48 protein-coding genes and 4 pseudogenes are annotated in these 54685 nt (G+C 70.8%); 16 read left to right on the top strand and 36 right to left on the bottom strand.

Translation table 11 applies throughout. The annotated features are described in order from the left end of the window. The 3 genes and pseudogenes from RB628_RS23595 to RB628_RS23585 all read right to left on the bottom strand — a co-directional run. Positions 1–509 (bottom strand): annotated as a pseudogene (locus RB628_RS23595) (SPFH domain-containing protein); the annotation flags it as partial. A gap of 204 nt (positions 510–713) precedes the next feature. Further along, positions 714–1622, bottom strand: a complete 909-nt coding sequence (locus RB628_RS23590) for a S1 family peptidase (protein ID WP_318322511.1) — start codon at positions 1620–1622, stop codon at positions 714–716. A 203-nt stretch (positions 1623–1825) separates the two neighbouring features. Continuing rightward, positions 1826–2642 (bottom strand): annotated as a pseudogene (locus RB628_RS23585) (DUF1684 domain-containing protein). A gap of 280 nt (positions 2643–2922) precedes the next feature. On the opposite strand from RB628_RS23585, the gene RB628_RS23580 reads away from it, so the two are divergent. Both RB628_RS23580 and RB628_RS23575 read left to right on the top strand, forming a co-directional pair. Further along, a complete protein-coding gene (locus RB628_RS23580; RefSeq protein WP_412180710.1) occupies positions 2923–3360 on the top strand; it encodes a transporter substrate-binding domain-containing protein in 438 nt (145 codons plus the stop codon). 503 nt (positions 3361–3863) lie between these two features. Next, positions 3864–4304, top strand: a complete 441-nt coding sequence (locus RB628_RS23575; RefSeq protein WP_105972698.1) for a cell division protein SepF — start codon at positions 3864–3866, stop codon at positions 4302–4304. Between the two features lie 38 nt (positions 4305–4342). Here the strand turns inward: RB628_RS23575 and RB628_RS23570 are convergent, their stop codons facing one another. Together RB628_RS23570 and RB628_RS23565 are read right to left on the bottom strand one after the other, a co-directional pair. Beyond that, positions 4343–5539 carry an acyl-CoA dehydrogenase family protein gene (locus RB628_RS23570; protein ID WP_318322510.1) on the bottom strand — a complete coding sequence of 399 codons (1197 nt, stop codon included), beginning with the start codon at positions 5537–5539 and terminating at the stop codon, positions 4343–4345. A gap of 674 nt (positions 5540–6213) precedes the next feature. Beyond that, on the bottom strand, positions 6214–7821 hold the full coding sequence (locus tag RB628_RS23565) for an MFS transporter (protein ID WP_318322509.1): 1608 nt from the start codon (positions 7819–7821) through the stop codon (positions 6214–6216). Positions 7822–8077: 256 nt separating this feature from the next. On the opposite strand from RB628_RS23565, the gene RB628_RS23560 reads away from it, so the two are divergent. After that, positions 8078–9232 (top strand): mannosyltransferase family protein, encoded by a 1155-nt coding sequence (locus RB628_RS23560; protein WP_318322508.1) that lies wholly within the window; start codon positions 8078–8080, stop codon positions 9230–9232. A 221-nt stretch (positions 9233–9453) separates the two neighbouring features. Beyond that, positions 9454–10488, top strand: a complete 1035-nt coding sequence (locus RB628_RS23555; protein ID WP_318322507.1) for a phosphatase PAP2 family protein — start codon at positions 9454–9456, stop codon at positions 10486–10488. 25 nt (positions 10489–10513) lie between these two features. Here RB628_RS23555 and RB628_RS23550 read toward each other — a convergent pair whose 3' ends face one another. The 4 genes and pseudogenes from RB628_RS23550 to RB628_RS23535 form a co-directional block, all read right to left on the bottom strand. Then, a complete protein-coding gene (locus tag RB628_RS23550; protein ID WP_318322506.1) occupies positions 10514–10726 on the bottom strand; it encodes an I78 family peptidase inhibitor in 213 nt (70 codons plus the stop codon). Positions 10727–11126: 400 nt separating this feature from the next. Continuing rightward, a complete protein-coding gene (locus RB628_RS23545; RefSeq protein WP_318322505.1) occupies positions 11127–12125 on the bottom strand; it encodes a YafY family protein in 999 nt (332 codons plus the stop codon). A gap of 46 nt (positions 12126–12171) precedes the next feature. Further along, positions 12172–12453, bottom strand: a pseudogene (locus tag RB628_RS23540) (amino acid ABC transporter substrate-binding protein); the annotation flags it as partial. A gap of 197 nt (positions 12454–12650) precedes the next feature. Continuing rightward, positions 12651–13343 (bottom strand): transglycosylase family protein, encoded by a 693-nt coding sequence (locus RB628_RS23535; protein WP_318322504.1) that lies wholly within the window; start codon positions 13341–13343, stop codon positions 12651–12653. A gap of 540 nt (positions 13344–13883) precedes the next feature. Here RB628_RS23535 and RB628_RS23530 point away from each other — a divergent pair. Then, on the top strand, positions 13884–14657 hold the full coding sequence (locus RB628_RS23530; RefSeq protein WP_318322503.1) for a hypothetical protein: 774 nt from the start codon (positions 13884–13886) through the stop codon (positions 14655–14657). A 181-nt stretch (positions 14658–14838) separates the two neighbouring features. Next, entirely contained in the window at positions 14839–15330 is a 492-nt protein-coding gene (locus RB628_RS23525) for a hypothetical protein (RefSeq protein WP_318322502.1), read from the top strand. A 73-nt stretch (positions 15331–15403) separates the two neighbouring features. Here RB628_RS23525 and der read toward each other — a convergent pair whose 3' ends face one another. From der to aroH, 5 genes are all read right to left on the bottom strand, one after another. Further along, positions 15404–16876, bottom strand: a complete 1473-nt coding sequence (gene der, locus RB628_RS23520) for a ribosome biogenesis GTPase Der (protein ID WP_318322501.1) — start codon at positions 16874–16876, stop codon at positions 15404–15406. Between the two features lie 82 nt (positions 16877–16958). Beyond that, a complete protein-coding gene (locus RB628_RS23515) occupies positions 16959–17576 on the bottom strand; it encodes a lysophospholipid acyltransferase family protein (protein ID WP_412180711.1) in 618 nt (205 codons plus the stop codon). 65 nt (positions 17577–17641) lie between these two features. Further along, positions 17642–18319 carry a (d)CMP kinase gene (gene cmk, locus RB628_RS23510; protein WP_318322499.1) on the bottom strand — a complete coding sequence of 226 codons (678 nt, stop codon included), beginning with the start codon at positions 18317–18319 and terminating at the stop codon, positions 17642–17644. 194 nt (positions 18320–18513) lie between these two features. Beyond that, entirely contained in the window at positions 18514–19599 is a 1086-nt protein-coding gene (locus tag RB628_RS23505; protein WP_318322498.1) for a prephenate dehydrogenase, read from the bottom strand. Further along, entirely contained in the window at positions 19596–19958 is a 363-nt protein-coding gene (gene aroH, locus RB628_RS23500) for a chorismate mutase (protein ID WP_189151717.1), read from the bottom strand. The genes RB628_RS23505 and aroH overlap by 4 nt, the downstream gene beginning before the upstream one ends. Before the next feature lie 270 nt (positions 19959–20228). On the opposite strand from aroH, the gene RB628_RS23495 reads away from it, so the two are divergent. The 4 genes from RB628_RS23495 to RB628_RS23480 are packed head-to-tail and all read left to right on the top strand — an operon-like array spanning position 20229 to position 22707. Next, entirely contained in the window at positions 20229–20912 is a 684-nt protein-coding gene (locus RB628_RS23495; RefSeq protein WP_318322497.1) for a hypothetical protein, read from the top strand. A 28-nt stretch (positions 20913–20940) separates the two neighbouring features. Beyond that, the gene (locus RB628_RS23490) at positions 20941–21525 is read left to right on the top strand and encodes a DUF6529 family protein (protein WP_318322496.1); all 585 of its coding nucleotides are present in this window, start codon (positions 20941–20943) and stop codon (positions 21523–21525) included. After that, a complete protein-coding gene (locus RB628_RS23485) occupies positions 21522–21929 on the top strand; it encodes a Rieske (2Fe-2S) protein (protein ID WP_318322495.1) in 408 nt (135 codons plus the stop codon). Before RB628_RS23490 ends, RB628_RS23485 begins: the two co-directional genes overlap by 4 nt. Positions 21930–21951: 22 nt before the next feature. Next, entirely contained in the window at positions 21952–22707 is a 756-nt protein-coding gene (locus RB628_RS23480; protein WP_318322494.1) for a DNA polymerase beta superfamily protein, read from the top strand. Here the strand turns inward: RB628_RS23480 and RB628_RS23475 are convergent. From RB628_RS23475 to RB628_RS23420, 12 genes are all read right to left on the bottom strand, one after another. Beyond that, the gene (locus RB628_RS23475) at positions 22633–23403 is read right to left on the bottom strand and encodes a DNA polymerase beta superfamily protein (RefSeq protein ID WP_318322493.1); all 771 of its coding nucleotides are present in this window, start codon (positions 23401–23403) and stop codon (positions 22633–22635) included. The genes RB628_RS23480 and RB628_RS23475 overlap by 75 nt on opposite strands. A gap of 3 nt (positions 23404–23406) precedes the next feature. Next, on the bottom strand, positions 23407–24429 hold the full coding sequence (locus RB628_RS23470) for an ADP-ribosylglycohydrolase family protein (RefSeq protein ID WP_318322492.1): 1023 nt from the start codon (positions 24427–24429) through the stop codon (positions 23407–23409). Further along, positions 24426–25265, bottom strand: a complete 840-nt coding sequence (locus tag RB628_RS23465) for an NUDIX hydrolase (RefSeq protein WP_318322491.1) — start codon at positions 25263–25265, stop codon at positions 24426–24428. The genes RB628_RS23470 and RB628_RS23465 overlap by 4 nt, the downstream gene beginning before the upstream one ends. A 290-nt stretch (positions 25266–25555) precedes the next feature. Beyond that, positions 25556–26731: a pseudouridine synthase gene (locus tag RB628_RS23460; RefSeq protein WP_318322490.1), complete on the bottom strand. Its 1176-nt coding sequence runs from the start codon at positions 26729–26731 to the stop codon at positions 25556–25558. After that, the gene (gene scpB / locus RB628_RS23455; protein WP_318322489.1) at positions 26731–27393 is read right to left on the bottom strand and encodes an SMC-Scp complex subunit ScpB; all 663 of its coding nucleotides are present in this window, start codon (positions 27391–27393) and stop codon (positions 26731–26733) included. The genes RB628_RS23460 and scpB overlap by 1 nt, the downstream gene beginning before the upstream one ends. Beyond that, positions 27390–28436 (bottom strand): segregation and condensation protein A, encoded by a 1047-nt coding sequence (locus RB628_RS23450; RefSeq protein WP_318322488.1) that lies wholly within the window; start codon positions 28434–28436, stop codon positions 27390–27392. The genes scpB and RB628_RS23450 overlap by 4 nt, the downstream gene beginning before the upstream one ends. Before the next feature lie 18 nt (positions 28437–28454). Next, complete coding sequence (locus tag RB628_RS23445; protein ID WP_318322487.1) at positions 28455–29051, bottom strand: hypothetical protein; 597 nt, start codon at positions 29049–29051, stop codon at positions 28455–28457. After that, positions 29036–30172 (bottom strand): ParA family protein, encoded by a 1137-nt coding sequence (locus RB628_RS23440; RefSeq protein ID WP_318322486.1) that lies wholly within the window; start codon positions 30170–30172, stop codon positions 29036–29038. Before RB628_RS23440 ends, RB628_RS23445 begins: the two co-directional genes overlap by 16 nt. Positions 30173–30606: 434 nt before the next feature. After that, positions 30607–31731, bottom strand: coding sequence for an alanine dehydrogenase (gene ald, locus RB628_RS23435; RefSeq protein ID WP_318322485.1), 1125 nt, complete (start codon positions 31729–31731; stop codon positions 30607–30609). Positions 31732–31865: 134 nt separating this feature from the next. Further along, positions 31866–33977 carry a tetratricopeptide repeat protein gene (locus tag RB628_RS23430; protein ID WP_318322484.1) on the bottom strand — a complete coding sequence of 704 codons (2112 nt, stop codon included), beginning with the start codon at positions 33975–33977 and terminating at the stop codon, positions 31866–31868. Positions 33978–34148: 171 nt separating this feature from the next. Next, on the bottom strand, positions 34149–34778 hold the full coding sequence (locus tag RB628_RS23425) for an NUDIX hydrolase (protein ID WP_318322483.1): 630 nt from the start codon (positions 34776–34778) through the stop codon (positions 34149–34151). Positions 34779–34871: 93 nt separating this feature from the next. Next, positions 34872–36536 carry a CTP synthase gene (locus RB628_RS23420; RefSeq protein WP_318322513.1) on the bottom strand — a complete coding sequence of 555 codons (1665 nt, stop codon included), beginning with the start codon at positions 36534–36536 and terminating at the stop codon, positions 34872–34874. Between the two features lie 532 nt (positions 36537–37068). On the opposite strand from RB628_RS23420, the gene RB628_RS23415 reads away from it, so the two are divergent. From RB628_RS23415 to RB628_RS23405, 3 genes are all read left to right on the top strand, one after another. After that, a complete protein-coding gene (locus RB628_RS23415; protein WP_318322512.1) occupies positions 37069–38874 on the top strand; it encodes a glycoside hydrolase family 15 protein in 1806 nt (601 codons plus the stop codon). A 171-nt stretch (positions 38875–39045) separates the two neighbouring features. Further along, positions 39046–40428, top strand: a complete 1383-nt coding sequence (locus RB628_RS23410) for an FAD-binding oxidoreductase (protein ID WP_318322482.1) — start codon at positions 39046–39048, stop codon at positions 40426–40428. Positions 40429–40494: 66 nt separating this feature from the next. After that, positions 40495–42138 (top strand): PucR family transcriptional regulator, encoded by a 1644-nt coding sequence (locus RB628_RS23405; RefSeq protein ID WP_318322481.1) that lies wholly within the window; start codon positions 40495–40497, stop codon positions 42136–42138. 16 nt (positions 42139–42154) lie between these two features. On the opposite strand, the gene RB628_RS23400 is transcribed toward RB628_RS23405, so the two are convergent. From RB628_RS23400 to RB628_RS23380, 5 genes are all read right to left on the bottom strand, one after another. Next, positions 42155–43285 (bottom strand): glycosyltransferase family 4 protein, encoded by a 1131-nt coding sequence (locus RB628_RS23400; protein WP_318322480.1) that lies wholly within the window; start codon positions 43283–43285, stop codon positions 42155–42157. Positions 43286–43515: 230 nt separating this feature from the next. Further along, positions 43516–45258 (bottom strand): DNA repair protein RecN, encoded by a 1743-nt coding sequence (recN, locus tag RB628_RS23395; RefSeq protein WP_318322479.1) that lies wholly within the window; start codon positions 45256–45258, stop codon positions 43516–43518. Positions 45259–45445: 187 nt separating this feature from the next. Continuing rightward, entirely contained in the window at positions 45446–46351 is a 906-nt protein-coding gene (locus RB628_RS23390; RefSeq protein WP_318322478.1) for an NAD kinase, read from the bottom strand. Then, positions 46348–47163: a TlyA family RNA methyltransferase gene (locus RB628_RS23385; protein ID WP_318322477.1), complete on the bottom strand. Its 816-nt coding sequence runs from the start codon at positions 47161–47163 to the stop codon at positions 46348–46350. The genes RB628_RS23390 and RB628_RS23385 overlap by 4 nt, the downstream gene beginning before the upstream one ends. A 7-nt stretch (positions 47164–47170) precedes the next feature. Beyond that, on the bottom strand, positions 47171–47491 hold the full coding sequence (locus RB628_RS23380) for a hypothetical protein (RefSeq protein ID WP_318322476.1): 321 nt from the start codon (positions 47489–47491) through the stop codon (positions 47171–47173). 42 nt (positions 47492–47533) lie between these two features. Here RB628_RS23380 and RB628_RS23375 point away from each other — a divergent pair, with 42 nt between their 5' ends. Then, positions 47534–47881 (top strand): sterol-binding protein, encoded by a 348-nt coding sequence (locus RB628_RS23375; protein ID WP_318322475.1) that lies wholly within the window; start codon positions 47534–47536, stop codon positions 47879–47881. Here the strand turns inward: RB628_RS23375 and RB628_RS23370 are convergent. The 4 genes from RB628_RS23370 to RB628_RS23355 all read right to left on the bottom strand — a co-directional run bounded on the left by RB628_RS23370 (position 47865) and on the right by RB628_RS23355 (position 51970). Then, entirely contained in the window at positions 47865–48758 is an 894-nt protein-coding gene (locus RB628_RS23370; protein ID WP_318322474.1) for an ABC transporter ATP-binding protein, read from the bottom strand. The genes RB628_RS23375 and RB628_RS23370 overlap by 17 nt on opposite strands. Further along, positions 48755–49828, bottom strand: coding sequence for a FecCD family ABC transporter permease (locus RB628_RS23365; protein ID WP_318322473.1), 1074 nt, complete (start codon positions 49826–49828; stop codon positions 48755–48757). The genes RB628_RS23370 and RB628_RS23365 overlap by 4 nt, the downstream gene beginning before the upstream one ends. Beyond that, positions 49825–50868 (bottom strand): FecCD family ABC transporter permease, encoded by a 1044-nt coding sequence (locus RB628_RS23360; protein ID WP_318322472.1) that lies wholly within the window; start codon positions 50866–50868, stop codon positions 49825–49827. The genes RB628_RS23365 and RB628_RS23360 overlap by 4 nt, the downstream gene beginning before the upstream one ends. A gap of 70 nt (positions 50869–50938) precedes the next feature. Continuing rightward, positions 50939–51970, bottom strand: coding sequence for an HAD hydrolase-like protein (locus RB628_RS23355; RefSeq protein WP_318322471.1), 1032 nt, complete (start codon positions 51968–51970; stop codon positions 50939–50941). A gap of 73 nt (positions 51971–52043) precedes the next feature. Between RB628_RS23355 and RB628_RS23350 the strand changes: the two genes are divergently transcribed. Then, positions 52044–53348 (top strand): DUF1015 domain-containing protein, encoded by a 1305-nt coding sequence (locus tag RB628_RS23350; protein WP_318322470.1) that lies wholly within the window; start codon positions 52044–52046, stop codon positions 53346–53348. 57 nt (positions 53349–53405) lie between these two features. Here RB628_RS23350 and RB628_RS23345 read toward each other — a convergent pair whose 3' ends face one another. Then, the gene (locus tag RB628_RS23345; RefSeq protein WP_318322469.1) at positions 53406–54185 is read right to left on the bottom strand and encodes a tetratricopeptide repeat protein; all 780 of its coding nucleotides are present in this window, start codon (positions 54183–54185) and stop codon (positions 53406–53408) included. Here RB628_RS23345 and RB628_RS23340 point away from each other — a divergent pair. Next, positions 54123–54685 (top strand): annotated as a pseudogene (locus RB628_RS23340) (hypothetical protein); the annotation flags it as partial. The gene RB628_RS23345 and the pseudogene RB628_RS23340 sit on opposite strands and share 63 nt — an antisense overlap.

The following is a 54685-nucleotide window of genomic DNA, read 5'->3' as shown; positions in this document are numbered from 1 at the left end:
TGTCCGGCAGGGAGACGTCCTTGATCTCGACCCGGTCGATCTGCACGCCCCAGCCGATCGCCGGGCTGTCGATCATCAGCTCCAGCCCCTGGTTGAGCTTCTCCCGGTTGGACAGCAGGTCGTCCAGATCACTCTTGCCGATGATCGAACGCAGCGAGGTCTGCGCCATCTGCGAGACGGCGAACCGGTAGTCCTCGACCTGAACGACCGCATCGGCCGCGTCGACGACCTTGAAGTAGACGACCGCGTCGACCCGGACCGTGACGTTGTCCCGGGTGATGCCCTCCTGGGCCGGCACGGGCATCGTCACGATCTGCATGTTGACTTTGCGGATCTTGTCCACGAAGGGCACGATCACGGTGAACCCGGGCCCGCGCACATTCGACGTGAGTCGGCCGAGCCGGAACACCACACCCCGCGTACTGTTTGACGACCCTCGCCGCGGCCGCCACGTACATGACTCCGGCGGACGCGACAGCGACTCCCGCCGTCACCAGCTCCTCGACCATGCCGGCCCCCAGGGTCCGAAGTGGGCGCGTGCAGGGGAGACTTCCCGTACTGCCGACGCTTCCCGTACTTCTTCCTGCACTCCGAAGGTAACTCCGCCGGGCGGACAAGGGCGAGCCCCCGCACGCGAGTTGCGTACGGGGGCTCTCCTGCTGCTGCCGGCTGCAGGTCAGGCCGTGCGGAAACCGATGGTGCCGTGACCGGCCCTAGAAGACGCTGACGCCATAGGCGCTCAGGGCCTCCGTGACGGGCTGGAAGAAGGTCGTGCCACCGGAGGAGCAGTTGCCACTGCCGCCGGAGGTCAGACCGTAGGCGACGCCGCCGCTGGAGTAGAGCGGGCCGCCGGAGTCGCCGGGCTCGGCACAGACCGTGGTCTGGATCATGCCGTAGACGACGTCGCCGCCGCCGTAGTTGACGGTCGCGTTCAGCGCGGTGACCCGGCCACTGTGCGTGCCGGTGGTGGAACCGCGACGGATGACCGTGGTGCCCACGGACGGAGTGGCGGCGCTGGTGATGTCGACGCTGCCGACGGTGCCCGAGATCGAGCCCGTCGGGTAGCTGGTCGCGTACCTGACGATCCCGTAGTCGTTCGTCGGGAAGCTGGAGCCCGCGGTCGCGCCGAGCAGCGTCGTACGACCGGAGTTGGACCACCAGCTGCCCGCGCCGTCGGTGCAGTGACCGGCGGTCAGGAAGTAGTAGGTGGAGCCACTGCGGACGTTGAAGCCCTGGGAGCAGCGCCAGCTACTCGCATAGATTGCGTCGCCGCCGGAGATCAGTTTGCTGAACTTGCCCGGGGTCTTCTTGATGGTGATGGCGTCGGCGGTGGTGCCCGCCTGCCGCTTGATCTTCGCGATCTCCGCCTTGGAGACCGTGCTGTCGACGGTGACGACGACGCGGTTCGTCTTGGCGTCGACGGCCCAGGCGGTGCCCGGGATGTCGGCCTTGAGCACCGAGCTGCTCGCCTTGCCGAGCTGGGCGGTGCTGAAGGTGGTGACGTCGGCGGCGGTCGCACTGGGGATCGAGACGGCGGCGGCGGCCACGAGTCCGGTACTGACGGCGATCAGCCGGGTCCGTCTCGTGATGCCACTGCGGGGGGTGGTGCGCTTGATCCTCACTTGTCGTTCCTCCACATGGGAAGTCGGGGGCCCGCGTGGGGTCGGGGCCCGTGAGGCGCAGTCGGGGACCAAGATGTCCGGATTCCGAACATGCCGTGACCCTGACAAGCGCTGGGTGGGAGTATTCGGTGGTACGACCGGCCGACGCAAGGGCGCCTTTCGGCCTCACGTTGTTCAACCCCCGTACGACCCGGAGGAGTTGATCAAGGAACAGCCTCCGGGCGGAACTCGGTGCGCCGGCGAGGACTGCGCTCCCCTGCGGCTGTCGCGACGCCCAGCGTATTGCCCGGCGGGGGAAAGGGGCAGACGAAATGGTCGGCGAACGCACACGGTGGAAGCAGGGACCGGTTGAAGTCCACCGTCGTACGCCCCTCGGCGTCCAGAGCCGCAGGGCGCAGGAATCGACAGCGGCAACTGCCGTCGCCGCTGGCCGAGTCGGCGGATACGGCCCAGAGCGCGCCCGTGCCCCTCGACCGTCACGCGCAGCACCGGCTCCTGTCCGCCGAGCGAGAACGCCACTTCACCGCCGCGCCCGAGTCCGCACTCCCGTCCGTCCGAGTTCGCGACGCGCACGGTGCGCCTCCCGTCGTACGGCGCGAACCTGCCGGGCATCGACCAGCGAGGGTCGTACGGGGTGCCCTCGACGCCGTTGAACGCCCTGCGCGTCCCGGCGACAGGACCGAAGTCCCGTACACCCGAGCTACCCTCGCACACCAGTACGACCAGGCGTCGCTCGCCCAGGTCGGCCCTGGCCACTGCCGCCGGACCGGGGTCGGCGGTCAGCCGGACCTCCCCGGCGAAGGGCTCGCCGTCGAGCGTCAGCCCGCCCGCGACTGCGGCGGCCAGGGCGACCCCGTCGCCGTCGGCCGTCCACCGGCCGGGGATGGCTGGAAGTCGACCGTCCGGAAAGTCCTCGATCCAGTGCGCACCGACGGGCGAGAGGGGGCCGTAGGGCGCCGACACCGTCTCGATGCGCCGTTCACGCCACTCCTGCCACGCTTCGGACACACCCGCCGTCATGACCCCACTCCAGCTCACTCCCTGGAAACGACTTGTGCGCCGCCGTCGGCGCACGGCCCGGACCACGCGTTCTGTGCGCGGGCGGTGCACAACCTGTATGTCATCTTTGCCGGCGGGCCGCTCAGCCAGCCCGTCCATACGGGTTCGCCCAGTCCCAGGTGCTCCCTGGGAGTGCGGCCCGGACAGAAGGTGCGGAACAGGCTCCGATGCTGGAGCAGTACCTGGGGGACGACAGGACACTGGCGGCCATGATGTCGACTTCGCGGACGCCGCGGCCAAGGTGCCCGGCATCGAGCCGAAGCGGGAGCCGGCCGGTTTCGAGGCGACCCGGGACGCGCTGGACAGCGGCAGGTACGACTTCGGGGCAAGCAACTTCGCTGTCACGGACGAGCGTCGCGAGACGATCGACTTCGCGACCCGGATCAACGACGGCCAGGGCTTCGCCACGCGCAAGGACAGCAGGCCGACGAAGATCACGGACCTCGCTCAGCCGTGCGGCCTGAATGTGGCGACCGACGCGGGGGCGACCTTCGAGGCGACGCCGGAGGAGAACGCGCACGCTTGCCCGGACGCGGACAGAAAAGCGTACAAGATGCGGACCCACAACGAACAGGGAGCCAACCGATCCTCGCTCCAGCAGGGCCGCAGCGACATCGCGATGTCGACGATCAACGGCCTGCGTTACGCGGTCACCCGGCAGCAAGGTGTGAGGTTCTGAACGAGTTCCACCGCCCGGACGTCGGCTTCGCCTTCAGGAAGGGCACGCAACTGGCCCCCGCCCCCCAGGCCGCGGTGAACAGGCTCATCGCCGACGGGACGTACGACAGGATTCTCCGGAAGCGGGACACGACGGGCTCGGCGAGCGGGAAAACGCAGATCTCGCCGCCGGAGACCAGCGGCTGACTTTCCGTCAGGTCTGATCCGGACGCGAGCGGGCATCCGGTGACCGTGACTGAGTCTCCGTCAGGAATGCGGGCAGGACGCCCATTCACCCATACGTCCCAACGCTCACCCATACGCCACGAAGAATCATATTTCACTCTCAGTCAGCAGTCGTACACGGTAAGACCCTTGCGGCGCGGGGGCTCTCGACGAAATGGTTGTGCACCAGTACCGTCACGAAACCCCCGCGCGGCGTCTATTCACTTGGCGCGCCATCCGCATCATGGATGACCATAGGGATGCGGAAAGCATGAAAGACCGCTGTGAGAGGAGGCGTCCATGGGATCGGTACGCAAGGCAAGTGCCTGGCTTGGCCTCGTCGACGACAACGATGACGAGCGTTACTACGACGACGACTACTCCGAAGGGACCGAGCAGCCCGGGGATGCCTGGGTCACGGACCCCCGGGTCAAGGTCGCGGGCGAGGTCGCCGAGGAGAAGGGCCGCCGGATCGGCACGGTCACCCCGGACAGCTTCCGGGACGCCCGCGCCATCGGCGAGCTCTTCCGGGACGGCGTCCCGGTCATCATGAACCTCACGGCCATGGAGCCCGCCGACGCCAAGCGCGTCGTCGACTTCGCGGCAGGCCTCATCTTCGGTCTGCGCGGTTCGATCGAGCGGGTGTCCAACCGCGTGTTCCTGCTGACCCCGGCCGACACGGAGATCGTCAGCGGAGAGGCCCAGCCGCACCGGGCGGACGGTTTCTTCAACCAGAGCTGAGCAAGGCCGCTCACCGGCCCCGCCGTCCGTTGTTCAGGTCAGCGGAAGGCGTCAAGTCCGGTGAGCGCCTTGCCCAGCACCAGCTGGTGCATCTCGACGGTGCCTTCGTACGTGAGCACCGACTCCAGGTTCGCCGCGTGCCGCATCACCGGGTATTCGAGCGAGATCCCGTTGGCACCGAGGATCGTCCGGGCCGTACGACAGATGTCGATGGCCTCGCGCACGTTGTTGAGCTTGCCGAAGCTGACCTGCTCGGGACGCAGGCGGCCGGCGTCCATGCGCCGCCCCAGATGATGGGCGAGCAGAATCCCCTTGTGCAGTTCGACCGCCATGTCGGCGAGTTTGGCCTGGGTGAGCTGGAACCCCCCGATGGGCCGCCCGAACTGCTCGCGCGTCTTCGCGTAGTCGACAGCGGCCTCGAAACAGGACCGGGCCGCGCCCATGGCACCCCACACGATCCCGTAGCGGGCGTGCGAGAGACAGCCGAGGGGACCGCGGAGTCCGCTGACCTCGGGCAGCACGGCGTCCGCCGGCAGCCTTACGTCGTCCAGCACGAGCTCGCTGGTGACCGAGGCGCGCAGGGACCACTTGTGCTTGATCTCGGGCGCGGAGAACCCGGGGGTGTCGGTGGGTACGACGAACCCGCGGATGCCGTCGTCGGTCTGCGCCCATACGACGGCGACGCCGGCGACGGACCCGTTGGTGATCCACATCTTCCGGCCGCTCAGCACCCAGTCGCCGCTGCCGCCGTCGCGCTTGGCGTACGTACGCATGCCTGCGGGGTCGGAGCCGTGGTCGGGCTCGGTCAGCCCGAAGCAGCCGATGACCTCGCCGGAGGCCATGTCCGGCAGCCAGTACTGCTTCTGCTCCTCGCTGCCGAAGGCGTGGATGGCGTACATGGCGAGCGAGCCCTGTACGGATACGAGGGAGCGGATGCCGGAGTCGGCGGCCTCCAGCTCCAGGCAGACGAGGCCGTACTGCACGGCGGACGCGCCGGCGCAACCGTACCCGTTGAGGGACATCCCGAGGGCGCCGATGCCGCCCAGCTCGCGGGCGAGACCCCTGATGTCCGGCAGCTCACCCTCCTCGAACCACCCGGCGACATGGGGCAGCACGCGATCGGCCGCCCAGGTCCGCACGGTGTCCCTGATCGCCAGGTCTTCCGCGTTCAGCTGGTCGTCGAGGCCGAGAGGGTCGGCGGGGTCGAAAGGGGGCAGCTTCGCGAACTCGGCCACAGGGAGCCCTCCGGTAACTCGTTTAAACTAGCGGCGCTAGTTACGACACAGGTCCCGACGGTACGACGGAGCGTGCCGCGCGTCCAGCAGGCTTTCACCCACCCGCCCGCCCGTGCGACCCCGTCGACAGGCTCACGTCGCCCGCGGGGCGAACCCGCCGTCGGCGCCTGCCCGTCACAGCCTTTCCCACCCCGCCCGCCCGTGGCTGTCACCTGCGAGGTGGGCGTCTCCAGTGGGGGTACATGCATCGTCGGCGGCAACGAGGCCGAGCGGTCCGCCCACCCAAGACAACGGCCCACCCTCGTACACCCAACTTCGCACCCGCACCGGCCACCGGCCACTCTTCACCCTCACCCCTCACCCCTCACCGGCCACCACCGGCCACCACCGGCCACCCGCCACCCCTCACCCGCCACCCGCCACCCCTCACCCGCCACCACCGGCCACCGGTCACCCGCCACCCCTCACCCCTCACCCGCCACCGGTCACCCGTCACCCGTCACCCGCCACCCGTCACCCGCCACCCGCCACCCGCCACCCGCCACCCGTCACCCGTCACCCGTCACCCGTCACCCGTCACCCGTCACCCGCCGACGCTCCCGCACCCCCACAGGCGACGTCCACCCCTCCAGATGACCGTCACGGGTGGTGCGTGGGTGGGAGATGCCCGGCGTTCACACCGAGACGCGGGACCCCTCGACCTCCCGAGGACCAGGCACCGCAGCCGCTCCGTCCCCCTCGCACTGCATCACCCGCGGCAACCGCAACGCCATCACCGCCCCCAGCAGCAACAACCCCGCGCTCACCACCAACGTCACATGCAGCCCGTGCACAAACGCGTCCTGAGCCGCCGCCCGCAGGGCAACTCCGGGCGACCCCCCGAGCCGCCCGGCAACCTCGTACGCCTCGCCCAGCGAATGCTCCGCCGCAGCCGACGCCGACGCCGGAACCCCCGGCACCGACCCCACCCCCGGCGCGTACGCCGCGTTCATCACGCTCCCCAGAAGCGCGATACCGATCCCCGCGCCCAACTGGTACGACGTCTCACCGATCGCCGCCGCCCCGCCCGCCTGCGCAGCCGGAGCCTCGCTCAGCATCGACTCGTACGCCCCGAAAAGCGTCGTCTCCAGGCCGAAGCCCAGTAGTACGAACCCCGACAGCAACAGCCCCGCGTTGTCCTCGCCGCCCATCGCCGTCAGCAGCGTGACCGCCGCCGCCGTGAGACAGAACCCGGCGCACACCATCGCCCGCGGCCCGAACCGGCGCAGCAGCCGCGCCCCCGCCAGCCCGGCCGCCATCGCCGCCACCGTCAGTGGCAGCAGCCGTAGCCCCGTCTCCAACGGCGAGAGCTTCAGCACCAGCTGGAGATACTGAGCCGCGATCAGCTCAAGGCCGACCAGCGCGAGCATCGCCAGCACGATGCACCCGACGGACGTACTGAACGCCGGCCGGGCGAACATCCGCAGGTCCACCAGGGGATGCGTACGCCGCCGCTGCCGCCGTACGAACACCACCAGCAGTACCGCGCCCGCCACCAGCGGCACGACCGTCAGGCAGTTCCCCGCCCCTTCCCCGCCGCCCAGCCGCTTCACCCCCAGCACGACACCGAACAGCCCGCCCGCCGCCGTCAGCGCGCCGACCACGTCCCACGGGCCTTCGACCCGCTCACCGCGCGACTCGGGCAGCAGCAGCCGGCCGATCGGGAGGCTGACCAGCATCAATGGGATGTTGACGAGGAAGACCGAGCCCCACCAGAAGTGTTCCAGCAGGAAGCCGCCGAGCAGCGGACCGACCGCAGCGCCCACCGCGGCCACCGCGCTCCAGACACCGATCGCCACCGCCCGTTCGCGCCGGTCGGGAAAGACCTCGCGCAGGATCGAGAGCGTCGCGGGCATGATCATCGCGCCGCCGACGCCCAGCAGCGCCCGCGCCAGGATCAGTACCGGGGCGCTGTCGGCGAGGGCGGCCATGCCGGATGCGACACCGAAGAGCGCGTACCCGAGGAGCAGAATCCGTCTGCGGCCGACACGGTCGCCCAGCGTGCCGAAAAGGATCAGCAGCGAGGCGCAGACCAGCGGATAGATGTCGACGATCCAGAGCAGCTCTATCGCACCGGGCCGGAGATCCTCGCTGACGGCGGGCACCGCCACGTGCAGTACGGTCGCGTCGACCGCGACGAGCAGCAGGCTCGTACAGAGGACGAAGAGGACGACCCAGCGGTTGGCGCTCGCCCCGGCCGCCCGACGGCGCAGCGCAGCGGCAGCCGTGGTCGTCCCGGACATGTACGTACCTCCAAGATTCCCTCGCGTTCGGCGGTCCGCGGGGTGGGGACTCCCCGGGGCTCCGGCTGAGGAGGAGCGGTTGTCCTCAGTCCGCGCGGCGAAAAGCGAGTGGTCCGACAGCGTACGCGAGTCCGCAGCGGCGAAACGTGGCGGACCTCTCCCCCGCCGTCGGAACCCCTGTGGCGAACACCACGAACCCGGCGGGCCGCCCGCCTCCGCGCCCGCTCCTCTTCCACACGCCCTCGATAATCGACCGGTGACAGATCTTGCAACCCGCCCGCCCCCCACGCTCCGCCGTGCGGCGCCCGCCCTTCTCGGGTACGCGGCCGTCCGCGTGCTGGGCCTGGTCGTGCTGGCCGTGTGGAGCGCGGCGCGGGACAAGAGCGCGTACAAGCTGCTGACGGCCCGCTGGGATTCGCTGTGGTACACGCGCGTCGCCGAACTCGGCTACGGCTACGAGGTGCGCCTCGTCAACGGCGACGTGCACTCGAACCTCGCCTTCTTCCCGCTGCTCCCCTGGCTGGAGCGACTCCTGGCAGCCGTGACCCCGATGTCGTACGCGGACGCGGGTTTCACGGTGAGCGCCCTCGCGTCACTCGCCGCCGCGTGGGGGGTGTTCGCGGTCGCGGATCACGTCTACGGACGCCGGGCGGCCGTGTACGCCGTCCTGCTGTGGGCGGTGCTGCCGGTCGGGATCGTCCAGTCGATGGCGTACAGCGAGTCACTGTTCACGGCCCTGGCCGCCTGGTCCCTGTACGCGGTCCTCACCGGCCGCTGGCTGACCGCGGGCACCCTGGCCCTGCTGGCGGGCCTGACCCGCCCGGTGGGCCTGGCGGTGGTGGCCGCGGTGTGGGCGGCGGCCATTGCCTCGTTCGTACGGGACCGGGGCGCGCCCGATCCGCGCACCGCACCCGTCCGGCGACGCGCCCTGGCCATGCTGATCGCGCCGCTGGGCGCCGCCGGATACGTCCTGTGGGTCGGCCACCGCACCGGCAAGGGCCCCCTGGGTTACCTCGACGTCCAGGCCGGCTGGCGCAACGGTTTCGACGGCGGGGCCGCCTTCGCCCGCTTCGTCGCAGACAAGTTCACGTCGTTCCCGTCGGCACTGGCCGGGGTCGCGCTGATCGCCGGTGTGGGCCTGCTGATCCGGCTGTACGTCATCTGCGTTCGGCAGCTCCAGCCGCTTCCGCTGCTGGTGTACGCCGGTGCCGTCACCGTGCTCGCCCTGTGCGCGTCGAGCTACTTCGGCTCGAAGCCTCGCCTGTTGCTGCCCGCCTTCCCTCTGCTGCTGCCCCTCGCCCTGGCCCTGGCCCGGCTGCGTACACCCCGGTCGGCGCTGGTGACCGGGGTGGTCGCGGTGGCCTCGGCGGTCTACGGGGCGTTCTGGCTGAACGGCTCCGGTCCGCCCTGAACCGGCCTTCGGATGAATTCCGGACAACCGCCGGGTGAACTAATTCGAAAGAGCCATAAAACAGCGCTGCCGCATGATCAATGGAAATGAGGGTAGGGCGGGCCGCCGAATAGGGATTCCGGGAATTAAACATCGCCCTGAGAGGAATCCCACATCACATCGTCATTACAAAGCCGTGGATTGGGCGGAGACCTGAGCTCACTCGCTGTAACGTCGATTACGTGCGTACCGAACGAAACCTCGCCCGTCTGGACCGGGTGTTCGCGAGGCTGGACCGGGAACCGGGACGGCCGACCCTCGATGTGCCGAGGATGAGCCGGCACAGGATCGTGCTCATTGTGGCGACCCTGGTCTTCTACCTCTCCACCGTGTGGGCCGTAGTCATCACCTCGTGGCTGGTCCGGCTCGACTGGCAGGTCATGTTCTTCCGGCCCTACCAGCAGTGGCCGGAGATTCACGCGTTCCTCGACTACTACGTGGTGCTCGGCCAGCGCGGCCCCACCGCCGTGATGATCTCGGCCTGGCTGGGCTGGCGCGCCTGGCGTCAGCACACCCTGCGCCCGCTGCTCGTGTTCGGCGCGGCGCTGCTGCTGCTCAACGTCACGGTCGGTGCCGCCAAGATCGGCATGGGCCGCCTCGGGCCCCATTACGCGACCACCATCGGTTCGAACGAGATGGGTATGGGCGGGGATATATTTCCCAGCGGTCACACCGCGAACGCCGTGGTGACCTGGGGCATTCTGGCCTATCTGGCGGCGACCCCGCGGGCGAGGCGCTGGCTGTCCGCCAGTTCGGCACTGATGTCGCTCGGCGTCGGCCTCACCACGGTCTACCTGGGTACGCACTGGCTGAGCGATGTCATCCTGGGCTGGGTCGCGGGTCTGCTGGTCCTCCTGGCGCTGCCGTGGTGCGAGCCTCTGATCACCCGGACCGAGACCTGGATCCTGAGCCTGCGGGACCGCCGGCGCGCCCGTGGCACCCTCCCCGCGCCCGCCCCGGCCCGGGTCCGCACGCCCACGCTCCTCGGTCCGCACGCGACCGCCGAGGAAGAGGCCGCGGCCCGCGAGAACACCGCTCCGGCGGCCCGCTCGTCCCGGGCGCCCGCCCACCCCGCCCATCTCACCCCGGGCCCGCACGCGAGCCGCTCGGAGCGCACGCCGGTCACCCCGGCCGGCAGCCGCCGCCCACCGCACGCGGACCGCGCCCCGCGCGGCACAGGCACCCAGACGGCACGCCCCCTGCCCGGCAACAGCTGAGCCGGTGGGGGCATGCCGAACGGTTTCAGCCCTTCCAGCAGCGCGTCACCGTGCCGTTGGCGACCTCGAAGTTGAGCCGCCCCGAGCGGTACTCCATGGTGATGATCGCCCCGGGCGGCAGCGACCGCACCACCGACCAGCCACGCTCCCGGGCACGCCGCTCGGCCCGCGCCGAGTCGAGGCCGACGTAGGTGTCCGGACTGTCCTGAGGTTCTTCGGGCCTGGGAATCGATGCCATGCCCGTCACCGTAGGCGCCCACCGGCAGCCGGGGAAGCCCAGACCCCCGCCACCCTGCATCGCTCGGTACGACTCCGGTCACGCTTCTGTCACAAGATCACGACACCCGCGTCGACGGACAGTCATCACGCGCACGGCATGAGGAAGGCGCAGTCACCCATACTTCCCGCAGCCATTCGAACGTAATTCGCCACCTCTCCGGGGCCCCCGATAAACCCCGATCGAGGAGGCCGGAAGGCCGACCCCGGGAGAACGAATTACGCCGGGCACCCCGACCGCTGCGCCTTACGCGTTTCTTACACGCGTCATACGTGCTGATGCCACGCGTCCCGGCCACCAGCCTGACGACAGAACATATAAAACACCCACGAGTTCCCCACACAACCCCCGCAACACCTGTTCATGACGCTGCCCCCGAACCGCTTTCCGTACGGGGCGACCGCTCCACCGCGCGAGACAGCCGGTCCCGGGCGGCCCTGATCACGTCGACGAGCTCCACGGGCTCCAGCACCTCGAACTCGAAGCCCATCAGCATGACGTGGATGACCATCACGTCGAGGCTCGCGGCCCCGGTGCGCAGCAGACAGGCCTCTTCGCCGTCCGGCTCCAGCGTCCCCGCGGAGGGCGAGATCCGCTCGGCGGCCTCCGCGAGGGGCACCAGCAGCCGGACGACGGCGTGCGAGGCGTACGCGCGCGTGGACACTCCTTTGGAGACATAGGCGGCGAGATCGTCGGCAGGGGGCGTACGAGGGGCGAAGCGCGGGCCGTGCGGCGGCTTCGGTGTGATGCGGTCCACCCGGAACGTACGCCAGTCGGCGCGGTCGGCATCCCAGGCGACCAGGTACCAGCGCCGCTCGGTGCACACCAGTCGGTGCGGTTCGACCGTACGGCGGGACACGGACCCGTCGTGTCCGCGGTACTCGAAGCGCAGCCGCTCCGTGTCCCGGCAGAGGTGGGCGAGTCCGGTGAGGACGGCCGGGTCGACGACGGAGGAGTGTGGCCCGTGCAGCATCGGCACGGTGAAGGCGTTCAGGGCCCCGACCCGTCGGCGGAGCCGGTCGGGCAGCACCTGTTCCAGTTTGGCCAGTGCCCGTACGGAGGTCTCGCCGATGCCCTCGATGCCCTGCCCGGCGGCGGTGCGCAGCCCGACCGCCACGGCGACCGCCTCGTCGTCGTCCAGCAGCAGCGGCGGCAGCTCGGCCCCGGCGCCGAGCCGGTAGCCGCCGCCGGTGCCCGGACTGGCGTGCACGGGATAGCCGAGCTCGCGCAGCCGGTCCACGTCCCGGCGGACGGTACGTGGTGTCACTTTCAGGCGGTCGGCCAGGTCGGCGCCGGACCATTCGCGATGGGCCTGGAGCAGCGAGAGCAGGCGCAGCAGACGTGCCGAGGTCTCCAACATGGAGGCGAGTCTGCCAGCGGTCGCGGACAACTACAGTCCTCAACTGTCATGGCCGGTACGCCAGCTGCGGTACGTCGAAGCAGTCGGCGTACATGTCGCCCGGGGAGATCCATCCCCTGCCGTCCTGCCACCGGGCCACCGGCGGACACGTCCGGCGCGACGTCGGGGGCCGGGCCGACCGCTCGAAGCGCACCGGAACCAGCAGACCGCCGGCCGTGTATCCCTCGCTGCGGTTCATGAAGCCGTCGACACGCGCGCGCGTGCGCCCGTTCCGGCTTCCGCACAGGCCCCGGGCGGCTTCCGTGAACCACCTGGCCGGCGATCGGCCGGCACGGTCTGGCGCCGGCGCCCGGCTGGCACGGCCGCCGCGCTCTCGTGTACGAACTCCGCCGGGGCGCGGTCACGTTCAGCGGGGAGGCGGCCGAACCGGCGGGCCCGTCGGCGTGACCTGCACGGCTGCGGACGCCGGTGCCCCACCCGGTCGCAGGCCGGGTGGGGCACCGTGCACGAGGCGGGGGGAGCGGCTCAGATGTCGAGCCTCTGACCGGGCACGATCAGGTCGGGACTGTCGCCGATGACGGCCTTGTTGGCGGCGTAGAGGTGCTGCCAGGTGGTCGTGTACCGGGCGGCGATACCGCTCAGGGTGTCGCCCGCGCGGACGGTGTAGTCACCGCGGGAGGAGCTGCGCCCGGTGTGGGCCGGTGAACGTTCCGGTGCCTTGGACGCGGCGGACTCGCCGGAACCGGTCGCGTTCCCGGCCGACTGCCCGGTGGACGGCTTGGCCGACTTCTTCGTCGACTTGGTGGAGGCCGAACCGGAGCCCGAGTCGGTGCCCGATACGGCGGGAGCGCTCCCGGAGGCTCCGGCGCGCGCCGAACAGGTCGGCCACGCGCCCCAGCCCTGGGCGCCCTGGACCTTGGTGGCGACGGCGATCTGCTGGGCCCTGCTGGCCCCGTCGGCGGTGGCCGCGTAGGCCGTGCCGCCGTAGGCGCGCCAGGTGCCGGCGGAGAACTGGAGTCCGCCGTAGTAGCCGTTGCCGGTGTTGATGTGCCAGTTTCCGCCGCTCTCGCACTGGGCGATGCGGTCCCACACCCCGCTGTCGGCTGCCGTGGCGTTGCCGGCCGTGGCCAGCAGCCCGAGCGGGGCGAGCAGTGCCGCCCCGGCGAGGACGGCCGTCTTGCGCGACTTGCGGGTGTAACTGTCGGCACATTCGGACATGTAGATCCCTCTCTACGGACCCGGGCTCCCCCTGACCGGGGCGCGTCGGCCGCGCGGAAACGCGGTCGGCACGCTCCGCCCCGTCCGTCGGCGGTATTGCTGCGCGGTGTCTGGTTCTGCGCGGCCAACGGACGTACCCGAGCGGTGCTCGCTGCACACGGCGGAGGAATCTATGGAGCCTGACGAGCCGTTATCAACCAACTCCCTGTTGCCCCAGGCCAGTTCATGGTTACCGCAGGTATCGGCGAATTCAGGCCACCCACTTCATGCGCTCATTTCATGATTTGTCGACCAGCTCCTCGGACAAACTGTGAGTCAGTTCACCGAACCAACTTCCGTAACCTGTCCGTTACTTGACATGGAGTGTCCAATTCCGCACCCAGCGTGACCGAGCGCGCAGGTTGGTTCGATTCCGTGCGCCGTGCAGCGTGACTCCCGCCACAGATCGCCCGTTGTCATCTTCATGAGCCCGGACTGTCCGGGCTCACCGGCCGGGAGCGACCCGGTCTCGCCACGCACCGCATCCCGAGGGAGCCACCCGTGCCGCGCATGCTCGATGTCAGCGACCAGGTCCGCGCCGAGATCGGCGACGAAGAAGCCGACCGCCTGCTCGCCGGCGACAACGCCCCGGGCAGTTACGACTGCACGTCCTGCCGCACGCCGGGCGACTCCGCCCAGGAGCGCACCAGCACCGTCCTCTTCATCGGGGACGAGACCGCCGTACTCGCCTTCGCCCACGCCGGCTGCCTGCCCTCGCAGGTCGTCCAGGTCACCGAGGAGCAGCTCCAGGGCGCGGTCCGCTCCATCAACGCCGATGAGGAGGCCCCCATGGCCGCACCCGAGCAGGCCGTACTGGGCGTCACCAGCGGACTCGTCCTGATCGAGGGCGAGTTGCACCCCGCCCTGGTCGTGGAACCGACCGCCCCGATCGTCCGCCCCGGCGCGACCGGCGCCGGCGACGACTTCCTGCCGCTCCTCATCGAGCAGGGCTTCATGCCGCTGCCCGAACTGAGGGAGGTGCCGCCCGTGCTCCACGGCTGGTCGGTACTGCTCGCGGCGGGCCAGCTGCACGCCGTACTCCAGCCGGGGCCGAACGGCGGCTCCGCGGTGGCCTGGTGGCAGGCTCACCAGCCGCTCCAGGTCACCGAGAGCTGGCGCGCCGCCGCCAACAAGCACCAGCAGGTGCTGATGTTCGCGGCCCCGGTCGGCTCGATCGGCCGCCAGCCCCGCGAGGACCTGCTCCGGGACGCGCTGGACAAGGCGGCGGGCAACGGAAAGCTGGTCGCCAGCGCGTTGCCTCTGGCGGGCACGTGAGCAACAGACCAGGGGCGGTTCGGCATGTCGGCGACTCAACGGTTGAGTGTGGCTGGTCGCGCATTTCCCCGCGCCCCCTCTGGGCGCTCCACGCGCCCGGCACGCTCCGGCTCGCCCTTCCGTTGCCCGCAAACCCGGACGTCGGCCGCATCCGTTGGGCGGTGGGGTCGTTTGGACGTACGTGCACACCTACGACGTCACCCGCCGCCAGTCCTATCAGTCGGTCCCGTCCGTGCGGTCGGCCCAGGACTACCCCAGCGGCCCATCGGCCACGCCGATCTACGACGCGCTCTACGCCGAGTACGGCAAGTCCTTCCGCTCGCTGCCGGGTGACCGCAGCGGCGAGGACGCGCTGAACTTCGCGGCCTTCGGGGCCGGCCCGAACGGCCTCCCCCCGTTCGGCGGCTCGCACGGGTCGAGCACGTTCGGTTCGCACAGCTCGGGCTCGTACAGCGCCTACAGCGCGGGTGCGTTCAGCGCGCGCAACGGCACTCAGGGCAGCCAGGGCGGCGCGCAGCCGTCCGTTTGGCAGCGGGTCGGCCAACTCGACGCGCAGCAAAGGCAGACGGCCACCCCGACCGCCGTATGGCAGACGGGCGCCCGGCAGCAGCACTACACCGGAATGACCCACATCCCGGCGGCGCTGCCACCGGGCCCGCGCCGGGGCCTGTGACCACCACCCGCGCATGACTGAGGGCGGCTCCCATGGGAGCCGCCCTCAGTCATGCGCGACGGACGTACCGCCGCTACTTCTTCCTGCCGCGCTTCTCACGTACCCGCACCGAGATGTGGATCGGCGTGCCGTCGAAGCCGAACTCCTCGCGCAGGCGACGCTCGATGAAGCGGCGGTAACCCGCCTCGATGAAGCCGGAGGCGAAGAGCACGAACCGCGGGGGCTTGGTGCCCGCCTGCGTGCCGAACAGGATGCGCGGCTGCTTACCGCCCCGGATCGGGTGCGGGTGGGCGGCGACCAGCTCACCGAGGAAGGCGTTCAGCCGACCCGTGGGAACCCGGGTCTCCCAGCCCGCGAGGGCGGCCTCGATCGCGGGGACCAGCTTCTCCATGTGGCGGCCGGTACGCGCCGAGACGTTGACACGCGGCGCCCACGCCACCTGGGCGAGCTCGGTCTCGATCTCCCGCTCCAGGTAGTAGCGGCGTTCCTCGTCGAGCGTGTCCCACTTGTTGTAGGCGAGGACGATCGCACGGCCCGCCTCGACGGCCATGGTGACGATCCGCTGGTCCTGGATGGAGATGTTCTCGGAGCCGTCGATCAGGATGACCGCGACCTCGGCCTTCTCGACGGCGGCGGCCGTACGCAGCGAAGCGTAGTAGTCGGCGCCCTGCTGGAGGTGGACGCGCTTGCGGATGCCCGCCGTGTCGATGAACTTCCAGGTGACGCCACCGAGTTCGATGAGCTCGTCGACCGGGTCACGGGTGGTGCCCGCGATCTCGTTGACGACGACGCGCTCCTGTCCCGCCACCTTGTTCAGCAGCGAGGACTTGCCGACGTTCGGGCGGCCGATGAGGGCGATGCGGCGCGGGCCGCCGACCCCGGCGCCGAAGGTCTGCGCGGGCGCCGCGGGCAGCGCCTCCAGGACGGCGTCCAGCATGTCGCCGGTGCCGCGGCCGTGCAGGGAGGAGACGGGGTGCGGCTCGCCGAGCCCGAGGGCCCACAGGGACGTGGCGTCGGCCTCGCCGCTCGGCCCGTCGACCTTGTTGGCGCACAGGACGACGGGCTTGCCGGCCTTGCGCAGCAGCCGGACGACCGCCTCGTCGGTGTCGGTCGCGCCGACCTTGGCGTCGACGACGAAGACGACCGCGTCGGACGCCTCGATCGCGTACTCGGCCTGCGCGGCCACTGAGGCGTCGATACCGAGGACGTCCTGCTCCCAGCCGCCGGTGTCGACGATCTTGAAGCGCCGCCCGGCCCATTCGGCCTCGTAGGTGACGCGGTCGCGGGTGACACCGGGCTTGTCCTCGACGACGGCCTCACGGCGCCCGATGATGCGGTTGACGAGCGTCGACTTGCCGACGTTCGGCCGCCCGACGACGGCGAGAACGGGCAGCGGACCGTGCCCCGCCTCGTCGATCGCGCCCTCGACATCCTCGATGTCGAAGCCCTCCACCGCGGCGAGCTCCATGAACTCCGCGTACTCGGCATCGCCAAGCTCTCCGTGCTCGTACTCTCCCGAGCCCTCGGAGGGAATGTGGTCGTTCATGAAGTCCGTACCTCGTTCATCGTGGTGATCGGTGGAACCCCCCGTTATCGGGTGATCCACTACTCAAGTACTCAAGTGTCTCTCAGCGCTCAGCGAGGCGCCCGGCGTTTTCCAGACGGCCGGTGAGCCGTCTGGCGTTCTCCAGGTGCGCGGTGAGCTGCTTCTGAATGCGTACGGTCGCCTCGTCCAGCGCCGTGCGCGTACGCCGCCCGGTGCCGTCGCCCGCCTCGAACGGGTCACCGAAGACCACGTCGACGCGGCTGCGCAGCGGAGGCAGCCCCTTTATCAACCGTCCGGGCCGGTCGGTACTTCCCAGAACGGCCACCGGAACGACGGGAGCCCCACTGCGCACCGCGAAGTAGGCGAGCCCGGCCCGCAGCGAGGCGAAGTCACCCTCGCCCCGGCTGCCCTCGGGAAAGATGCCGAGCACCCCGCCGCTCGCCAGCACACCCAGGGCGTTGGTGATCGCCGTACGGTCGGCCGTCGAGCGGTCCACCTCCACCTGGCCGAGGGCGCGCATACAGGGGGCGAGCGGCCCGATGAACGCCTCCTTCTTGACCAGGAAGTGCGACGCACGGGGCGCCACGCCGATGACCATCGGCCCGTCGATGTTGTGGGAGTGGTTGACGGCGAGGATCACCGGCCCGCTCACGGGCACCTTCCAGGCGCCCAGGACGCGCGGCTTCCACAGCCCGTACATCAGGCCGACGCCGATGCGCCGCCCGACCTCGGCGCCCCGCTTCGACGGGGCCTTCGACGGGTCGCTCACCTCGCGTCCCGCTTCTCCTCGACGAGGGTGACAACACACTCGATGACCTGCTGGAGGGTCAGCTCGGACGTGTCGACCGCCACCGCGTCGTCCGCCTTGGCGAGCGGCGAGGTCTTGCGGCTGCTGTCGGCGGCGTCCCGCTTCAGCAGCGCCTCACGGGTGGCGTTGACGTCGGCACCCTTCAGCTCACCGCTGCGCCGGGCGGCACGCGCCTCCGGGGACGCGGTGAGGAAGATCTTCAGGTCGGCGTCGGGGAGCACGGTCGTCCCGATGTCCCGCCCCTCGACGACGATCCCCTTCTCGGCGGCCGCGGCGATGGAACGCTGCAACTCGGTGATCTGGGCCCGCACCTCCGGTACGGCGCTCACCGCGCTGACCTTGGAGGTGACCTCCTGGGTGCGGATCGGACCGCCGACGTCGGTGCCGTCCACGGTGATCGTCGGGTTCTGCGGGTCCGTGCCGGAGACGATCTCGGCCTTGCCGGCCACGGCGGCGATCGCGGAGGGGTCCGTGAGGTCGATCCCGTTGTTCACCATCCACCAGGTGATCGCCCGGTACTGGGCCCCGGTGTCCAGGTAGCTCAGCCCGAGTTGCGCGGCAACGGCCTTCGACGTGCTCGACTTGCCTGTGCCGGAGGGCCCGTCAATGGCGACAATCACTGCGGCGCGATCCACTGTGGAGGCACCTTTCCTGGTCCGGGGTGGTGGGGTGGGGCCGGTTGGTGCCCCGGACAAGGTTACTGGGTGCGGGTCACTCTTCCGGCCGCACGCAGTCAGCCCGTCCGGCGTTCGAGGACGCGGCCCCTTCAGGGCCGAGGCCGGGTCCGGGGGGCGGCAGCCCACAGCGAGGCCGGCACCGGCACCGCTCACTACTGCCGGATCGCCCACCCTCGCTCCCGCAGCGAGGCCGAAAGCACGGCTGCCGCCTTCGGTTCAACCATCAACTGCACGAGCCCCGCCTGCTGCCCCGTCGCATGCTCGATGCGCACGTCCTCGATGTTGACGCCCGCCCGCCCCGCGTCTGCGAAGATCCGGGCCAGCTGCCCGGGCTGGTCGTCGATGAGAACGGCCACGACCTCGTACACCAGCGGAGCGGACCCGTGCTTGCCGGGCACCCGGACCTGCCCCGCGTTGCCGCGCCGCAGCACGTCCTCGACCCCGCTGACGCCCTCGCGGCGCTTCGCCTCGTCGGAGGACTGGAGGGAACGCAGTGCCTGAACCGTCTCCTCCAGGTCGGCGGCGACGTCCGTGAGGAGGTCGGCGACCGGCCCGGGGTTGGCGGAGAGGATGTCGATCCACATGCCGGGGTCCGACGCGGCGATCCGGGTCACGTCCCGGATGCCCTGCCCGCACAGCCGTACGGCCGCCTCCTCGGCGTTCTCCAGCCGCGCGGCGACCATGCTGGAGACCAGGTGGGGCATGTGAGAGACGAGAGCCACGGCACGGTCGTGGGCGTCCGCGTCCATGACGACGGGGACCGCACGGCAGTGCGAGACCAGTTCGAGCGCGAGGTTCAGAACCTCGGTGTCGGTGTCGCGGGTCGGCGTCAGCACCCAGGGTCGGCCCTCGAAGAGGTCGCCGGTCGCGGCCAGCGGGCCGGACTTCTCGCGGCCCGACATGGGATGCGAACCGATGTACGACGCCAGGTCGAGGCCCAGCGCCTCCAGCTCGCGGCGCGGGCCGCCCTTGACGCTGGCCACGTCGAGGTAGCCGCGGGCTACACCCCGGCGCATCGCGTCGGCGAGGACACCGGCCACGTACGCGGGGGGCGCGGCGATGATCGCGAGGTCGACCGGCCCCTCCGGCGCCTCGTCCGTACCGGCACCCAGCGCGGACGCCGTACGGGCCTGCTCGGGGTCGTGGTCGGCGAGGTGGACGACGACGCCACGCGAGGAGAGCGCCAGCGCGGCGGACGTACCGATGAGGCCCGTACCGATGACGAGTGCGGTTCTCACTGGGCGATGTCCTTGCGCAGGGCCCCCGCGGCACCGAGGTAGACGTGCGCGATGTCGGCACGGGGCAGGTCGGACTCGATGTGGGCGAGGATGCGGACGACCCGTGGCATCGCGCCCTCGATGTCCAGTTCCTGGGCACAGATCAGCGGTACGTCGACGATACCGAGCTTGCGGGCCGCGGCGGCCGGGAAGTCGCTGTGCAGGTCGGGGGTGGCCGTGAACCAGACGCTGATCAGGTCGTCCGCGGTAAGGCTGTTGCGCTCCAGGACCGCGGTGAGCAGCTCGCTGACCCGCTCGTCCATGTGCCCGGCCTCGTCCCGGTCCAGTTGGACGGCGCCCCGGACCGCTCGTACCGCCACGGTGATGCTCCTCGCTGATGTACGTGTACGGAGCTGATCCCGGCGTCGGATCGACGGATCGGCTCCTGGTCCGTCCAGCCTAGTCAGCCCGCACGGAGCGGACATGCGGCGCCCGCCCGCTGAGACGCGCCACGCGACTCGCGCGGAGCTTTGCCAATGTCACCCGATTCGCCCCGATCCGCGACTTGGAGCGCGAACACGCCCGTGCGCTCTGGACGCCGGGGCGCGGGTCCGCTCTCATAGCAGGAAGCTCGCCGCGGGGGAGGCTCGATGAAGCGCACCGGACCGCTTTTCACACTGCTCGCGGGACTGTTGTTGGCCCTGTTCATGCTGTCGCTCAATGCGACGACAGGAACGAAGCCGGCCTCCACGTCCCAGGCGGACACACCCGCCGACAAGGTGTCGCCGTCCCCGGCAGCCACGAACACGACGGCGTCCCCATCGCCTTCCCCGCCCGTCACCCCGTCCCGTTCACCCACGAAGGTCTCCGTGCCGAACGCCGACTACGCCGGGCGCACGGACGACGACTCCGCCGCGGTGTCCGTCTCGCTGCGCGACGGCAGGGCGATCGCGTACTTCTGCGACGGCCGCGACAAGGAGTCGTGGCTGAGGGGTGATGTCGAGGACGACGGTTCCATGAAGCTCACCGGCGAGGGCGGCTCCGTACTGAACGGCACCCTCAAGGGCGGGAGCATCCGCGGCACGGTCGACATCGAGGGCGGGCCCTACGCCTTCACCGCGGACAAGGCGGTCAAGCCGTCCGGGCTTTACCGGGCGACCGCGACCGTGCGGAACGCCGAGATCGACGGCGGCTGGATCGTGCTGTCCACGGGGGACCAGGTCGGCATCCTCAACCGCGACGGCGAGCCCTCCCCCGCGCCCCGGATCGACCCGGAGACCGGCGCGGTGACGATCGACGGCCAGCGGCTCACGGCCCGCCCGGTCACACCGTGACGCACCGCCTTCACCCAGGGAGCCGAACATGACCGTGGACCCGAACGCCGCCACCCAGAGCTTCCCTCCGCGCCCACCGGCTCCCGGCGGCCCGAGTTCGGCCCGCTACCTCGTCCCGGCGCTCGTCGCCGCCGGGGTGGCGCTGGCCCTGGGGGTCTACGGCAAGGTCCACGACCCGGAGGGCACCGCCTTCAACCTGGCCGGGTTCAGCAGCACGGGCGCGGTGAAGTCCTGGCTCGCGACGGGGGCGTTCGGCTTCGCACTCGTCCAGGTCGTGTCGGCGCTCATGGTGTACGGGAAGCTGCCGGGCCCGAGTTGGTCGGCGAGGCTGCACCGCTGGTCGGGGCGGATCGCGTTCCTGGTGTCCGTTCCGGTGGCGGTGCACTGTCTGTACGCGTTCGGATATCAAACCTACGATTCACGCGTGATGTGGCACTCCCTCCTGGGTTGCTTCTTCTTCGGCGTATTCAGTGCAAAGATGCTGCTGCTTCGCTGGGATCGACTGCCCGGCTGGCTGCTGCCGGTCGTCGGCGGACTGGTCTTCACCGTCCTGACGATCGTCTGGCTCACCTCCGCCCTCTGGTTCTTCAGCAACTTCGGAGTGACGACATGACGCAAGGCCCGACGCGACGCACGGTCCTCCTCGCGACGGGCGCGGCGGCGCTCACGGCGGGATGCAGCGAGTACGGCGACGAGTCCTCGTCCTCGGAGGTCTCCGTCGGCACCCCCGGCCAGGAACTGGCCGCGACAGCCGACATCCCGGTCGGCGGCGGCACGATCTTCAAGGACCAGCAGGTCGTGGTGACACAGCCGCAGGAGGGCGAGTTCAAGGCCTTCACATCGATCTGTACACACCAGCAGTGCCCGGTGGCGAACGTCACGGGCGGCACGATCAACTGCACCTGCCACGGCAGCAAGTTCAGCATCACTGACGGTTCGGTGACCAAACGGCCGGCGACACAGCCGCTGGCCGAGAAGAAGATCACGGTCACGGGAAATTCGATCCGCCTGGCCTGAGGCTCGCGCGTACGCTCCCGGAATGCACCCGCATCCCGCCCCCGAGGCCCTGGTCCGCGACCACACCGTCTACGCCTGCGTGATGGGTTCGCGCGCCTTCGGCCTGGCGACGGGCGGCAGCGACACGGACCGGCGCGGGGTGTTCCTCGCGCCCACTCCCCTGTTCTGGCGTTTCGAGAAGCCGCCCACGCATGTGGAGGGCCCGGCGGAGGAACAGTTCAGCTGGGAGCTGGAACGCTTCTGCACGCTGGCGCTGCGGGCCAACCCGAACATCCTGGAGTGCCTGCACTCCCCTCACGTGGAGTACGCGGATGACACGGGCCGTGAACTCCTCGCGCTGCGTGAGGCGTTCCTCTCCCGCCAGGCGCACGAGACGTTCGCGCGCTACGCGCTCGGCCAGCGCAGGAAGCTGGAGGCCGACGTCCGCATCCACGGTGCCCCGCGCTGGAAGCACGCGATGCACCTGCTGCGCCTCCTGATGAGCTGCCGCGACCTGCTGCGCACGGGCACGCTGACGATCGACGTCGGCGACGAGCGCGAGGGGCTGCTGGCGGTGAAGCGGGGCGAGGTGCCGTGGCCGGACGTCGAGTCCCGGATGAACAGCCTCGCGACGGAGGCCGGGGACGCGTCCGACCGCAGCCCGCTCCCGGAGGAACCGGACCGGCGACGCGTCGAGGACTTCCTTGTCCGCACCCGCCGCACTTCAGCCTGCCAGCCGGACCCTTACGACGAAGTCGTGCAGGGCGTCGTGCACGGCAGGGGCATCCGGCAACCCTGAGGCGGCCTGTGCCTCGTCCAGGACACCGTGCAGCCGTTCCACATCGCCCGCCACGCGCGCGTGGTCGACATCGGCCACTCCGTGTTCCTGCTCCGCCTTGGCCGCGACCAGCTCCGGAAGATACGCGGGCGCGTCGGCGATCTCCCCGACGAGCGTGGGCAGATGGGCCTGCACCTCACCGCCGCGCATCAGGTGGATGCCGGTGAGCAGCACGCGGAACGTGTAGAGCAGCGGCTTGAGTTCGCCGGTCTTCTCGAAGAGCCGCCACTGCGTCACCGCGAAGCCTCTGTAGTGGTGGGCGTGGTGGCCGGTGAGGACGCCGGGGGCGAGCGCGGCGAGTTCCCGGTGGGCATCGGACGTGTGCACGACCAGCGGGGACAGCAGCTGCTCCAGCACATAGCCGTTGCGGCGCAGCATCAGCCGTACGAACTTGCGCAGGTCGTGGGTGACGAGGTCCAGCTCGACATCGTCCCGCACCCACATCCGCGACCGGGTCTCCTCCGGTTCGCGCAGTCCGACCAGGTCGGCGGCCGACAGCACATGGACGCCCCGGAGGTCCACGTCCGAGTCGCGGGACGGGAAGCCGTAGAGGTGGGCGCCCGAGACGGTGGCGAAGAGCACCGGGTCGGGCTGCTCGGCGACCACCGATGTCAGGCCGAGGGCGGGGAGGTCCGCGAGGTCCAGGGCACTGTTCATCCGTCAAGAGTCCCAGAGCGCCCCCAGCGTCTGCAGGTCACCCCCGTACTCGATGCGGTCCACCCAGCGGGTCGGCCAGGCGTCGGCGCCGTGGTGGGCGCCGGCGAAGGCTCCGGTGAGGCAGGCGATCGAGTCCGAGTCGCCCGAGGTGCAGGCGGCGCGGCGCAGGGCCGTGAGGGGCTCGCCGGGGAAGAGCAGGAAGCACAGCAGGCCGGTCGCCAGGGCCTCTTCGGCGATCCAGCCGGCGCCGGTGGCCAGGCAGGGGTCGTCCTCGGGCGACGCGGTGCGGACGGCCAGCTGGAGCCGGTCCAGGATCGCCAGGCAATCGTCCCAGCCACGGGCGATGAAGTGCTCGGGGCTCGAATCGTGGCTGCGGGTCCACAGGTCGCCCAGCCAGCGGTGGTGGTAGTGGCTGCGGCTCTCGTGCGCGTACGTACGGAGCAGGGTCACCAGCCCTGCCGGATCGGATCCCTGGGCGAGCAGCCGTACGGCGTGCGCGGTGAGGTCGGACGCGGCCAGTGCCGTCGGGTGTCCGTGGGTGAGCGCGGCCTGCAACTGGGCGGCGCCCGCGCGCTGTTCGTCGCTCAGCCCCGGGGCCAGGCCCACGGGCGCCACGCGCATGTTGGCTCCGCAGCCCTTCGACCCGATCTGGCTGGCCTCCTGCCAGGGCAGCCGCTCGTTCTCCAGCAGGTTGCAGGCGACCAGGCAGGTGTGGCCCGGCGCCCGGTTGTTGTCCGGCGACCGGAACCACTTCACGAACTCCTCGCGTACCGGCTTCTCCATGCCCGCCGGGGCGAGCAGCCCGCGGTCCGTCGCCGCGCGCAGTCCGTGTGCGAGCGCCAGCGTCATCTGGGTGTCGTCGGTGACGATCGCTGGTGTGGGCAGCTCCATCTGCCGCCATGGCCCGCACTTGGCGAGGATGGACGGGATGTCGTTGAACTCGGTCGGGAAGCCCAGGGCGTCGCCGAGCGCGAGCCCGATCAACGCTCCGCTCGCGGCACGCTTCCTGACGGTCGTGGTGGTCATTCGGGGCGTCCTTCCGGTGACGTCGGAGCTGGTGATGGTGACGAAGGGGACGGTGACGAGGGAGGGGACGGCGGGGGTGAGGCCGGCGACACCGACGTGGTCGGACGCAGCAACGGCGGGTGCAGGGTGGCCGCGGTGCCCGCGCGGTACAGCGCGGCGGGCTTGCCCCGGCCGCCGGTGAGGCGCGCGGCGCCCGGTACGGCTACGACGAAGCCCGGCGTGGCGAGCACCTTGCGGCGGAAGTTGGGAGGGTCGAGCACGGTGCCCCACACTGTCTCGTAGACCCGCCGCAGCTCGCCGAGGGTGAACTCGGGCGGGCAGAAGGCGGTCGCGATGCAGGAGTACTCCAGCTTGGCGCCGACCCGGTCGTGGGCGTCGGCCAGGATGCGGTCGTGGTCGAAGGCGAGCGGCCCGAGCGCGTTGTACCGCAGCCACTGTGCCTGCGCCGCGTCCCCGCCACCGTGCGGTTCTGGCGCGTGCGGGAGCAGCGCGGCGAAGGCCACGGACACGACCCGCATTCTCGGGTCGCGGTCGGGTTCGCTGTAGGTGCGCAGCTGCTCCAGGTGCAGCCCGGACACGTCCGACAGGCCGGTCTCCTCGGCGAGTTCACGACGGGCCGCCGTCTCCGCGGACTCGGCGGGCAGGACGAAGCCCCCGGGCAGCGCCCAGCGGCCGACGTACGGCTCGTGACCGCGCTCGACGAGCAGGACGTGCAGCGCGCCCGCGCGGAGTGTGAGGACGGCCAGATCGACGGTGACGGCGAAGGGTTCGAAGGCGTACTTGTCGTACCCCTCGGGGGCCCGGCCCCGGGCCGCTCCGTTCACAGGTGCGGTCATGCCCGCCCACTCCCTCGCGATCCCCTTTATGGTCACCATGACCAATAGTCATTCCGACTATAAAGAGCCCGCGCGGCCCGCACAACCCTTCTTGACGACCCTCATACGCCAGAAGCCCCTCAGTGGCCCCTCAGGCGCCCAGGAAGGCGCGCGAGACCCGGAGGGCGCCGAATCCCCTCCGGTGCACCCAGAGGTCCGCCGGAGGCCCTCCTGGCAGACGAATGCGGCCGGCCCCGGAAGGCTCCGGAACCGGCCGACACATCACGAGGCGCTCAACGCGCTTCCACGTTCTACAGATCGACTTCCTTCATCAGCATGCCGACCTCGGTGTTGGACAGGCGGCGCAGCCAGCCCGACTTCTGGTCGCCCAGGGTGATCGGACCGAAGGAGACGCGCACCAGCTTGTCGACCGGGAAGCCGGCCTCCGCGAGCATGCGGCGCACGATGTGCTTGCGCCCCTCGTGGAGGGTGACCTCCACCAGGTAGTTCTTGCCTGTCTGCTCGACGACCCGGAAATGGTCCGCCCGCGCGTACCCGTCCTCCAGCTGGATGCCGTCCTTGAGCTGCTTGCCCAGGTCGCGCGGGATCGGGCCCACGATGTGCGCGAGGTAGACCTTCTTGACGCCGTACTTGGGGTGGGTCAGCCGGTGCGCCAGCTCACCGTGGTTGGTGAGCAGGATGACGCCCTCGGTCTCGGTGTCGAGCCGTCCGACGTGGAAGAGCCGCGTCTCGCGGTTCGTCACGTAGTCGCCGAGGCACTGCCGGCCCTCGTTGTCCTCCATCGTGGAGACGACACCCGCGGGCTTGTTCAGCGAGAAGAACTGGTACGACTGCGTGGCCACCGTCAGCCCGTCGACCTTGATCTCGTCGTGCTCGGGGTCGACGCGCAGCCCCTGCTCCACCACGATCTCGCCGTTGACCTCGACCCGCGCCTGCTCGATCAGCTCCTCGCAGGCCCGCCGGGAACCGTAGCCCGCGCGCGCGAGGATCTTCTGGAGCCGCTCGCCCTCCTGCTCGGCGCCCGGGAACGTCTTGGGCAGCTTGACGTCCTCCTTGCCGGCGTAACGCTCCCGGTTGCGCTCCTCGGCCCGCGCGTCGTACTCGCGAGAGGTGGCCGGGGCCCAGCGCCCCCGTCCGGTGCTGCCCTGGCTCTGCTTGGGTCCGCCCTTGGCACCGCCGCGCGCGGAGGCACCGCGCCCGGACTTCGGACCGTCCGGGGTCGCGGCCGGTCCGACGTCGTAGCGGCGCTCCTCGGGGCGCGGCTTACTGGGACGACCCTGCGCCTGGCCCTGGCCCTGGCCCTGGCCTCGTCCCTGAGCCTGACCGCGCCCCTGCCCCTGGCCCTGACCGCGTCCCTGGCCCTGACCCTGGCCCCGCCTGTCGCCCCCGCCGTTGCCGGCGCCGCGAGAGTTACCGCGCCCGCCACCACTCTTGCCGCCACCGCTACCGCTACCGCTGCTTCGCATCAAAATTCCGTCTGGTCGTCTGCGTCGTCTGCACCCGGAGCATCGGGAGCGTCCGGATCGAACGACGGAACACCTTCCTGCGTCTCGGCCTCGATCGCGTCCGCCTCCGGGAGGAAGGGTGCGAGCTCCGGGAGTTCGGCAAGGCCTCGCAGGCCCATCCGCTCCAGGAAGTAGTTCGTCGTCGTGTACAGGATCGCACCTGTTTCGGGTTCCGTGCCCGCCTCCTGGACCAGACCGCGCTGCAACAGGGTCCGCATGACCCCGTCACAGTTGACTCCGCGGACCGCCGAGACCCGGCTGCGGCTGACCGGCTGGCGGTACGCGACGACCGCCAGCGTCTCCAGTGCGGCCTGGGTGAGGCGGGCCTGCTGCCCGTCCAGCACAAAGCCCTCGACGGCCGCCGCGTACTCGGGCCGGGAGTAGAAACGCCAGCCGCCGGCGATGAGCCGCAGCTCGAAACCGCGCCTCTGCACGGTGTATTCGTCGGCCAGCGCGCGCAGGGCGTCCGCGATCTGCCGCCGGGGCCGCTGGAGTATCTTCGCCAGGTGCTCCTCGGTCGCGGGTTCGTCCACGACCATGAGGACGGCCTCCAGGGCGGGCCTGAGATCGAGATCGGCGACGGTCCGCAGGCCGGACGGCGTCTCGGTGGTCTCCTCGCTCACGCCTTCTCCTCCTCCTTCACCGCTTCTGGCGGCCGGTCGAACTCGTCGGTGACCGTCGGCGCCTCGCCGCCCTCCCCGCCCGTCCAGCGCACCACCAGTTCCCCGAGCGCGGTCTCCTGGTCCAGGGCGACGGCCTTCTCCCGGTAGAGCTCCAGCAGGGCCAGGAAGCGCGCCACGACCGTCAGCGTGTCCTCGGTGTCCCCGACGAGGTCCTGGAAGGTGGCCTCCCCCAGCTCCCGCAGCCGTGCCACCACGATCCGGGCCTGTTCCTGCACGCTCACCAGGGGCGCGTGGATGTGGTCGACGTACACCTGCGGCCTGGGTTTCGGCTGCATGGCCTTCACGGCGAGCTTCGCGAACCCCTCCGCCCCGATGCTGATGACGACCTCGGGCAACAGTTCGGCGTGGTGCGGTTCGAGTCCGACGGTGCGGGGGTAGCGCCGGGCCTCGTCGTCGAGACGGCGGCTGAAGATGTCGGCGATCTTTTTGTACGCGCGGTACTGGAGCAGCCGCGCGAACAGCAGGTCCCGCGCCTCCAGCAGGGCCAGGTCGGCCTCGTCCTCGACCTCGGCGGCGGGCAGCAGCCGCGCGGCCTTCAGGTCCAGCAGGGTGGCCGCCACGACCAGGAACTCGGTCGTCTGGTCGAGATCCCAGTCCGGCCCCATCGCCCTGATGTGCGCCATGAACTCGTCGGTCACCTTGGAGAGGGCGACCTCGGTGACGTCCAGCTTGTGCCTGGAGATCAGCTGGAGGAGGAGATCGAAGGGCCCCTCGAAGTTGGCGAGCCGGACCTTGAAGACCCCGTCATCGGGTTCGGCCGGCGCGGCAGGCTCCACAGGTCCGGCAGACGGCTGCGGCCCGGGTTCCGGTTCCGCCGGTGGAACCGGTGCTTCCCCGGCCACCGCGTTGGCCTCTGCCGGCTCCTCGGGAACGTCGACGGGTTCTCCGGGCACATCCGGCGGCGAGCCCCCCGGCCCCCGCCCCAGCACACGGCGACGACCGGCGGAGCCGGGGCCGTGGGCAGGGGCGTCGTTCGAGGTCATGGCCCACGCAGGCTACCGCTACCGCCCACGCAACCGTCTTACGAGGATGCTCGCGTCCCCACGGGACTCGAGATCCGCGAGCACCACCGCGACCGCTTCGCGCACGATCCGTCCGCGGTCGACCGCGAGCCCGTGCTCGCCCCGCAGCACGAGACGCGCGTGCTCCAGGTCCATCAGCTCCTCGGCGGAGACGTACACCGTGATCTTCTCGTCGTGCCGCTCGCGCCCACTGGGCCGCCGCGAAGGGGCCCGGCCACGCTTGCGGGACGCCGACACCGACTGCGGTGAGGGCCCCTGCTGCGCGGAGGCAGAACCTTCCTGCTCGCCCTGACGCCGCCCGGAACGCTCCCCTGTGGCCCCCCGGCTGCGCGACTCCCCGGCCTCGGCCGGGTCCGCGCCGGCGGCGACATGCTCGTCGCCGGCGCCGTCGCCGCCCTGGACGGGCACCGAGTGCGGCGCGTCCTCCGTGGCGGCGGCACCGTCGCTCTCCCCGGCGGGAGCCGGTACGCGGGCCTCGCCGTTGGCCTGGCGCCTGGGGGTGGACGACTGGAGCGCCATGCCCCCGGTGGTGCGGAACAGTTCGTCGGCCCCCGGCAGACTCACTCGGCGTGACACCGGGCGAGCACCTCCCTGGCGAGCTGGCGATAGGCGGCGGCACCGACGGAGTTGGAGGCGTACGTCGTGATCGGCTCGCCGGCGACCGTGGTCTCCGGGAAGCGGACCGTACGTCCGATGACCGTGTGGTAGACGTGGTCGTCGAAGGCCTCGACGACACGGGCGAGCACCTCGCGGCTGTGCACCGTGCGCGAGTCGTACATCGTGGCGAGGATCCCGTCGAGCTCCAGCTCCGGGTTCAGCCGCTCCTGCACCTTCTCGATGGTCTCCGTCAGCAGCGCGACACCGCGCAGCGCGAAGAACTCGCACTCCAGAGGCACTATCACCTTGTGGGCCGCCGTCAGGGCGTTCACGGTGAGCAGGCCGAGCGAGGGCTGGCAGTCGATCACGATGTAGTCGTAGTCGGCCATGAGCGGCTTCAGGGCGCGCTGGAGCGTCGACTCGCGCGCGACCTCCGACACCAGTTGCACCTCGGCCGCCGACAGGTCGATGTTGCTCGGCAGCAGGTCCATGTTCGGGACCGCGGTCTTCAGCAGGACCTCGTCGGCGGACATCCCCCGCTCCATGAGCAGGTTGTAGACCGTCAGGTCGAGTTCCATCGGGTTCACACCGAGGCCCACGGAAAGGGCGCCCTGCGGGTCGAAGTCGACCAGCAGGACCCGGCGTCCGTACTCCGCGAGCGCGGCACCCAGGTTGATGGTCGACGTCGTCTTGCCGACGCCGCCCTTCTGGTTGCACATCGCGACGATCGTCGCGGGGCCGTGACTGGTCAGCGGACCCGGGATCGGGAAGTACGGCAGCGGGCGTCCGGTGGGACCGATGCGCTCGCGGCGCTGACGGGCCGCGTCGGGCGCGAGCGTGGCCGCGTACTCCGGATCGGGCTCGTACTCGGCGTCGGGGTCGTAGAAGTGCCCGTCGGGCAGTTCGTCGTAGTCGGCGAAGTGGTTGTGGACCCCGCCACTACCGTCGCCGGCCATGGCGTTCACGTGATGACCATCCATGCTCATGTGTGCTGGCTGAGTCACCCCTGGCATCTGGTGACCCTGGTGGGCTGCGAAGGTGCGGACCGCGACGGAGCCGACAGCCGCGAGCCCCGTGGGGCCCGAGCCCCGCGCCGGCATTCCTGGTTGACCACCCCCGGGAGTAAATGTCGACTCATTCACAAGTCGTCTTACCTCCTTGGTGACCAGGAAACTTCTCGATAGGTCAGCGTGGCACCATGCCGACGGTTGGCGACTCTATGGCGTGTCGGCCGTTCGCAGCAACACAATCCGCCGGACCCGGCCCGATGTGTCGGCAATGAAACATCCCTCTGTCAAGGGCGTACGGCCGTCGCACGGCAGGGTTCACCGGTGCGCGAATCGGTTGAAGCGTTACGTTCGAGGCGAGTTGAACGAGTGTCGCAAAGTGACCATACACACATCCGGCCGGACCCTGTCGTCCAAGGTCCGGCGGGGTGCGGGGCGTTGACGACCTCTGTTGACGTATCGCCTTTTACCAGCTGATGACTTGGTCGTTTAGTCGACCAGGAGCACCGGCGGAGCAGCCCGGCAGGTCAACCGAGCAGCGACTCCAACTCCACGTGTTCCAGCCCGTGCGCCTCCGCGACCTCACGGTAGACGACCTTGCCGTCATGGGTGTTGAGGCCCCTCGCGAGCGTGGGATCACGGCGCAGCGCCGCCACCCAGCCGCGGTCGGCGAGTTCCACGATGTACGGCAGCGTGGCGTTGGTGAGCGCGTAGGTCGAGGTGTTGGGCACCGCGCCGGGCATGTTGGCGACGCAGTAGAAGACCGATCCGTGGACCGGGAAGGTGGGTTCGGCGTGGGTCGTGGGACGCGAGTCCTCGAAGCAGCCGCCCTGGTCGATCGCGATGTCGACGAGAACGCTCCCCGGCTTCATCCGCGACACCAGTTCGTTGGTGACCAGCTTCGGGGCCTTGGCGCCGGGAATCAGCACGGCGCCGATGACGAGATCGGCCTCCAGGCAGGCCTTCTCCAGCTCGAAGGCGTTGGAGACGACGGTCTGGATCTTCGTACCGAAGATCTTGTCGGCTTCCTTGAGCTTGTTGATGTCGCGGTCGAGCAGGGTGACGTGGAAGCCCATACCGATGGCGATCTGGGCCGCGTTCCAGCCGGAGACCCCGCCACCGACGACGACGGCCCGGCCGGCCGCCACGCCCGGCACACCGCCGGGCAGGACACCGCGGCCGCCGTTGGCGCGCATCAGGTGGTAGGCGCCGACCTGCGGGGCGAGCCGGCCCGCGACCTCGGACATGGGGGCGAGCAGCGGGAGGGCGCGGCCGGGGAGCTCGACGGTTTCGTACGCGATCGCCGTGGTGCCCGATTCCAGGAGCGCGTCGGTGCACTCCCTGGAGGCTGCCAGGTGCAGGTAGGTGAAGAGCGCCTGGTCCTTGCGGAGGCGGTGGTACTCCTCCGCGATGGGTTCCTTGACCTTGAGCAGCAGGTCGGCGGTGGCCCACACCTCGTCGGCCGTCTCCAGGATGCGCGCACCGGCGGCCACGAACTCGTCGTCCGTGATCGAGGAGCCGACGCCGGCGTTCCGCTCGACGACGACCTGGTGGCCGTGGCGTACCAGCTCATGGACGCCGGCGGGGGTGATGGCCACGCGGAACTCGTTGTTCTTGACCTCGCGGGGGATGCCGACCTTCACGTCGATCACGGTCCTTGGCTCGGAGGGTGTGGGGGCATAGCAATGCATACCCGGACGTGCGGGGGCACACCAGGAGACCGCAGGAGAAGGCGCGGTAGAGCCAGTCTAATGAAGGCTTTCTCGGTGTCTAGCCTTTCAATGCATCAATCTTCGACTGATGTACTACGGATTTCGCAGGTGTTAGCGTCATGTTCCGGGTCTGGATCATCCTCAGGGAGGTCCAGCTCGCTCTTCCGCAGGTCCGGATCGCCGTCCTGGAACTCGTCGCCCAGCAGCCGCTCGGCCGCGCCCCGGTGCAGCCGAGCCGCCGCCGGATCGCCGAGATGCTCCAGAGTGTCGGCCAGTCGCAGCTGGAGCGCGGCCTGCAGCCGTACGTCGTCCGCGCGACTCGCCCACTCCGCCGCCTCCTGGCAGGTGCGCAGCGACTCCTCGGGCCGCCCCGCGTACTCCTGGACGCGCGCCAGCTCGCTCAACGCCCGCGCGTGCGCGGCCACATCACCGATCTTGCGGTAACCGGCCACCGCGGCACGCCAGTTGCGCAGCGCCTCGCCGTAGCGGCCCGCGTAGGTGTGCGCGGCGGCGATACGGCCGTACAGCCGGGCGGCGTCCTCGCGCTCGTCGCGCGCCAGGCGCTGGGCGAGCGCACGCCCGTACCAGTCGGCAGCGCGGTCGTGGTCCCCGAGTTCCTGCTGTGCGCCCCCTACGGATTCCATCGCGCGCCCGGTGGCGTACGGGTCGTTCGCCTCGCGTCCGGCGTCCAGGGCGGCCCGGTAGCGGGCCAGCGCGTCGTTCGTACGGCCGGTCTGCGCGTCCAGGTCGCCGAGGTTCAGCAGGGCGGCGGCCCGCTCGCGGGGCAGGTTCCGGCGCTCGGCCACATCGAGGACGAGGCGGTGGATGCCGTACAGATCGGGCGCGGCGGCCTGGCTGCCGATGTGCGCGACCATGGCCTTGACCAGGGCGGACATCAGACGGCGGGCCAACGTGTCCAGTTCACCGTCGGCCACCGCCAGCCGGACCGCGGCGAGCAGGGCGGGCCTGCGGATGCTGAGCCAGTCAGCCGCCGCCCTCGGGTTGGGAAAGCGCAGCGAGTCGGGTGTGCCGAGGAGTTTCTCGCGGGCCAGCGGGCTGTCGGTCTCGGTGATCGCCCGGCAGGACACCAGCAGCCGTACCGTCCGCTCCAGCATCCGGGCACGGGCCAGCTGGAGCTCGGCCGGGCGGTCCTGGGACTCGGCGAGGGGGCGCAGCAGGGGCAGCAGGCAGCCGGGGACCTCGTACTGCGGCAGCGGCGAGTCCACGACCGTCAGGAGGCTCAGGGCGACGAAGTCGTCCAGCGTGGCTCGGGCGCCACCGACCGAGCAGCCGGCCAGCGCGGAGGCCGTCTGCGGGTCGATCAGGCCGCCGGGGGCCAGCGCGAGCAGTCGCAGTATCCGGGCGGCCGGAGTGGGCAGCGAGGCGTACACGAGGCGGAAGACGCGGCTCAGCGCGGTGCCCTCGTCGCTCTCGGCGTGCAGTTGCTTGGCGAGGTCGGAGACGGCCGCCTTGGGCTGGGCCGCCAGCCAGCCTCCCGCCAGCATCAGCGCTGCGGGCTGCCCCTGGCACACCTCGGCGAGGCCTTCGGCTGCACGCGGGTCCACGGTGATGCGCACCGACCCGGCGAAGCGGCCGAGCAGTTCCACGCCGGACTTGGTGTCGAGGCCGCCCAGAGTGCACGGACGGACATCGGAGATCCCGGTCAGCGGGCCGCCGGAAACGGCGACGGCAAGGCACTCGGGGTTGTCCGGCAGCAGCGCGTCGACCTGCTCGGCGTCGGCCGCGTCGTCGAGCATGAGCAGCATCCGCCGGTCGGCGAGCGCGTCGCGCAGCGCCTCGGACAGTTCGTCCTCGTCGGCGCCGGGCGGGGTGGGCAGCTTCAGGGCGGTCAGCAGTTCACGGGCGGTGCGCTCGGTCGGTACGGGGGTGCCGTCGGGTTCGGCGAGCCGGGCGCGCAGCACACCGTCCGGGTAACTGTCCGCGACCTGGCGGGCCAGTTCCTCCGCGAGGGCGCTGCGGCCCGAGCCGGGCTTGCCGGCGATGAGCAGCACGCGCGCGCGGGGGGCCTTCCGGCCCGCGAGAGTGTCGAGTCCGGCGCGCTCGATGTCGGCGCGCAGTTCCTTCAACTCTCTTGTCCGCCCGAGGAACTGACTGTTCGTAGGAGCGGGCGACCGATCATTTCCGGACAGCTTCGTGCCGTCTGTGTCCACCACCTGATCCGTCACGGGCCACACTCCCGTCCACCTGCACGCGCAAGCCCGCCGGGACTCCGGTTCGGGCGTTTCCAGAGCCTAGTTCACGCTCTGCAACGATCTGTGCGGAGCACGGCGGGCAGGTCGCCCGATCGGATCAGGCGATGGTCACACCGGGCGGGGCAGGCGGCCCCAGAGGGCGCCTCAGTCTTCGAAGGGCCGGGCCGCCCACGGCGCCTCAGCCGGGCGCAGCGAGTCGAGCCCGTCGCCTTTCTGGGCCGCGACCAGCGAAAGGACGCCCACGACGAGGCAGTTGCTCTGCAGTTCGCCGGCGAGGACACCCCGGACGAGTTCGTCGACGGGCACGCGCGCGTGCTCCATGTCGGCTTCCTCGTCCTCGACCTCGAAGCGCTCTCCCTCCACCTCGGACAGATTCCGGGCCAGGAAGATCCGTACGGCCTCGTCGCAGCCGCCTGCCGTGGGGTAGACGTCGGCCAGCACCCGCCAGTCCTCGGCCTTGACGTGTGCCTCCTCGTACAGCTCGCGCTGAGCGGCGTGCAGCGGATTCTCGCCAGGTACGTCGAGCAGGCCGGCCGGGATCTCCCAGAGCCGCCGGCGAACGGGATGGCGGTACTGGCGGATCAGCAGGACCCGGCCTTCGTCGTCGAGGGCGACGACGCCCACGGAGCCGGGGTGGACCTGGTAGTCGCGGCCCACGGCCGAGCCGTCGGGCATGACCACCTCGTCGGTGCGCACGGAGGTCTTGTTGCCCACGAAGGGGGTCTCCGTCGCCCGGATCTCCCACTCCTCCGGAGTGTCCCTGATGGTGGTCATGTCGACTTGCCCTCCCGCATCCCACACGTACACACAAGAAACCGGGGCACGCACCCCAAAGGCGCGCACCCCGGTCACCGTACAGCCCCTGTGCTACTTGCCCGTCTTGCGCCGGACGGCGGCCTTCACGAGGCCCGCGAAGAGCGGATGGGGGCGGGTCGGGCGGGAGCGCAGCTCAGGGTGGGCCTGCGTGGCCACCAGGTAGGGGTGGACGTCACGCGGGTACTCGACGTACTCCACCAGCTTGCCGTCCGGGGAGGTGCCGGAGAACTGGAGGCCGGCCTTCTCCAACTCGGCGCGGTAGGAGTTGTTGACCTCGTAGCGGTGTCGGTGGCGCTCCTCGACGTACTCCTTGCCGTCGTACACCTCGCGCACGATGGAGCCCTCGGCGAGCTTGGCCGGATACATGCCCAGGCGCATCGTTCCGCCCATGTCACCGTCGCCCGCGACGATGTCGAGCTGCTCGGCCATCGTGGAGATGACCGGGTGGGCGGTGGCGGCGTCGAACTCGGTGGAGTTGGCGTCCTCGATGCCGGCCAGGTTCCGGGCCGCCTCGATGACGACGCACTGGAGGCCCAGGCACAGTCCGAGCAGCGGGATCTTGTGCTCGCGGGCGTACTGGATCGCACCGACCTTGCCGGACACACCCCGGTCACCGAAGCCGCCCGGGATGCAGACCGCGTCCACGTCCGCCAGCTGCTTCCTGGCACCCGCGGGGGTCTTGCAGTCGTCCGAGGTCACCCACTTGATCGTCACGCGCGCGTGGTTCGCGAACCCGCCCGCGCGCAGCGCCTCGGTGACCGAGAGGTAGGCGTCCGGCAGGTCGATGTACTTGCCGACCAGGGCCAGGTTGATCTCGTGGGTGGGGTTGTGGACGCGGTCCAGGAGGTCGTCCCAGGTCGTCCAGTCCACGTCCCGGAAGGGCAGGTCCAGCTTGCGGACGACATAGGCGTCCAGGCCCTCGCGGTGCACGGTCTTGGGGATGTCGTAGATCGAACGGGCGTCCGGACAGGCGACGACGGCCGCCTCGTCGACGTCGCACATCAGGGAGATCTTGCGCTTGATGGCGATGGGGACCTCGCGGTCGCAGCGCAGCACGATCGCGTCCGGCTGGATACCGATGTTCCGCAGGGCCGCCACGCTGTGCTGGGTCGGCTTGGTCTTCAGCTCGCCGGAGGGTCCGATGTAGGGCAGCAGCGAGATGTGGACGACGAAGACGTTGTCGCGGCCGACCTCGTGGCGGACCTGACGCACGGTCTCCAGGAAGGGCAGCGACTCGATGTCGCCGACCGTGCCGCCGACCTCGGTGATGACGACGTCGACCTCGTCGGAGGCCATGCGGCGGATGCGGTGCTTGATCTCGTTGGTGATGTGCGGGATGACCTGGACGGTGTCGCCCAGGTACTCGCCGCGCCGCTCCTTCGCGATCACCGTCGAGTACACCTGGCCGGTGGTCACGTTGGCCGAGCCGTCGAGGTCGCGGTCGAGGAAGCGCTCGTAGTGGCCGATGTCCAGGTCGGTCTCGGCACCGTCGTGAGTGACGAACACCTCACCGTGCTGGAAGGGGTTCATCGTGCCGGGGTCGACGTTGAGGTACGGGTCGAGCTTCTGCATGACGACCCGCACGCCGCGCGCCTTGAGGAGCATGCCGAGGCTGGAGGCCGTCAGGCCCTTGCCGAGCGAGGAGGCGACACCCCCGGTGACGAAGATGTGCTTGGTCGTCGTGGCTGTGCTGTTTCGAAAAGCAGCGGGTGTCATGGCCAAGGCGGGGCTCCCGTGGTCGCGGTCTGGGGTGCGGTACGGCCGCCCGGCCCGGAGTTCTCCGGGTTTTCAGGGGAGGAGCCGTCGCTGCGGTTCGGGGGTTTCGTGCCCACCGGTCCACGGGCTACCAGGGTATCAGCGACGCGGGGACATGACTTCCGGCCACGCTCCGCGCACACACGGACACATATCCCGTACACGAGTCACCATCGTCCTGTCCGGCGCTCACCCGAAACGGGGCCCGCTCACCAGAGACTCACTCTTTCAGCGGACCCAGGTTGTCCGGAGCGGCACGCGGATCATCTGAGTGCGTCGTATGCTCCTCGGACACTCGCTGCCGAGCCCGACCGGCGACACGGCACCACCCCCGCCCGTAACCCCGGAACAACGAGAGCTCGTCAGTCCGTTGAGCAAAGATTGGTGTTTGCTTCACCGCTCAACGACGCTAGACAACGAACCCTTGACCGCAAGAGCGAGACCCCCATTTTTTCCCTCAGGGGGCGACGTGGCCGTTCGACTGGAGTTGCACGTGGCCGGGCGCATCGAAGACTACGCACTCATCGGAGACATGCAGACCGCCGCGCTGGTCTGCCGGGACGGCACAGTCGACTGGCTGTGCCTGCCCCGCTTCGACTCCCATGCCGTCTTCGCGGGACTGCTCGGCACCGAGGAGCACGGCTTCTGGCGCCTCGGACCCGCGCACGCGACGGACGCCGAACCCCCCACCGCGGCCCGCCGCCGCTACCGGGGCGACTCACTGATCCTCGAATCCGAGTGGGACACCCCACGCGGCACGGTCCGCGTGACCGATTTCATGCCCCCACGCGACGGTGCCCCCCAGTTGATCCGCATCGTGGAGGGCATCAGCGGCCGGGTGCCGATGCGCTCGGCGCTGCGGATGCGTTTCTCGTACGGCCGTGTCGTGCCCTGGGTGCACAAGCACGAGGGGCGGACGGTCGCGGTGGCGGGCCCCGACTCGGTGTGGTTCGACACCACCGCCGAGACATACGGCAAGTCCCTGACGACGTACGCCGACTTCACGGTGGCGCCGGGTGACCGGATCGCCTTCACCATCTCCTGGGAGCCCTCGCACAAGCAGCCGCCCCCGCTGCCTGAGCCGGAGCAGTCACTCGACGCCACCGAGGAGTTCTGGCGCGACTGGGTCGAGCAGTGCACGTACCACGGCCCCTACCGGGAGGCCGTGGTCCGCTCGCTCATCACGCTGAAGGCGCTGACGTACGCGCCGACCGGCGGTATCGTCGCCGCCCCCACCACCTCCCTCCCGGAGGACATCGGCGGCGTACGCAACTGGGACTATCGCTACACATGGCTGCGCGACGCGGCCATCACCCTCTCCTCCCTCCTGCGCACCGGCTACCGCGACGAGGCCCGCGCCTGGCGCGAGTGGCTGCTGCGCGCGGTCGCCGGCGACCCGGAGAACCTGCAGATCATGTACGGCATCGCGGGTGAACGGGAGTTGGGCGAGGCGGAGCTCGACTGGCTGCCCGGCTACGAGAACTCGGGCCCCGTCCGGGTCGGCAACGGCGCCGCGCACCAGCTCCAGCTGGATGTGTACGGCGAGGTCACCGAGGCCCTGCACCTGGCCCACATGACGGGTCTGGCCCGCAACGACTACGCCTCCCTGCTCCAGCTGAAGCTGATCCGCTATCTGGAGAAGCACTGGGACGAGCCCGACGAGGGCATCTGGGAGGTGCGCGGTCCGCGCCGCCACTTCGTTCACTCGAAGGTCATGGCCTGGGTCGCGGTGGACCGCACGATCAAACTCATCGAGTCCGGCGACGCGGACGGCCCGCTGGAGAAGTGGCGCGAACTGCGCGACGACATCCACCGGGACGTGTGTGAGAAGGGTTACGACAAGGAGCGCAACACCTTCACACAGTCGTACGGCTCGAAGGAGCTGGACGCCTCCCTGCTGCTGATCCCGCAGATGGGCTTCCTGCCTCCCGACGACAAGCGCGTGATCGGCACCATCGAGGCCATCCAGCGTGAGCTGTCCACCTCGGACGGCTTCATCCTGCGCTACCCGACCTCGGGCGGCGGCGACGAGAACCTCGACGGTCTGCCGGGTGACGAGGGGGCCTTCCTCGCCTGCTCCTTCTGGATGGCGGACGACCTGGCGATGATCGGCCGGGTCGACGAGGCCCGCAAGCTCTTCGAGAAGCTCCTCGCCCTCCGCAACGACCTGGGCCTGCTGGCCGAGGAGTGGGACCCCCGCCTCCAGCGCCAGGTCGGCAACTTCCCGCAGGCTTTCAGCCACGTCCCGCTGATCGACACGGCCCTGCGTCTGACGGCTTCGGGGGCGTACGGCGGCTGAGAAAGGGCGACCCGGGAATCGCGCCCCGAACGGGACGCGGGGCAGTGACGTCTGCGGCTCCGCGGCGTGGGCGCGACCAGCCAGGACGGCGGCGCGGCTCGAACCGCGCCCTTCCAGCGAAGCGCCTAGGCTGGAAGGGCACACCTGCCCCTATGCCGGAAGGGGGCGGCCATGGCTTCCCTCTCGAAGGCGCACACGGCCCTCGCCGCGCTGCGCGAGGATCTGACCGGCGACGTGTTCGCCCCGGGGGATCCGGGGTACGACGACGCCCGGACGGTCTTCAACGCCATGATCGACCGGCGTCCGGCGGTGATCGCGCAGTGCGCGGACGAGGCCGATGTCGTCCGTTCCGTGCTCTTCGCCCGTGGGCTGGACCTGAAGATCGCGGTGCGCGGCGGCGGCCACAGTGTGGCGGGGATGGCGCTGAACGACGGCGGTCTGGTGATCGATCTGCGCCGGATGCAGGAGGTGACCGTCTACCGGGCGGCCCGGTCGGCACAGGTCCAGGGCGGGGCCCTGATGAGCCATCTGGACCGGGCGACCCAGCCGTACGGGCTCGCGACCACCGGCGGGCGGGTATCCACCACCGGGGTCGGCGGCTTTGTGCTGGGCGGCGGCAGCGGCTGGCTGGAGCGCTCCTGCGGCCTCGCCGTCGACAACCTCGTCGACGTCGACCTGGTCACCGCCGACGGTACCGCCGTGCACGCGAGCGCCGACCAGAACCCGGAGCTGTTCTGGGCCCTGCACGGCGGCGGCGGAAACTTCGGCGTCGTCACCTCGCTCACCCTGAGACTGCACGAGCTGCCCGCGTTCTCCATGGCCCTCGTGCTGTACCTGCCGGAGTTCGGCCGGGAAGCCACCCGCACCTACCGCGATGTGATCGAGGAGGGCCCGGTCGAGGCGAGCGGCGGGATCATCTACCTCACCGGCCCGCCCGAGGAGTTCGTGCCGCCCCACCTGGTCGGACAGTTGCTGTGCGGTGCGCTGCTGACGTACGCGGGCCCCGAGGAGGACATGCGCAAGCTCGCCGAACCCCTGCTCGCGCTGCCGCACGCGTCGGCGATCGTCTCCGCGATCCCGTACGCCGACCTCCAGTGCATGATCGACGATCCGCCGGGCCGGCGGAACTACTGGTCGGCGGAGTACCTGACAGGCGCACCGGACGACTTCGTGGACGTGTTCTGCGCGGCGGCGGACTCCATGCCGGTGCCGACCGGCACCCAGCACGTGCTGTTCCCGTACGGCGGCGCTGTCGCCGACGGCCCCCACGACTGGCCCGTCCCCTACCGGGACGCCCCGTGGGCCGTCCACCCCTTCGGCGTCTGGGAGGACCCGGCGGACGACGAGCGCTGCACCCGGTGGGTCCGCCGCGTCCGTACCGACGTCCGGCCGTGGAGCACCGGCGCCGTCTACCTCAACTTCATCGGCGACGAGGGCGCGGAGCGCGTGATCGCGGGCCTGGGCGCCGAGAACACGCGCCGGCTGGCATCCGTGAAACGCCAGTACGACCCGGACAACGTGTTCCGTTTCAACCACAACATCGTTCCGTCGTAGGCGAGCCGCTGATGCCGCTGACGTGCAGGTCGTCATCCGTACACAGGTGCGGGTAGCGTCCGCTGCATGGACAGCCGTACGGACAGCCGTTTGGAGACCCAGGGCGCCGGCATCACCGTGCAGCGAGCGCTGGAGCTGCCGGGGCTGCGCAGCGGGCTGCCGGAGATCCTGGCCGGGGCCGACCGGCTGCGGCGGACCGTGCGGTGGGTGCACGCGGGTGAGGTCCCGCACATCGCCTCGCTGCTGAAGGGCGGCGAGCTGCTTCTGACGACCGGGTACGGGCTCGGCACCCGTCCCGCCGAGCAGCGCGCGTTCGTCCGTACCCTCGCCGAGCGGGGCATCGCGGCGCTCGTCGTGGAGCTGGGCCCCCGCTTCACACGGCTGCCCGCGGCCCTCGTGGAAACGGCCCGCTCGACCGGTCTGCCCCTGGTCCAGCTGCACCGCGAAGTGCCGTTCGTGGCCGTCACCGAGGAGATCCACACCGAGATCGTCAACGGCCACTACGCGCTGCTCCAGCGGGCCGAGGAGGTCCACCGGCGCTGCACGGAGGCCCTGCTGGGCGGCGGCGGTGTCCCACAGGTCCTCGGCATCCTGGCCGACTTCAGCGGCAACCCGGTGTTCCTGGAGACCGCCGACGGCCGGCTCCTGTACGCCGCCGGAGCCGGCCCCGAGGGCGCCGACCCGCTCCAGGTGTGGGAGGGCCTGCGCGCCCAGCACAAGGACACGCCCCCGCCCGCCGGTTCCGCGCTCGTCGACGTTCCCGGCGGCGGCCCCGGCACCGGCTCGGTCCGCGCCCGCCTGGTCCTTCTGCCCGTCCTCGAACCGCTTGCCCCCGTGCACCGCATCGCCGCCGAACGGGCCGCGGGCATCCTGGCCGTCGTCCTGATGCAGGCCCGCCAGGAGGAGGAGCTGGCGGCGCGTGGCCGCGGCGACTTCCTCAACGACCTCGCCGAGGGCCGTATCGACGCGGAGGCGGCGCCCGCGCAGGCCCGCGTCCTCGGCTTCAAGCCCGGCGCCGGCCCGCTGCTGCCGGTGGTGATGCGGATCGGCGACACCCTGGCACCGGGCGGAGGCTGGGCGGTGCTGGCCCGCGCGGTCGCGGAGGAGCTGGCGTCGGTGGGTGTGCCGGTGCTGCTGGGCGTACGGCCGGTCGAGGGGCGTGTACCGCTGCTGGTGGGCCTGCGTACGGAGTCGGAGCGCCCGGCGGTCGCCGACCGGGTCGCGGCGGCGCTGCGGGCCGGTGTGGAACGCGCCGGGATGCAACGCCCGGGCGCCCAGCCGCCGGTCGTCGTGGTCGGGGTCGCCGGCGGCTGGGCGGCGGCCTCGGCGGGCCTGCGCCACGCGGCGGAGACGGCGACGGCGGGCCAGGGCCTGCCGGACCGCCCCTGGTACGACGCCCGCCGTCTGGACATCGACCTGCTTCTGTGGCGTCTGCGCGACCACCCGGACCTGGGGGCCTTCGTGGACCGTGCGATAGGCCCGCTGCGCGCCCACGACGACCGCTCCAAGCCTCCGCTGCTGCCCACGCTGGAGACCTACTTGGCCCACGCGGGCCGCAAGGCGGAAACGGCCCGTGAACTCCACCTCAACCGTCAGACCCTCTACAACCGCCTCGCGCGGATCGGGGAGTTGCTGGGCACGGACCTGGACGACCCGCAGACGGTACTGGCGTTGAGCCTGGCGCTACGGGCCCGCAGGCACGTGACCTGAACCCCGGGCAGTCCTGTCAGGGCAGCGGGCGAGGCTGCGTGAACTCGTCGTAGACAGTCAGTACTTGGGCGACGGTCTCGTCCTCGGTGGGCCAGGTGGCGATCTGCCGGACGCCCCGCTCCCGGAGGAGTTCCTGGCGCTCCGGGTCGCCGAGGAGCCGTACCACGGCTTTGCCGAGCGCCACCGCGTCGCCGTACGGAACGAGTTCGGCCGCGTCCCCGACCAGCTCCGGAACGCCTCCCACCGCGGTCGCGACGAGCGGCACGCGCGCGTGGAGTGCCTCCTGCGCGAGAGCGGACCGCGACTCCCAGCGGCTGGGCAGGAGTGCGAGATCGGCGGCGCCGAGCAGTTCGCTCACGTCGTCGCGGCGCCCGATGAGGCGGACCGGCAGCCCCTCGCTCTCGATGCGGCCCTGCAGCTCCGCCCGCAGCGGCCCCTCCCCCGCGATCACGAGGAGCGGCTCGGGATCGAGGTCACGCCACGCGTGTACCGCGTCCAGCAGGACGTCGTACCCCCGGTGCCGGTCGAGGGAGCCGACGGCCATGAGCAACGGACGGTCCGTGGCGCCGAGTTCGGCCCGTGTCTTGGACCGCTCGGCTTCGTCGCACTCCATGGACCCGCGCGGCGCGGACAGGGCCACGGCGGACAGCCGGGCGTCCCGGGCCCCGCGCCTCCGGGCCCGGTCGACCAGGTCGGAGGAGGTCCCGAGGACGACGGCGGCGGCCTTCACGACCCGTCGCTCCAGCACCCTCAGCAGGTGGGCGCGCGGCCCCTCGGCGTACGCGCGGTTGTGCCAGGTGACGACGAGCGGGGTGCGGCGCCCGCCGAGCGCGAGAGCGGCCCGGAAGGAGGCGTGCAGCCCATGCGCGTGCACGAGGTCGGCGTTCGAACAGGCCGCGCGCAGCGCCGCCACCGAGCCGGGGTCGCTGCTGCGCGGAATGGGCACGTGTTCGGCACCGGCGCCGGTGAAGTCGTAGGCCTCGTCGGCGTCGGAGGGGGCGCACACGGTGACGCGCACGCCTCTCGCAACGAGCCCCGCGGCCAGCGAACGCACGTGCGCGCTGCTGCCGGCGTTGCCGCCGCCGAGCACCTGCACGGTGCGCAGCGGCGACTGACCGTGCGGTGAGTGGCTGGTCACGGGGCTCACGTGGCCGGGGGCTCCTGGTTCGGCGTCGGGCGGTCACGAAGAATGGACACGGAGAAACGTACAGAAGGATGGGGCGGAAGGGGTGTACCGCGCGGCTTCCTCCGTGTACGGGTGGTTTTCCGTACCGCTTCAAGGATGCCAGTACGTACGGGTGTTCCGAACCAGGGAGGGGGGCGAAGGGTCACTCACACGAGTGAGAGAGACCCCACTGAACGCCAACTGTTCAAGCGTCAGCCGTCCGAACGGGCCGCCGCCAGCAACTCCTCCGCATGCGCCCGCGCCGTCTGCGAGTCCTCCTGTCCGGCCAGCATCCGCGACAGCTCCCGTACCCGCTCCTCGCCCTCCAGCACCTTCACACCCGACCGGGTCACCGACCCGTCGTTGGTCTTCTCCACCAGCAGCTGCCGGTCGGCGAACGCGGCGACCTGCGGCAGATGCGTCACGACGACGACCTGCGCGCTCTTGGCCAGCCGGGCCAGCCGCCGCCCGATCTCCACGGCCGCCTTACCGCCCACACCGGCGTCGACCTCGTCGAACAGATAGGTGGGCACCGGATCGGTCCCCGCGAACACGACCTCCACGGCCAGCATCACGCGCGACAGCTCACCCCCGGACGCGCCCTTGGCGATCGGCCGGGCGGGCGCCCCCGGATGCGGGGCGAGCAGCAGTTCGACCTCGTCGGCACCGGACGGCCCGTAGGCGACCGTACGTCCGCCGACCTCGACGCCCTCAGCATCCTCGGTCTGCCGGATCTCGAACGACACGCGCGCGTGGGGCATGGCCAGCGACGCCAGCTCGGCGGTCACGGCGGCCGCGAACCGCTCGGCGGCCTCCGTCCGCGCGTCCGTCAGCGCCTGTGCCATCCCGCTCAGTTCACCGCGCAGCGCGTCCCGCTCGGCGGTCAGCTCACCGATCCGTTCGTCGTCGCCGTCGAGTTCGAGCAGCCGCGCGGCGCCCTCCTCGGCCCAGGTGAGCACTCCGGTCGCGTCGGAGCCGTACTTCCGCGTCAGCGAGGTGAGCGCGGCCCGCCGTTCCTCGACGGCCGCCAGCCGCAGCGGATCGGCGTCCAGGTCGTCGGCGTACCCCGCCAGCTCCCCGGCGACGTCGCCGAGCAGGATCCCGACCTCACCGATCCGGTCGGCGAGCGCGGCCAGGGCCGAGTCGTGCGACCGTACGGTCTCCAGGGCCCGATGGGCGCCCGCGACGAGCGTGGCGGCGTCAATGCCCTCGGGGTCCTCGGGGTTGCCGGCGAGGGCGGCGTGGGCGACGGTCGCGGCCGAGGCCAGCGCCTCCGCGTGCCCGAGCCGCTCCGCCTCCTCCGCCAGCTCGGTGTCCTCACCGGGCCGCGGCTCCACAGCGGCGATCTCGTCGAGCCCGTACCGCAGCATGTCGGCTTCCTGGGCCCGTTCACGCGCGCGCGTGGTGATCTCGTCCAGCTCGGCGGAGACGGTCCGCAGCCGCCGGTAGGCCTCCCCGTACTTGGCGAGCGGCGCGGCGACCGCGTCCCCCGCGTACCGGTCGAGCGCCGCCCGCTGCCGGGACAGTTTGAGCAGCCCCTGCTGGTCGGTCTGCCCGTGCACGGCCACCAGTTCGTCGGCCAGCTCGGCCAGCACACCCACGGGCACGGAACGCCCGCCCAGGTGCGCCCGCGAACGCCCCTCGGCGGAAACGGTACGGCTGATGAGCAGCGCCCCGTCGTCCAGCTCGGCGCCGGCCTCCTCGGCCCGTACGACGGCCGCCCCGCCCGGGGGCACGGTGATGCGCCCCTCCACGACCGCGTTCCTGGCCCCGATCCGCACCAACGCCGCATCAGCCCGGCCACCGAGCAGCAACCCCAGGCTGGTCACGACCATGGTCTTACCCGCACCGGTCTCACCGGTCACGGCGGTAAAGCCGGGCGACAGCTCGACGACCGCATCGTCGATGACGCCAAGCGACCGTATCCGCATCTCCTCCAACACGAACACGACCATACGAGGTCGGCCGCCCCATGTGCGACGCCCCCCACCTCGAATGAGAGAACCCGCAGGTAACGAATGACAACCGGCCTTCACATATCACCCAGGGGAGTGGCCGGACGGAAGGGGCTCGGGGAACTGCGCGACAAGCCACGACGCACCCGCACCCGCCGACGAATCCGAGCCACCCCCTCAACCGGCGTCAGTGAGGCGCCCCCCGCCACCCAGAAACAGGCAGCGCGAACTTCGCCACCAGCCGGTCAGTGAACGACGCATGGTGCAGCCGGGCCAACCGCACCGGCACGGCCCCCCGCCGAACCTCCACCCGCGCCCCGGGCGGCAACTCCATCGTCCGCCGCCCGTCACACCACAGAACCCCCGGAGGGATGTGCGGCAGAACCTCCACGGCAAGCACGGAATCCGGCGAGGTCACCAACGGCTTCGCGAACAACGCGTGCGCACTGATCGGCACCATCAGCAGCGCCTCCACCTCGGGCCACACCACAGGCCCACCCGCGGAGAAGGCGTAGGCGGTCGACCCGGTGGGCGTCGACAGACAGATCCCGTCACACCCGAAGCCGGTGACCGGCCGCCCGTCGATCTCCAGCACGACCTCGAGCAGTTTCTCCGCGGACACCTTCTGCACGGCCGCCTCGTTCAGCGCCCAGTCGGTGTGCACGATGTTCCCGTTCTGGTGCACGACGACGTCGATGGTCATCCGTTCCTCGACCTCGTACGCCTTCGTCACCACCCGGTCGACAACCTTGTCGAGGTCGTCGCGCTCGGCCTCGGCGAGGAAGCCGACGCTCCCGAGGTTGACGCCGAGCATCGGCACCCCGGACGCCCGGGCGAACTCGGCGCCGCGCAGCAGCGTGCCGTCGCCGCCCAGCACGATGAGCAGCTCACACCCGTCGAGGCACTGTGGCGTGGCCTCCTCGATCAGCTCCACTTCCGGTGGCAGCGGCAGGTTGGCCGCCTCCGCCGAGAGCACCCGCACCCCGAGCCCGGAGCGCACCAGCCCCTCGACCACGAGTTCGGCGCTTCTGATAGCGGCCGGCCGCCCGGTGTGGGCAAGCAGGAAAACAGTACGAGCTCGGGTCTGAGTCAACGAGGCCCCTCCGCCACTGCACGGTCAACGTCGGCCGGGTTGAGTTCGGGTGCGCCGGCCCGCAGCCACAGAAAGTACTCGACATTCCCCGACGGCCCGGGCAGCGGGGAGGCGGTCACGCCTTGCACGCCCAGCCCCGACTGTCCGGCGCGGGAGGCAACTCCGCGTACGGCCTCGGCACGCAGCTCGGGACTGCGTACGACTCCTCCACTGCCCAGCCGTTCCTTCCCCACCTCGAACTGTGGCTTGACCATCATCACCAGATCGGCGTCGGGCGCCGCACACCGCGCAAGGGCGGGCAGCACGAGACCGAGCGGGATGAAGGACAGATCCCCCACGACAAGATCCACTGGTTCCCCATCGATCGCTTCGAGCGTCAACTCGCGTACGTTCGTACGGTCCTTGACGGTGACGCGTTCATCGTTTCGGAGAGACCAGGCGAGTTGTCCGTACCCCACGTCGACGGCGACGACGTGTGCGGCACCGGCGCGCAGCAGAACGTCGGTGAATCCGCCGGTGGACGCGCCGGCGTCCAGCGCCCGCCGTCCGCCGACCTTCAGCCCCTGCGGCACGAAGACCTCCAGGGCGCCCGCGAGTTTGTGGCCGCCCCGGGAGACGTACTCGGGATCGTTGTCGTCGGCCACGACGACGATCGCCGCGGCGGTCTCCACCTGGGTGGCGGGCTTCGTCGCGACGGTCTTGCCGACGGTGACCCGCCCGGCGGCGATCAGCTGGCTCGCGTGCTCGCGCGAGCGGGCCAGCTTCCGCCGCACCAGTTCGGCGTCCAGGCGACGGCGTGCCACTCCTGCCACGTTCGGTTCAGCTCCTGTTGACGTACGTCGATGGGGGCGCCGGAAGTCCCGGGCGGGCGTCGAGCGCGGTGAGCGTGTCACGCAGCCCCCGGTGTACATCCTCGTACACCTCGACATGACCGTCCGTGGCGAGGTGGTCGGCGTCACCGAGCCGGTCGAGCAGGGCGTCGACGCCGGCGTTGCCGGTCGGTGCCCGGGAGGCGTTCAGCGGGGCCGGGGCGCCGGGGTCGTCCGCGGGTTCGTGGTCGGGCCCGGCGCCCGTCTCCGCGGCCGCATCCGGAACCGGTGTCTCCGCCGGGCCCTCGGCCGGTGGCACTGAGTCGTTCATGCCCCGACGCTACCGCGAACCGCTGAGGTACCGTCGTTCGCGATGGCCACGACTGAGGAGTGCCGCAACGCACTCGACAAGCTCTCGGACAACTTGGCGGGCGGCAGCGGGGACGTACGCGAGGCGGCGGCCCTGGACCGCTCGCTGAGCTGCCATGTCACCGATCTGGACGTCACCTTCGCGGGACGGCTGCGAGGCGGCCGTATCGAGGTCCGGGACACTCTCCAGGGCCCGCCCCGGGAGAAGGCCGAGATCCGGCTCGCCATGTCCGGCGACGACCTGGTGGCGATGGTCGCCGGCGAGCTGCACTTCGCGAAGGCGTGGGGCTCGGGCCGGGTGAGACTGGAGGCGGGCCTGCGGGACCTGTTCCGCCTCAGGACGCTTCTGTAGTCACCCGGGTACGGGCCTTGCGCGCTGCGGGCACCACCAGCGGCGTCCCCGTCTCCGGATCGTCGATGACCTGGCAGCGCAGCCCGAAGACCTCCTCTACCAGCCCGGCCGTGACGATGTCGCCCGGCGCGCCCTCGGCGATGACCGCGCCCTCGCGCAGGGCGATGAGATGGGTGGCGTACCGGGCCGCGTGATTGAGGTCGTGCAGTACGGCGACCAGGGTCCGCCCCCGCTCCTCGTGCAGCTCGGCACAGAGGTCGAGGACGTCGATCTGGTGCTGGATGTCCAGATAGGTCGTCGGCTCGTCGAGCAGCAGCAGCGGTGTCTGCTGGGCGAGCGCCATCGCGATCCACACGCGCTGCCGCTGGCCCCCGGAGAGCTCGTCGACATAACGGTCGGCGAGTTCGGCGACGCCGGTCGACTCCATGGACTCCCGTACGATCCGCTCGTCGTCGTGGGACCACTGCCGCAGGATGCCCTGGTGCGGGTACCGGCCGCGGCCCACCAGGTCGGCGACGGTGATCCCGTCAGGCGCGAGCGACGACTGCGGCAGCAGCCCGAGGGTCCGCGCGACCTTCTTCGCGGGCATCGACTGGATGGCCTGCCCGTCGAGCAGCACCCGGCCCCCGCTCGGCTTCAGCATCCGCGACAGGGCCCGCAGCAGCGTGGACTTGCCGCAGGCGTTCGGGCCGACGATGACCGTGAAGGAGTTGTCGGGTATCTCCACCGACAACTGCTCGGCGATCACACGCTGGTCGTAGGCGAGGGTCACGTTCTCGGCGGACAGGCGGTTCACGGTGTTGGTGCCCTTCTTGACGTTCTCGTTCGCTGAGCCGCTCCTTGAGCCGCTCTTTTCCGGCTCGCCCCGCTTGCTCATATCCGGCCGGCCTTCCGCTCGGTGACCAGCAGCCACAGCAGATACACCCCGCCGAGCACACCGGTCACCACGCCCACGGGCAGCTGATCGGTGCCGAAGAGGCGTTGCGAGGCCCAGTCGGCCACGATCAGCAGGGTGGCGCCCATGCACATGGAGGGCACCAGGTTCGGGCCCGGCGAGCGGGTCAGCCGCCGGGCGAGCTGCGGCGCGGTCAGCGCGACGAAGCCCACGGGGCCCGCGGCGGCCGTCGCGGCCGCGGTGAGCAACACGGCGGCCAGCATCAGCACCAGTCGTACGCGCTCGACGCGCACCCCGAGGGCGTACGACACGTCGTCGCCCATCTCCGTCAGCCGCAGCCCCCGCGCGTTCGCGAGCACCACGGGTACGAGGACCGCGCACAGCCACAGCAGCGGCCAGACCTGGTCCCAGCCGCGCCCGTTGAGGGAACCGGTCATCCACACGACCGCGCGGGCCGCGTCGACGAGGTCGGCCTTGGTGATCAGGTAGCCGTTGACGGCCGTGACGACCGCGGAGACACCGATGCCGACGAGCACCAGCCGGTACCCGTGCACGCCCTGCTTCCAGGCCAGCAGGTAGATGGCGAGCCCGGTCACCAGCCCCCCGACCAGTGCCCCGAGGGTGACCGCGCCCGCGCTTCCGGAGAACAGCACGATCATGACCAGCGCACCGGCCGTCGAGCCCTGACTGAGGCCGAGCACATCCGGACTGCCCAGCGGATTGCGGGAGATGGACTGGAAGAGCGCGCCGCCCAGCCCGAGCGAGGCCCCGACCAGCAGCCCGACCAGGACGCGCGGCAGCCGCAGCTGGTTGACGATGAACTCCTGGCCCGCGTTCCCGTCGCCCAGCAACGTCTTCAGTACGTCCCCGGCCGGGATCGGGAAGTCGCCGGTGCCGATCAGCACCACGCTCGCGGTGAGCACGGTCAGCAGCAGCGCCACGACGACGACCAGCGCGCGCACGTCCAGCCGGACGGAGAGCCCGCCCGGGGTTCGTACGACTCGGCCCGCGCGGACGGGTCGCCGGGCGGGCACGACAAGGTTGCTCTTCACAGCTGGGCCGTCCTCCGCCGTCGTACGAGAAAGATGAAGACCGGGCCGCCGATGACCGCGGTGACGATACCGACCTGGAGTTCGGCGGGCCGGGCGACGATCCGCCCGATGACATCCGCGCCGAGCAGCAGCACCGGCGACAGGACGGTCGCGTACGGGAGGATCCAGCGCAGATCGGGCCCGGTGAAGGACCGTACGACGTGCGGGACCATCAGCCCGACGAAGCCGATCGGACCGCAGGCGGCGGTCGCGGCCCCGCACAGCACGGTCGCGGCAGCCATGGACAGCGCGCGGGTGCGGTTCAGGTTGGCGCCGAGGGCGCGGGCGGTGTCGTCGCCCATCGCCACGGCGTTGAGCGGCCGGGCGAGCAGCAGGGCGAGGACCGTGCCGACCACGATGAACGGCAGGACCTGCGTGATGGTGTCGTCGGTCGCCGAGGCCAGCGAACCGACCGTCCAGAAGCGCATCCTGCTGAGCGCGGCGTCGTCCGTGATCATCACGGCCTGGAGATAGCCGTAGAGCGCGGCGCTGATCGCGGTGCCCGCGAGGGCGAGCCGCACGGGCGTGGCCCCCCGGCTGCCACCGAGGAACCAGACCAGCGCTCCGACGGCGGCGGCCCCGAGGAAGGCGAACCACACATAGCCGTTGAGCGAGGTGACGCCGAAGAAGGTGATGGCGGTGACGACTGCGGCCGACGCGCCCGCGTTGATGCCGAGCAGCCCGGGATCGGCCAGCGGATTACGGGTCAGCGCCTGGAGAACCGCGCCGGACAGCCCGAGAGCGGCACCGGCGAGCACCCCTAGGAGAGTCCGCGAGACCCGCTCGCCGACGACGACGTCCCCATAGGTCCCCGAGTTCTGGAACAGCCCGTGCCAGACCTGTTCCAGGGAAAGCTCTTTCGCGCCTATCGCGATGCTCGCAAGGGCGACGAGCAGCAGGATCCCCAGGGAGACGAGGAGTCCGACGGCCCGTATCGCCTGACGTTTCGGGGGCGCGGGGGCGGTCTCCGCGCGCTGGTGAGGAGGACTGTCGACAAACACGAGGTTAGGTTAGCCTACCCTCTGAAAAGCCTCGTTACCCGTCCACGAGGACGCCCCGAGACACGCTCCCTCACAACCCCAGCCGCGCCAGCGCCTTCCCCCCGTCCAACGCGCACACGCCGTCACCGGCCGCCGTCCAGGCCGCCGCGCACAGCGCGCGAAGCCCGTCGAGCGCCTCCCCGTCCCCTTCCAGGTCCAGCCTCTCCTCACCCGCCGTCGCCGACCACCCCCCGCACCGGAAACCACCGGCGTCCGTCTCCGTCACCTCCGGCTGCCCGGTCAGCATCCCCCTCAGGTCGGCGTCGACATAGGTGGGCCGGTGCTGCGGCGGCGCCGCCAGCAGCTGCGCGCCGTCCGTCACGCCGGTGAGCACCAGCAGCGAATCGACCTCCCCGTTGAACGCGCCCTCGATGTCCGTGTCCAGCCGGTCCCCGACGACCAGTGGCCGCTCGGCGCCGGTCCGCAGCACCGTCTCCCGGTGCATCGGCGGCAACGGCTTGCCCGCCACCTGCGGTTCGGCCCCGGTCGCGATGCGCACGACCTCGACGGCGGCCCCGTTGCCCGGCGCGATCCCGCGCGCGCCGGGAATCGTCAGGTCCGTGTTGGACGCGAACCAGGGCATCCCTCGCGCGATGGCATAGCACGCCTCCGCGAACCGTCCCCAGGGCAACTCGGGCCCGCCGTACCCCTGCACGACCGCCACCGGCTCGTCCTCAGCCGACTCAACGGGCTCCAGCCCGCGCTCGCGCAGCGCCACCCTGAGCCCCTCGCCCCCGATCACCAGCACGCGCCCGCCCGCCGGCACCTGGTCGGCGATCAGCCGGGCCACTGCCTGCGCCGAGGTGATGACGTCCGAGCCCTCCGTCGCTATGCCCAGCTCGGTGAGGTGCGCGGCCACGGCGTCCGGGGTGCGCAACGCGTTGTTGGTGACATAGGCGAGCCGCATACCGCCGTCCCGCGCGACACCGAGCGACTCGACGGCGTGCACGATCGCGCTGCCTCCCGCGTACACGACCCCGTCGAGGTCGAGCAGCGCCGTGTCGTACGCCTCACTGAGGGCGCGGGCGCTGCCCTCGGGCCGCGTCCTGACGGTCTGGCTCATTGTGCATCGCTCCTCGTTCGACCGGCTTTCCCCCGATCATCCCCCATGCCACTGACAGCCCTACGATGCACCAATGAACACTGCAGGTCCCGCGGACGTACCGGCTCGCATGGGCCTTCAACTGACCCCCTTCCGGGGCCTGCGCTACGACCCCGACCGGGTCGGCAGCCTGGCCGCCGTGACCTCTCCGCCGTACGACGTCATCGTGCGACCGGACGGCCTGATACACCTCGAATCGGCCGACCCGCACAACATCGTCCGGCTGATCCTCCCCCAGGCGGCGACCCCGTCCATCCGCAACGAACAGGCGGCTGACACCCTCGACGACTGGCTGTCCGAGGGCATCCTGACCGCCGACCCCGAACCCGCCCTGTACGTCTACGAACAGCGCGACACGACCGGCCACCTCCAGCGCGGGGTCATAGGCGCCCTGCGCCTGTCGGAGCCGTCGGAGGGCGTCGTCCTGCCGCACGAGGACGTCATGCCGCACGTGGTGGCGGAACGGGCGGCCCTGATGCGCGCCACCTACGCGAACCTGGAACCCCTCCTCCTGACCTACCGGAGCGACGACGCCCCCGCAGCGTCGCCGTACACCACGAGCGCGGTGGTCGAACGCACGGCCGACTGCCCCCCGTTGCTCGCGACGACCACGGAGGACGGTTTCGGGCACCGCCTCTGGGCGATCACCGACCCCGCCGAACTGGCCGGGATCCAGGCGGACCTGGCACACCATCAGGCCCTCATCGCCGACGGCCACCACCGCTGGGCGACGTACCTGCGTCTACGCGCGGAGCACCCGTCCCCCAGTCCCTGGGACCACGGCCTGGTACTCCTGGTGGACACCGCCCGCTATCCCCTGCGCGTCCGCGCGATCCACCGCCTCCTGCACGGCCTCCCGGTCTCCGAGGCACTGGCAGCCCTGGCGGACCACTTCCGGGTACGTCACCTGGAAACCCCGCTCCCCGAAGCGCTCACCGCCCTCGCGGAGGCGGCCACCGCGGGCAACGCCTTCCTCCTGGCCGGCGACGGCGCCTTCCACCTGGTGGACCGCCCCGACCAGGCCCTCCTGGCCCGTACGATCCCGGCCGACCGTCCGCAGGCCTGGCGCACCCTGGACGCGACGGTCCTGCACGCCACGCTCCTCGACCACATCTGGCACATCCCCGAGGACTCACCGGCGCACATCGCGTACATCCACGACACGGCGGCAACCGTGGAGAAGGCGGAACAGGACGGCGGAACGGCGGTCCTGATGCACCCGGTCCGCGAGGAGGTCGTACGAGACCTGGCCCGCCAGGGCGTCACGATGCCCCGCAAGTCGACGTCCTTCGGCCCCAAGCCGGCCTCGGGCCTGGTACTGCGCACCCTGGCGTCCTGAAACGCAGAAGGGCGGGACCCCCTGACCGGGATCCCACCCTTCACCGATTACCGCAGGTCAGCGCTGGTCGCCCTCGGCATCGTCCGAAGCACTGCCGTCGCTTTCGCCGTTGTCGGCGGCGGACTCAACCGATCCGACAGCCTCGGCGGACTCGGTCTGGACAGTCTCGACGGCCTTGTCGTCAAGCTCGCCCGCATCCTCGTCCGTGTCCTCGCTCTCGTCGAAGGCGTCGACGAACTCCACCCCGTCCAGCTCGGCGAGCCGGTCCGAGGCGTTCGTGCTGCCGTCCTTGTCGGACTCGACGGCCTTGGCGAACCACTCCCGCGCCTCGTCCTCACGCCCGGCGGCCAACAGCGCGTCGGCGTACGCGTACCGCAGCCGCGCGGTCCACGGCTGCACGGAGTTGGAAGCCAGTTCGGGGCTCTGCAGGGTCACGATGGCCGCGTCGAGCTGGTCCATGTCACGCCGGGCGCCGGCCGCGACGAGCCGCATCTCGACCTGCCCCGCCTTGTCCAGCTTGTGAACCTCGGGCGCCCCAGCCATGTCGAGCGCCTTTTCGGGCCGCCCGAGCCCACGCTCGCAGTCGGCCATGACGGGCCACAGTTCGACGTTCCCGGTCATACGCCGGGCAGCCCGGAACTCGGCCAGTGCCTCGCTGTACTTCTGGGTCGCGTACGCGGCGAACCCGGCCGCCTCTCGTACGGCGGCCACACGCGAAGCCAGTCGCAGAGCCACCCGCGAGTACCCGTAAGCACCCTCGGGGTCCTCGTCGATATGCCTGGCGACCATCACCAGGTTCTTGGAAACCTCTTCCGCGAGCCCCTTGGGCAGGCTCATCAGCTCCTGGCGTACGTCCTTGTCGATCTCGTCGCCCGTGACGTCCTCGGGGATCGGCAGCCGCTTGATCGGCTCCCGGTCCCGGTCACGCTCGTCACGGAACCCGCCACCGCGCCGGTCGTCACGCCGGTCATCGCCCCGACGGTCGTCACGTCCACGGAAACCGCCGCCGCCACCGGGCCGACCTCCACGGTCGTCACGCCCCCGGAAGCCACCGCCGCCTGCGGGACGGCCACCGCGATCGTCGCTCCGGCCACGGAACCCACCGCGATCGTCGTCCCTGCGGACAAAACCGCCGCGCTCACCCCGGTTGTCGTCCCGGCCACGGCTGTCGTCCCGACGGAAGCCGCCACGGTCACCTTCACGGCGGTCGTCATCACGCCGGAAGCCACCACCGGCGGCGGGACGGCCACCACGATCATCGTCACGGCGGAACCCACCACCCGCGGGACGGCCACCACGATCGTCACCACGGTTGTCATCACGACGGAACCCACCAC

Source organism: Streptomyces sp. ADMS (assembly GCF_033441795.1).
Classification (GTDB): Bacteria; Actinomycetota; Actinomycetes; order Streptomycetales; family Streptomycetaceae; genus Streptomyces.
This window is presented reverse-complemented; position numbering and strand designations above follow the sequence as displayed.

Excerpts from the sequence above, each read along its gene's own strand:
- RB628_RS23575 (WP_105972698.1), top strand. The coding sequence starts at position 3,864 with ATGGGATCGGTACGCAAGGCAAGTGCCTGGCTTGGCCTCGTCGACGAC.
- RB628_RS23565 (WP_318322509.1), bottom strand. The coding sequence starts at position 7,821 with ATGTCCGGGACGACCACGGCTGCCGCTGCGCTGCGCCGTCGGGCGGCC.
- RB628_RS23550 (WP_318322506.1), bottom strand. The coding sequence starts at position 10,726 with ATGGCATCGATTCCCAGGCCCGAAGAACCTCAGGACAGTCCGGACACC.
- RB628_RS23545 (WP_318322505.1), bottom strand. The coding sequence starts at position 12,125 with ATGTTGGAGACCTCGGCACGTCTGCTGCGCCTGCTCTCGCTGCTCCAG.
- RB628_RS23535 (WP_318322504.1), bottom strand. The coding sequence starts at position 13,343 with ATGTCCGAATGTGCCGACAGTTACACCCGCAAGTCGCGCAAGACGGCC.
- der (WP_318322501.1), bottom strand. The coding sequence starts at position 16,876 with ATGAACGACCACATTCCCTCCGAGGGCTCGGGAGAGTACGAGCACGGA.
- RB628_RS23515 (WP_412180711.1), bottom strand. The coding sequence starts at position 17,576 with ATGTACGGGCTGTGGAAGCCGCGCGTCCTGGGCGCCTGGAAGGTGCCC.
- RB628_RS23495 (WP_318322497.1), top strand. The coding sequence starts at position 20,229 with ATGAAGCGCACCGGACCGCTTTTCACACTGCTCGCGGGACTGTTGTTG.
- RB628_RS23490 (WP_318322496.1), top strand. The coding sequence starts at position 20,941 with ATGACCGTGGACCCGAACGCCGCCACCCAGAGCTTCCCTCCGCGCCCA.
- RB628_RS23485 (WP_318322495.1), top strand. The coding sequence starts at position 21,522 with ATGACGCAAGGCCCGACGCGACGCACGGTCCTCCTCGCGACGGGCGCG.
- RB628_RS23480 (WP_318322494.1), top strand. The coding sequence starts at position 21,952 with ATGCACCCGCATCCCGCCCCCGAGGCCCTGGTCCGCGACCACACCGTC.
- RB628_RS23475 (WP_318322493.1), bottom strand. The coding sequence starts at position 23,403 with ATGAACAGTGCCCTGGACCTCGCGGACCTCCCCGCCCTCGGCCTGACA.
- RB628_RS23470 (WP_318322492.1), bottom strand. The coding sequence starts at position 24,429 with ATGACCACCACGACCGTCAGGAAGCGTGCCGCGAGCGGAGCGTTGATC.
- RB628_RS23465 (WP_318322491.1), bottom strand. The coding sequence starts at position 25,265 with ATGACCGCACCTGTGAACGGAGCGGCCCGGGGCCGGGCCCCCGAGGGG.
- RB628_RS23460 (WP_318322490.1), bottom strand. The coding sequence starts at position 26,731 with ATGCGAAGCAGCGGTAGCGGTAGCGGTGGCGGCAAGAGTGGTGGCGGG.
- RB628_RS23450 (WP_318322488.1), bottom strand. The coding sequence starts at position 28,436 with ATGACCTCGAACGACGCCCCTGCCCACGGCCCCGGCTCCGCCGGTCGT.
- RB628_RS23440 (WP_318322486.1), bottom strand. The coding sequence starts at position 30,172 with ATGCCGGCGCGGGGCTCGGGCCCCACGGGGCTCGCGGCTGTCGGCTCC.
- RB628_RS23425 (WP_318322483.1), bottom strand. The coding sequence starts at position 34,778 with ATGACCACCATCAGGGACACTCCGGAGGAGTGGGAGATCCGGGCGACG.
- RB628_RS23420 (WP_318322513.1), bottom strand. The coding sequence starts at position 36,536 with ATGACACCCGCTGCTTTTCGAAACAGCACAGCCACGACGACCAAGCAC.
- RB628_RS23410 (WP_318322482.1), top strand. The coding sequence starts at position 39,046 with ATGGCTTCCCTCTCGAAGGCGCACACGGCCCTCGCCGCGCTGCGCGAG.
- RB628_RS23405 (WP_318322481.1), top strand. The coding sequence starts at position 40,495 with ATGGACAGCCGTACGGACAGCCGTTTGGAGACCCAGGGCGCCGGCATC.
- recN (WP_318322479.1), bottom strand. The coding sequence starts at position 45,258 with ATGGTCGTGTTCGTGTTGGAGGAGATGCGGATACGGTCGCTTGGCGTC.
- RB628_RS23380 (WP_318322476.1), bottom strand. The coding sequence starts at position 47,491 with ATGAACGACTCAGTGCCACCGGCCGAGGGCCCGGCGGAGACACCGGTT.
- RB628_RS23375 (WP_318322475.1), top strand. The coding sequence starts at position 47,534 with ATGGCCACGACTGAGGAGTGCCGCAACGCACTCGACAAGCTCTCGGAC.
- RB628_RS23370 (WP_318322474.1), bottom strand. The coding sequence starts at position 48,758 with ATGAGCAAGCGGGGCGAGCCGGAAAAGAGCGGCTCAAGGAGCGGCTCA.
- RB628_RS23355 (WP_318322471.1), bottom strand. The coding sequence starts at position 51,970 with ATGAGCCAGACCGTCAGGACGCGGCCCGAGGGCAGCGCCCGCGCCCTC.
- RB628_RS23350 (WP_318322470.1), top strand. The coding sequence starts at position 52,044 with ATGAACACTGCAGGTCCCGCGGACGTACCGGCTCGCATGGGCCTTCAA.
- RB628_RS23345 (WP_318322469.1), bottom strand. The coding sequence starts at position 54,185 with ATGAGCCTGCCCAAGGGGCTCGCGGAAGAGGTTTCCAAGAACCTGGTG.